This window comes from Citrobacter sp. Cb080 (assembly GCF_030334745.1).
GTDB lineage: Bacteria > Pseudomonadota > Gammaproteobacteria > Enterobacterales > Enterobacteriaceae > Citrobacter > Citrobacter braakii.
Genome location: NZ_JAOWDG010000082.1, coordinates 171,903 through 229,573, shown reverse-complemented (window position 1 = coordinate 229,573; position 57,671 = coordinate 171,903). Strand labels below are relative to the sequence as shown.

At 53.5% G+C, this 57,671-nt stretch carries 52 protein-coding genes and 3 pseudogenes (2 of these 55 cut by a window edge); 22 read left to right on the top strand and 33 right to left on the bottom strand.

Translation table 11 applies throughout. From position 1 onward, the window contains the following. Positions 1 to 57 carry the 3' end of an SLC5/6 family protein gene (locus OGV38_RS22120; RefSeq protein WP_016157542.1) on the top strand. Its footprint begins 1,275 nt before the window's first position, so only the last 57 of its 1,332 coding nucleotides appear in the window; its start codon lies beyond the left edge, outside the window; the stop codon is at positions 55 to 57. Positions 58 to 81: 24 nt separating this feature from the next. Further along, positions 82 to 1,392 carry an L-cysteine desulfidase family protein gene (locus tag OGV38_RS22115; protein ID WP_049040349.1) on the top strand — a complete coding sequence of 437 codons (1,311 nt, stop codon included), beginning with the start codon at positions 82 to 84 and terminating at the stop codon, positions 1,390 to 1,392. A gap of 53 nt (positions 1,393 to 1,445) precedes the next feature. Here OGV38_RS22115 and OGV38_RS22110 read toward each other — a convergent pair whose 3' ends face one another. Beyond that, positions 1,446 to 1,595: a protein YhaL gene (locus tag OGV38_RS22110; protein WP_286475015.1), complete on the bottom strand. Its 150-nt coding sequence runs from the start codon at positions 1,593 to 1,595 to the stop codon at positions 1,446 to 1,448. A 26-nt stretch (positions 1,596 to 1,621) separates the two neighbouring features. After that, complete coding sequence (locus tag OGV38_RS22105; RefSeq protein WP_269518994.1) at positions 1,622 to 2,323, bottom strand: pirin family protein; 702 nt, start codon at positions 2,321 to 2,323, stop codon at positions 1,622 to 1,624. Positions 2,324 to 2,427: 104 nt separating this feature from the next. On the opposite strand from OGV38_RS22105, the gene yhaJ reads away from it, so the two are divergent. Beyond that, positions 2,428 to 3,324, top strand: a complete 897-nt coding sequence (yhaJ, locus tag OGV38_RS22100; RefSeq protein WP_016154624.1) for a DNA-binding transcriptional regulator YhaJ — start codon at positions 2,428 to 2,430, stop codon at positions 3,322 to 3,324. A gap of 64 nt (positions 3,325 to 3,388) precedes the next feature. On the opposite strand, the gene OGV38_RS22095 is transcribed toward yhaJ, so the two are convergent. The 11 genes and pseudogenes from OGV38_RS22095 to OGV38_RS22045 form a co-directional block, all read right to left on the bottom strand. Further along, positions 3,389 to 3,754 carry a DUF805 domain-containing protein gene (locus tag OGV38_RS22095; protein WP_016154623.1) on the bottom strand — a complete coding sequence of 122 codons (366 nt, stop codon included), beginning with the start codon at positions 3,752 to 3,754 and terminating at the stop codon, positions 3,389 to 3,391. Positions 3,755 to 3,878: 124 nt separating this feature from the next. After that, positions 3,879 to 4,865 carry a glutathionyl-hydroquinone reductase YqjG gene (gene yqjG, locus OGV38_RS22090; RefSeq protein ID WP_286475012.1) on the bottom strand — a complete coding sequence of 329 codons (987 nt, stop codon included), beginning with the start codon at positions 4,863 to 4,865 and terminating at the stop codon, positions 3,879 to 3,881. A 71-nt stretch (positions 4,866 to 4,936) separates the two neighbouring features. Next, positions 4,937 to 5,329, bottom strand: a complete 393-nt coding sequence (locus tag OGV38_RS22085) for a DoxX family protein (RefSeq protein WP_003024847.1) — start codon at positions 5,327 to 5,329, stop codon at positions 4,937 to 4,939. A gap of 174 nt (positions 5,330 to 5,503) precedes the next feature. Then, entirely contained in the window at positions 5,504 to 5,803 is a 300-nt protein-coding gene (locus OGV38_RS22080; protein WP_003024845.1) for a YqjK-like family protein, read from the bottom strand. Beyond that, complete coding sequence (locus OGV38_RS22075) at positions 5,803 to 6,198, bottom strand: phage holin family protein (RefSeq protein ID WP_049268716.1); 396 nt, start codon at positions 6,196 to 6,198, stop codon at positions 5,803 to 5,805. Before OGV38_RS22075 ends, OGV38_RS22080 begins: the two co-directional genes overlap by 1 nt. A gap of 2 nt (positions 6,199 to 6,200) precedes the next feature. Continuing rightward, on the bottom strand, positions 6,201 to 6,506 hold the full coding sequence (locus tag OGV38_RS22070) for an ElaB/YgaM/YqjD family protein (protein WP_003024832.1): 306 nt from the start codon (positions 6,504 to 6,506) through the stop codon (positions 6,201 to 6,203). A 33-nt stretch (positions 6,507 to 6,539) separates the two neighbouring features. Beyond that, positions 6,540 to 6,908 carry a DUF1090 domain-containing protein gene (locus OGV38_RS22065; protein ID WP_286475009.1) on the bottom strand — a complete coding sequence of 123 codons (369 nt, stop codon included), beginning with the start codon at positions 6,906 to 6,908 and terminating at the stop codon, positions 6,540 to 6,542. A 147-nt stretch (positions 6,909 to 7,055) separates the two neighbouring features. Continuing rightward, complete coding sequence (mzrA, locus tag OGV38_RS22060) at positions 7,056 to 7,424, bottom strand: EnvZ/OmpR regulon moderator MzrA (protein WP_029139667.1); 369 nt, start codon at positions 7,422 to 7,424, stop codon at positions 7,056 to 7,058. A gap of 18 nt (positions 7,425 to 7,442) precedes the next feature. After that, positions 7,443 to 8,105 carry a DedA family general envelope maintenance protein YqjA gene (gene yqjA / locus OGV38_RS22055; RefSeq protein ID WP_003024820.1) on the bottom strand — a complete coding sequence of 221 codons (663 nt, stop codon included), beginning with the start codon at positions 8,103 to 8,105 and terminating at the stop codon, positions 7,443 to 7,445. Between the two features lie 348 nt (positions 8,106 to 8,453). After that, positions 8,454 to 9,229 (bottom strand): annotated as a pseudogene (gene exuR / locus OGV38_RS22050) (transcriptional regulator ExuR). Between the two features lie 134 nt (positions 9,230 to 9,363). Beyond that, a pseudogene (locus tag OGV38_RS22045) lies at positions 9,364 to 10,665 on the bottom strand (MFS transporter). A 472-nt stretch (positions 10,666 to 11,137) separates the two neighbouring features. On the opposite strand from OGV38_RS22045, the gene uxaC reads away from it, so the two are divergent. The 3 genes and pseudogenes from uxaC to OGV38_RS22030 all read left to right on the top strand — a co-directional run bounded on the left by uxaC (position 11,138) and on the right by OGV38_RS22030 (position 14,813). Continuing rightward, a complete protein-coding gene (gene uxaC / locus OGV38_RS22040; RefSeq protein ID WP_103284268.1) occupies positions 11,138 to 12,550 on the top strand; it encodes a glucuronate isomerase in 1,413 nt (470 codons plus the stop codon). A gap of 15 nt (positions 12,551 to 12,565) precedes the next feature. Continuing rightward, positions 12,566 to 14,052: pseudogene (locus tag OGV38_RS22035) on the top strand (UxaA family hydrolase). A 206-nt stretch (positions 14,053 to 14,258) separates the two neighbouring features. After that, positions 14,259 to 14,813: a YgjV family protein gene (locus OGV38_RS22030; protein ID WP_269518984.1), complete on the top strand. Its 555-nt coding sequence runs from the start codon at positions 14,259 to 14,261 to the stop codon at positions 14,811 to 14,813. A 14-nt stretch (positions 14,814 to 14,827) separates the two neighbouring features. Here OGV38_RS22030 and sstT read toward each other — a convergent pair whose 3' ends face one another. The 4 genes from sstT to OGV38_RS22010 all read right to left on the bottom strand — a co-directional run bounded on the left by sstT (position 14,828) and on the right by OGV38_RS22010 (position 19,126). After that, positions 14,828 to 16,072, bottom strand: coding sequence for a serine/threonine transporter SstT (gene sstT / locus OGV38_RS22025; RefSeq protein WP_016154612.1), 1,245 nt, complete (start codon positions 16,070 to 16,072; stop codon positions 14,828 to 14,830). A 242-nt stretch (positions 16,073 to 16,314) separates the two neighbouring features. Further along, positions 16,315 to 17,283, bottom strand: coding sequence for a TerC family protein (locus tag OGV38_RS22020; RefSeq protein ID WP_016154611.1), 969 nt, complete (start codon positions 17,281 to 17,283; stop codon positions 16,315 to 16,317). A gap of 271 nt (positions 17,284 to 17,554) precedes the next feature. Then, positions 17,555 to 18,553, bottom strand: a complete 999-nt coding sequence (locus OGV38_RS22015; protein WP_047499168.1) for a Gfo/Idh/MocA family protein — start codon at positions 18,551 to 18,553, stop codon at positions 17,555 to 17,557. Between the two features lie 72 nt (positions 18,554 to 18,625). Then, positions 18,626 to 19,126, bottom strand: a complete 501-nt coding sequence (locus OGV38_RS22010; RefSeq protein WP_016154609.1) for a M48 metallopeptidase family protein — start codon at positions 19,124 to 19,126, stop codon at positions 18,626 to 18,628. An 83-nt stretch (positions 19,127 to 19,209) separates the two neighbouring features. Here OGV38_RS22010 and rlmG point away from each other — a divergent pair, with 83 nt between their 5' ends. Beyond that, positions 19,210 to 20,346: a 23S rRNA (guanine(1835)-N(2))-methyltransferase RlmG gene (gene rlmG, locus OGV38_RS22005; protein WP_016157532.1), complete on the top strand. Its 1,137-nt coding sequence runs from the start codon at positions 19,210 to 19,212 to the stop codon at positions 20,344 to 20,346. Positions 20,347 to 20,402: 56 nt separating this feature from the next. On the opposite strand, the gene OGV38_RS22000 is transcribed toward rlmG, so the two are convergent. From OGV38_RS22000 to OGV38_RS21985, 4 genes are all read right to left on the bottom strand, one after another. After that, positions 20,403 to 22,421: an oxidoreductase gene (locus OGV38_RS22000; protein ID WP_286475004.1), complete on the bottom strand. Its 2,019-nt coding sequence runs from the start codon at positions 22,419 to 22,421 to the stop codon at positions 20,403 to 20,405. 141 nt (positions 22,422 to 22,562) lie between these two features. Further along, the gene (locus tag OGV38_RS21995) at positions 22,563 to 23,630 is read right to left on the bottom strand and encodes an ABC transporter ATP-binding protein (RefSeq protein WP_109017951.1); all 1,068 of its coding nucleotides are present in this window, start codon (positions 23,628 to 23,630) and stop codon (positions 22,563 to 22,565) included. Then, positions 23,627 to 25,015 (bottom strand): phosphohexomutase domain-containing protein, encoded by a 1,389-nt coding sequence (locus OGV38_RS21990; protein ID WP_047414090.1) that lies wholly within the window; start codon positions 25,013 to 25,015, stop codon positions 23,627 to 23,629. The genes OGV38_RS21995 and OGV38_RS21990 overlap by 4 nt, the downstream gene beginning before the upstream one ends. A gap of 25 nt (positions 25,016 to 25,040) precedes the next feature. Then, positions 25,041 to 26,087, bottom strand: coding sequence for a LacI family DNA-binding transcriptional regulator (locus OGV38_RS21985; RefSeq protein ID WP_269518981.1), 1,047 nt, complete (start codon positions 26,085 to 26,087; stop codon positions 25,041 to 25,043). Between the two features lie 211 nt (positions 26,088 to 26,298). Here OGV38_RS21985 and OGV38_RS21980 point away from each other — a divergent pair, with 211 nt between their 5' ends. From OGV38_RS21980 to OGV38_RS21960, 5 genes are read left to right on the top strand one after another with little or no spacing between them, the layout of a single operon-like run. After that, a complete protein-coding gene (locus OGV38_RS21980; RefSeq protein WP_269518979.1) occupies positions 26,299 to 27,585 on the top strand; it encodes an ABC transporter substrate-binding protein in 1,287 nt (428 codons plus the stop codon). Between the two features lie 9 nt (positions 27,586 to 27,594). Beyond that, entirely contained in the window at positions 27,595 to 28,461 is an 867-nt protein-coding gene (locus OGV38_RS21975) for a carbohydrate ABC transporter permease (RefSeq protein ID WP_016154602.1), read from the top strand. After that, entirely contained in the window at positions 28,462 to 29,289 is an 828-nt protein-coding gene (locus OGV38_RS21970; protein ID WP_016154601.1) for a carbohydrate ABC transporter permease, read from the top strand. 11 nt (positions 29,290 to 29,300) lie between these two features. After that, positions 29,301 to 30,884, top strand: coding sequence for an alpha-glucosidase (locus OGV38_RS21965; RefSeq protein ID WP_286475000.1), 1,584 nt, complete (start codon positions 29,301 to 29,303; stop codon positions 30,882 to 30,884). Continuing rightward, the gene (locus OGV38_RS21960; protein ID WP_286474997.1) at positions 30,868 to 31,926 is read left to right on the top strand and encodes a glycoside hydrolase family 130 protein; all 1,059 of its coding nucleotides are present in this window, start codon (positions 30,868 to 30,870) and stop codon (positions 31,924 to 31,926) included. Before OGV38_RS21965 ends, OGV38_RS21960 begins: the two co-directional genes overlap by 17 nt. Positions 31,927 to 32,137: 211 nt before the next feature. On the opposite strand, the gene OGV38_RS21955 is transcribed toward OGV38_RS21960, so the two are convergent. The 4 genes from OGV38_RS21955 to ebgR all read right to left on the bottom strand — a co-directional run bounded on the left by OGV38_RS21955 (position 32,138) and on the right by ebgR (position 38,365). Beyond that, positions 32,138 to 33,571 (bottom strand): amino acid permease, encoded by a 1,434-nt coding sequence (locus OGV38_RS21955; RefSeq protein ID WP_016154598.1) that lies wholly within the window; start codon positions 33,569 to 33,571, stop codon positions 32,138 to 32,140. 65 nt (positions 33,572 to 33,636) lie between these two features. Continuing rightward, positions 33,637 to 34,086, bottom strand: a complete 450-nt coding sequence (locus tag OGV38_RS21950; protein WP_016154597.1) for a beta-galactosidase subunit beta — start codon at positions 34,084 to 34,086, stop codon at positions 33,637 to 33,639. After that, on the bottom strand, positions 34,083 to 37,175 hold the full coding sequence (ebgA, locus tag OGV38_RS21945) for a beta-galactosidase subunit alpha (protein ID WP_286474993.1): 3,093 nt from the start codon (positions 37,173 to 37,175) through the stop codon (positions 34,083 to 34,085). The genes OGV38_RS21950 and ebgA overlap by 4 nt, the downstream gene beginning before the upstream one ends. Before the next feature lie 206 nt (positions 37,176 to 37,381). Beyond that, positions 37,382 to 38,365 (bottom strand): transcriptional regulator EbgR, encoded by a 984-nt coding sequence (gene ebgR, locus OGV38_RS21940; protein ID WP_016157523.1) that lies wholly within the window; start codon positions 38,363 to 38,365, stop codon positions 37,382 to 37,384. Between the two features lie 209 nt (positions 38,366 to 38,574). On the opposite strand from ebgR, the gene OGV38_RS21935 reads away from it, so the two are divergent. Further along, positions 38,575 to 38,907 carry a tRNA-binding protein gene (locus OGV38_RS21935; protein ID WP_016157522.1) on the top strand — a complete coding sequence of 111 codons (333 nt, stop codon included), beginning with the start codon at positions 38,575 to 38,577 and terminating at the stop codon, positions 38,905 to 38,907. 90 nt (positions 38,908 to 38,997) lie between these two features. Here the strand turns inward: OGV38_RS21935 and ygjG are convergent, their stop codons facing one another. Continuing rightward, positions 38,998 to 40,377 carry a putrescine aminotransferase gene (ygjG, locus tag OGV38_RS21930; RefSeq protein WP_049259762.1) on the bottom strand — a complete coding sequence of 460 codons (1,380 nt, stop codon included), beginning with the start codon at positions 40,375 to 40,377 and terminating at the stop codon, positions 38,998 to 39,000. 430 nt (positions 40,378 to 40,807) lie between these two features. Between ygjG and OGV38_RS21925 the strand changes: the two genes are divergently transcribed. Continuing rightward, a complete protein-coding gene (locus OGV38_RS21925; protein ID WP_016154592.1) occupies positions 40,808 to 42,328 on the top strand; it encodes a methyl-accepting chemotaxis protein in 1,521 nt (506 codons plus the stop codon). Positions 42,329 to 42,381: 53 nt separating this feature from the next. Here OGV38_RS21925 and OGV38_RS21920 read toward each other — a convergent pair whose 3' ends face one another. After that, positions 42,382 to 43,056: a PadR family transcriptional regulator gene (locus OGV38_RS21920; RefSeq protein WP_269518967.1), complete on the bottom strand. Its 675-nt coding sequence runs from the start codon at positions 43,054 to 43,056 to the stop codon at positions 42,382 to 42,384. A gap of 234 nt (positions 43,057 to 43,290) precedes the next feature. Between OGV38_RS21920 and OGV38_RS21915 the strand changes: the two genes are divergently transcribed. Next, on the top strand, positions 43,291 to 44,064 hold the full coding sequence (locus OGV38_RS21915) for a siderophore-interacting protein (protein ID WP_269518965.1): 774 nt from the start codon (positions 43,291 to 43,293) through the stop codon (positions 44,062 to 44,064). On the opposite strand, the gene OGV38_RS21910 is transcribed toward OGV38_RS21915, so the two are convergent. Beyond that, positions 44,065 to 44,913: a helix-turn-helix domain-containing protein gene (locus OGV38_RS21910; RefSeq protein ID WP_016157517.1), complete on the bottom strand. Its 849-nt coding sequence runs from the start codon at positions 44,911 to 44,913 to the stop codon at positions 44,065 to 44,067. Positions 44,914 to 44,980: 67 nt separating this feature from the next. Between OGV38_RS21910 and cfa the strand changes: the two genes are divergently transcribed. Continuing rightward, positions 44,981 to 46,135, top strand: coding sequence for a cyclopropane fatty acyl phospholipid synthase (gene cfa / locus OGV38_RS21905; RefSeq protein WP_019077741.1), 1,155 nt, complete (start codon positions 44,981 to 44,983; stop codon positions 46,133 to 46,135). Between the two features lie 65 nt (positions 46,136 to 46,200). Here cfa and OGV38_RS21900 read toward each other — a convergent pair whose 3' ends face one another. Then, positions 46,201 to 47,859, bottom strand: coding sequence for a glycerone kinase (locus OGV38_RS21900; protein WP_269518960.1), 1,659 nt, complete (start codon positions 47,857 to 47,859; stop codon positions 46,201 to 46,203). A 561-nt stretch (positions 47,860 to 48,420) separates the two neighbouring features. On the opposite strand from OGV38_RS21900, the gene OGV38_RS21895 reads away from it, so the two are divergent. Together OGV38_RS21895 and dhaR are read left to right on the top strand one after the other, a co-directional pair. After that, a complete protein-coding gene (locus OGV38_RS21895; protein WP_016154586.1) occupies positions 48,421 to 49,518 on the top strand; it encodes a glycerol dehydrogenase in 1,098 nt (365 codons plus the stop codon). Between the two features lie 92 nt (positions 49,519 to 49,610). Further along, positions 49,611 to 51,536 carry a dihydroxyacetone kinase operon transcriptional regulator DhaR gene (gene dhaR, locus OGV38_RS21890; RefSeq protein ID WP_286474987.1) on the top strand — a complete coding sequence of 642 codons (1,926 nt, stop codon included), beginning with the start codon at positions 49,611 to 49,613 and terminating at the stop codon, positions 51,534 to 51,536. Here dhaR and OGV38_RS21885 read toward each other — a convergent pair. Genes OGV38_RS21885 through OGV38_RS21870 form a run of 4 tightly spaced genes read right to left on the bottom strand, consistent with a single transcriptional unit; the run spans position 51,514 to position 54,029 of the window. Beyond that, positions 51,514 to 52,044: a cob(I)yrinic acid a,c-diamide adenosyltransferase gene (locus OGV38_RS21885; RefSeq protein WP_286474984.1), complete on the bottom strand. Its 531-nt coding sequence runs from the start codon at positions 52,042 to 52,044 to the stop codon at positions 51,514 to 51,516. The genes dhaR and OGV38_RS21885 overlap by 23 nt on opposite strands. After that, positions 52,045 to 52,398, bottom strand: a complete 354-nt coding sequence (locus OGV38_RS21880) for a glycerol dehydratase reactivase beta/small subunit family protein (RefSeq protein ID WP_049040240.1) — start codon at positions 52,396 to 52,398, stop codon at positions 52,045 to 52,047. It lies immediately after the preceding gene. A gap of 16 nt (positions 52,399 to 52,414) precedes the next feature. Then, a complete protein-coding gene (gene dhaT, locus OGV38_RS21875; protein ID WP_053389288.1) occupies positions 52,415 to 53,578 on the bottom strand; it encodes a 1,3-propanediol dehydrogenase in 1,164 nt (387 codons plus the stop codon). A 22-nt stretch (positions 53,579 to 53,600) separates the two neighbouring features. Further along, positions 53,601 to 54,029, bottom strand: coding sequence for a GlcG/HbpS family heme-binding protein (locus OGV38_RS21870; RefSeq protein ID WP_003828504.1), 429 nt, complete (start codon positions 54,027 to 54,029; stop codon positions 53,601 to 53,603). A gap of 391 nt (positions 54,030 to 54,420) precedes the next feature. On the opposite strand from OGV38_RS21870, the gene OGV38_RS21865 reads away from it, so the two are divergent. The 4 genes in view from OGV38_RS21865 to OGV38_RS21850 are tightly spaced (at most 11 nt apart) and all read left to right on the top strand, a layout consistent with a single transcriptional unit that may run on beyond the window. Then, positions 54,421 to 56,088: a propanediol/glycerol family dehydratase large subunit gene (locus tag OGV38_RS21865; RefSeq protein ID WP_016154580.1), complete on the top strand. Its 1,668-nt coding sequence runs from the start codon at positions 54,421 to 54,423 to the stop codon at positions 56,086 to 56,088. Between the two features lie 11 nt (positions 56,089 to 56,099). Continuing rightward, positions 56,100 to 56,684 carry a propanediol/glycerol family dehydratase medium subunit gene (locus OGV38_RS21860; RefSeq protein WP_016154579.1) on the top strand — a complete coding sequence of 195 codons (585 nt, stop codon included), beginning with the start codon at positions 56,100 to 56,102 and terminating at the stop codon, positions 56,682 to 56,684. 2 nt (positions 56,685 to 56,686) lie between these two features. Then, the gene (locus OGV38_RS21855; RefSeq protein WP_047358662.1) at positions 56,687 to 57,115 is read left to right on the top strand and encodes a diol dehydratase small subunit; all 429 of its coding nucleotides are present in this window, start codon (positions 56,687 to 56,689) and stop codon (positions 57,113 to 57,115) included. A 10-nt stretch (positions 57,116 to 57,125) separates the two neighbouring features. Then, positions 57,126 to 57,671: the beginning of a diol dehydratase reactivase subunit alpha gene (locus tag OGV38_RS21850; protein WP_286474979.1), read on the top strand. 1,266 nt of this gene lie beyond the right edge of the window; only the first 546 of its 1,812 coding nucleotides appear in the window; the start codon lies at positions 57,126 to 57,128; its stop codon lies off the right edge, out of view.

Genomic DNA, 57,671 nt, shown 5'->3' with positions numbered 1-57,671 from the left:
CTGATTATTGTCACGGGCCTGCTGCTGTGCGTTTCTCCGTTCCTGGCATTTTCCTGAGATATCTGAGCAAAGGTTGTTGTTATGTTTGAGACTACATTGAATCCATTATGGGATAGTTTTATCCGCGCGGTGCAGGAAGAAGTTAAGCCTGCGCTGGGCTGCACGGAACCTATCTCTCTGGCTCTGGCGGCAGCGGTCGCCTCCTCTGAGCTGGACGGCGCGGTTGAACGCATTGATGCGTGGGTCTCACCGAACCTGATGAAAAACGGCATGGGCGTTACCGTGCCGGGTACCGGAATGGTTGGGCTGCCTGTCGCGGCGGCACTGGGTGCGCTGGGGGGAAATGCCCACGCCGGTTTAGAGGTACTGAAAGACGCCTCGCCTCAAGCGATTGCCGATGCGAAAGCGATGCTGACCGCCGGGAAGGTCGCGGTGATGCTGCAGGAGCCATGCGAGGACATCCTTTTCTCCCGTGCGAAGGTTTATAGCGCTGAAGGATGGGCGTGCGTGACGATTGTTGGTGGTCATACCAACATTGTGCACATTGAGACCAATAAGGGCGTGGTGTTCACGACAGAACAGAACGCTCAGGAAGAGGAGCAGGACTCACCGCTGGCGGTATTGTCCCACACGTCGCTGGAAGAGATTCTGGCGTTCGTGAACGCGGTACCGTTTGAGTCAATCCGCTTTATTCTCGATGCGGCGAAACTGAACGGTGCGCTGTCCCAGGAAGGGCTGCGCGGTAACTGGGGCTTGCACATCGGAACCACGCTTGAGAAGCAGTGCGCGCGTGGCCTGCTGGCGAACGATCTCTCCACCTCTATTCTGATCCGCACCAGTGCAGCATCGGATGCGCGAATGGGGGGAGCGACGCTTCCGGCAATGAGCAACTCGGGCTCTGGTAATCAGGGGATTACCGCGACCGTTCCGGTAATGGTGGTGGCTGAGCACTTTGGTGCGGATGAAGAGAAACTGGCGCGTGCGCTGATGTTGTCTCACCTGAGCGCTATCTACATCCATCATCAGCTTCCGCGTTTGTCTGCATTGTGTGCGGCAACCACGGCGGCGATGGGCGCCGCGGCGGGGATGGCGTGGATCGTTGATGGTCGCTACAACACCATCGCGATGGCAATCAGCAGCATGATTGGCGACGTGAGCGGAATGATTTGCGATGGCGCCTCAAACAGCTGCGCGATGAAAGTTTCAACCAGCGCATCTGCGGCGTGGAAAGCGGTGCTGATGGCGCTGGATGATACTGCTGTGACCGGCAATGAAGGGATTGTGGCGCACAACGTGGAGCAATCTATCACGAACCTGTGTGCGCTGGCGTGTCGCTCGATGCAGGAAACCGACAAGCAGATCATTGAGATCATGGCCAGTAAGGCACATTAATCTGCAGGCCGGGTAAGGCGGAATCGTCCCCGGCATAACTCTAAGCCGCCTTTTCAGGCGGCTTCTTCGTCTTCCAGCCGTAGCTCGGCATCCGCCACAATCGCTTCCAGCTCTGTCAGAATTTCTTCATAGCCGAAGGTCACAGTATCCTGTTTTTTCGGCTCAACCTGCGGCTGGCGTTTTTTGGATGATTTCTTGCTCAATAGTCGTACTCCATTGTTTTCCCTGACTATACGGGCAAATCTATCAGCAAAGCGCGCAGCGCGGTATCGGCGACTAACGTTATGTTAGTTTCGTCACGAATAAATGCGCCATCGCCGCAGGTGAGCGCTTCTTTTTCGGCGCCAGATGTCACCGCATGGAATCTGCCGTGGATCGACTGTAAGTAAGCCCGCGGCCCATGTAACTGAAAACTCTGCGATTCACCTTGTTGCAGTTCAACGTGGTGCACCCATACCTGTTGACGCAGATGCAGGCTGCCTTGTTCTCCATCCGGCGAGGCGAGCAACTGATGCTTACCGGCATTCAGCGTGGCTTTCTGTACGCAGGCGTTTTCGCGCTGCGGGCAGGCATCCAGCCAGAGCTGCATTCGGGTTAACGGTTTATCTTTGCTGATATTGTGTTCGCTGTAGCTAATTCCCGGCTGTGTGGCGAGCAGTAAAACTTCTCCTGCCTTGGCCTGGATATGGTTACCTTCACTGTCGCGATACTCCGCTTCCCCTTCGAGGATCAGATTGACGATATCCACCTTCGGATAGGTACGTGGCTGGAAAGAGGCTCCCGGTGCCAGAACTTCCTGGTTCAGAACACGCAGCGAGGCATAACCCAGCAGTTTAGGATCAAAATAGTGTCCAAAGGAGAAGGTATAACGGGCCTGCAGCCAGCCGTAGTCTGCTTGCCCGCATTGTTTGGCTGTACGGGTAGTAATCATAGTTCTTGACCTCTCTTTACTTCCTTTTATGTTAAATGGCTAGACGCTGCATTGTTAGCCAGATATTCTGCCCGGTATGTTCAAATTTCCTGAATGAGAACGAGATGGCCAAAGAAAGGGCTTTAACGCTTGAGGCGTTACGCGTCATGGACGCAATAGACCGGCGTGGCAGCTTTGCCGCCGCAGCGGACGAACTGGGGCGCGTTCCTTCCGCGCTCAGCTATACCATGCAGAAGCTGGAGGAAGAGCTGGACGTCGTGTTGTTCGACCGTTCAGGTCATCGCACAAAATTCACCAACGTCGGGCGTATGCTGCTGGAACGTGGGCGTGTACTGCTGGAAGCTGCGGATAAGCTGACTACCGATGCCGAAGCGCTGGCTCGCGGTTGGGAAACGCATCTGACCATCGTCACCGAAGCGCTGGTGCCGACGGCGGCGTTTTTCCCGCTGATCGACAGACTTGCCGGGAAGGCCAATACCCAGCTTTCCGTTATTACCGAAGTTCTGGCCGGGGCGTGGGAGCGTCTGGAGCAGGGGCGGGCGGATATCGTGATTGCGCCGGATATGCATTTTCGCTCATCTTCGGAAATCAACTCGCGCAAGCTGTACTCGCTGATGAACGTATATGTGGCGGCCCCGGATCATCCAATTCATCAGGAGCCGGAACCGTTATCGGAAGTCACCCGCGTGAAGTACCGTGGAATCGCGGTGGCGGACACGGCCCGCGAACGCCCGGTGCTGACGGTTCAACTGCTTGATAAACAGCCGCGTCTGACGGTGAGTTCGATAGAAGATAAACGCCAGGCGCTGTTGGCCGGCCTTGGCGTGGCGACGATGCCATACCCGCTGGTGGAAGAGGACATTGCGGCGGGTCGGTTGCGTGTGGTTAGCCCGGAATCGACAAGCGAAATTGATATTATTATGGCCTGGCGTCGAGACAGCATGGGCGAAGCGAAATCCTGGTGTTTGCGGGAAATTCCCAAGCTGTTTGCGGGTAAATAGCAGGGCTGTTACGCCGGATGCGGTGCAAATGCACCTTATCCGGCCGACAAGATGGTGTATTACATCAGGACAGTTGTTTAGGGTCAGCGCCGAAGCGGTTGCTCCCCTGAGTCCCATTTTGACAGTTGAAAATGATGATTACCAACCAGCCTACGATCGGGATCAGCAGCACCAGTAGCCACCAGGCCGAGCGGTCGGTGTCATGTAAACGCCGGAACTGCACCGCCCACCACGGGATAAAGACCAGAACCCCATAAATCGTCGTTAATATGCCTTCCCCTCCGGCGCGTTCCCAGCCAAGCATTCTGTCCAGAATGCCCAGCACGAACGTAAAGATGATGTTGACCAGCACAAACATCCAGTATTCTTTACGACGCGCGCGGCCCCCAAAACCAAAGTAGTTCTTTAATACGTTTAAATACCAATCCATTTTTGCCTCGTTCTGTATTCAATTACTTGTTTTTAAAGCAATCAAATTAAGAATAGCCGTGAATGGAATGCTGGTAAATATTTGCTGTATTAATTATTTGGCCCCCAAAGGGGACCCGTGTAAATCAGGCAAAACGGTCTTCACGCCCGTGGGGTTCGTTGAGGTCCTGCCACGGTCCGACAGAAATAATGCCGGTCGGGTTAATGGTTTTGTGGCTACGGAAGTAGTGATTGCGGATGTGATCGAAATTATCGGTCTCCGCAATGCCTGGCATCTGGTAGATATCGCGCAGGAAACCGTACAGGTTCAGATAGTCGCTAATCCGGTGTTTGTCGCACTTGAAGTGCGTCACATACACAGGATCAAAGCGCACCAGCGTGGTCCACAGGCGAATATCGGCCTCTGTTAACTGGTCCCCGGTCAGGTAGCGATGTTGCCCAAGGATCTGCTCCAGTCGCGCCAGAGATTGAAAGACTTTTTCTACCGCGTCGTCGTAGGCTTCCTGACTGGTGGCAAATCCGGCTTTATACACGCCGTTATTGACGTTGTCATAAATCCAGCCGTTGAGCTCGTCGATTTTAGTTTGCAGAGCGGGTGGATAGTAATCCCCGGCTTTCGCGCCCAGCGCATCAAACGCAGTGTTAAACATACGGATGATATCTGCAGATTCGTTGCTGACAATGGTGTGGTTCTTTTTGTCCCACAGCACCGGAACGGTCACCCGACCGCTGTAGTGCGGATCGGCGTGTAAATAGAGTTGATAAAGAAATTCGTGCTGATACAGGGTATCGCCGGTTGCCGCCGGGAAGTTATCGTCAAAGGTCCAGCCGTTTTCCAGCATCAGCGGATGCACAACGGAAACGGAAATAAACGGTTCCAGCCCTTTGAGTTTACGCAAGATCAGCGTGCGATGCGCCCACGGACAGGCCAGAGAAACGTAGAGATGATAGCGGTCTTTTTCGGCGGCGAAACCCCCTTCGCCCGTTGGACCCGGTGCGCCATCCGCGGTGAGCCAGTTACGGAAAGCTGATGCAGAGCGTTGAAATTTTCCCCCGGTTGATTTGGTGTCATACCAGGTGTCATGCCATACGCCGTCAATGAGTTGTCCCATGTTTTCGCCTCCTCAGATAGCAAAAGCGAGGAGATGTCTCCTCGCTTTTTGATGCGTTTAGTATAGCTCGCTTACCATTTTTTATTCAGTACACGGTCGATGCTGAATGCGCCCGGACCGGTGATAGCCAGCAGCAGGAAGCCGCCTGCGATGGTCAGGTTTTTCATAAACATCAGAGAGTTCACACCTTCCGCAAAGTTGCTGTGGAAGAGGAACGCCGTCAGCAGCGTGAAGCCCGCGGTGAACAGCGCGGTAGTGCGGGTCAGGAAACCAAACAGGATGGCCAGACCGCCGCCAAACTCAAGCAGGATAACCAGCGGTAACATAAATCCTGGGACGCCCATGGCTTCCATGTACTGTTGGGTACCCGCATATCCGGTGATTTTTCCCCAACCTGCGGTAATAAACAGGATTGGCATCAGAATGCGCGCTACCAGTACACCAACATCTTCTAATTTCTTCATCATACTCTCCAGGAAACCACTCAGGCGGCTTATTGTGTTTTTTTGTGCAACGACGTCGCAGAGTGCGTCGTTGCTGTCGATGGAGAGAATCATAAACGCGGCTAATGACAATTGTTAGCAAGGAAAACTGTCAGAAATTTTCAAAAAATTTGAGGTTAGGGGGGGGAGAGGTGATTAGCCGCGCAGTTGCTGTTGTCTGATGGTCGATTTAACCAGACGCCAGATGCTCCACACGCTGAAGCCGCGTTTAGCCCAGCGTACCAGCAGATTCGGGTTACGAATGGTGCGAACCGCCATAATACTGCTTCCGACCAACACCCAGCCACGCAGGTTCAGCAGCGTCTTCCAGCCACGATCGTAAACTTCGGTGGCTTCCAGCCAGTCGCGGCGAGTGGCCGACAGATCCAGCCGTTGCTGCTGGATCTGTCCAAGCAGTTGCGCCTTACGTTGTTGACGTTCGACTTTACTGCTCATTATGCATCATCCTCCAGGGCCTGCCTGTCGTTAGCGAGTTCATTGCGCGTATGGCGTAGCAGCGTTGTTTTACGCGCTTTACTCAGCGTCCATAGCCCGCCGATAAGCGCAAAAAGCAACAGCACAACGGTGGTGGCAATCATGGCGTTCAGGCGATACTGCGGGTCTATGGCCCAGATGATAAGCACCATCAGGCTCATCAGACCAAACGCCGCGAACAGCATGGTCAGCCCAAGCATCAGCAGGATCTGGATGAGATTGGCTTTTTCCTCTTCCAGCTCAACGACGGCCAGCCGCAGCCGCGTCTCTACGATCTCAACGAGAATCGTCAGGATCCGCTGTCCAATACCCAGTACGCCTTTGCCTGGACCTTGTGCGTGTTGAGAGTCTGCCATTATTAACGGCGCGACAGCAGTACACCAAGTACCACACCGACTGCAGCGCCAATGCCGACGCCTGTCCATGGGTTTTCGCGTACGTAGTTATCGGCTTTTGCCGCGGCCTCACGGGTCTGTTTGGCAATCACATCGCTGGTTTCGCTCAGACGATGGCGGCTCTCGCGTAACGCATGTTCGGCTTTACTGCGAATTTTACTCATCTCTTCCTTCGACTTATCGCCAGAGGAGCTAAGTACTTCTTCAAGCGTATCCGCAAGAGATTTCAGCTCAGCGCGCAGGTTTTCCGTAGCATTATCTTTCGACATAGTTTTCTCCAGTTGAGTGGCTAGTTACCGTACTTAGTAATCGCGTGTCTCGAGTTCTTTCAGCTCTTGCTGAGCTTCAGCAAGCTTATGTTCGCGCTTGGCTATCTTATCCGCATCGCCTTTTTGCTTCGCCTCGGCCAAATCACGTTGACGCTCGGCTATCTCATTTTTCTGCTCGGCGATTTTTTTCTGATGGTCGGCGCGCAGTTTGCTGTCAGTACAATTTGCCCGAACTTCTCTCAGCGCTTTGTTCAGACCATTGATGCGGTTTTGATTGTTGTGCTTTTCGGCATAGCTTATCTCCCGCTGAATATCCTGTTCTTTTTCCTGACAGAGGGTGAAGGCGTAACTGCCGGCACTGAGAGCGAAAAGACTAATTGCTAAAGCGATGCGGTATTTCATTCTTGAACCTTCCATTGTGATTCGACCTTGTGGCTTTGGCCGATGCTCCAGAATAATAAAGCAATGGGTCATAAACCCAGTTTATTAATCATAGGCGCTAAATGATGAAATCACCAAAGTGAGTGATCTAATTCAGATTCCTGGAGATTAACCAAAACGGTGCGGGGTATCACGTAAGCGGGATAACCACTGTACCGCCTGATTATCATCATCCTGCTGAGCAATAACGAAACCGTGCGGTAACGTTCGGTCCAGCACGACCTTTGCGGCTGCGCTTTGCGCGCTGGAATCAAAGGTGATCAGCAGCGCGTCATTTTGCGGAGTAATGCTTTTAAAGCGAATGCCGTTGGCGTCCAGGTGATGCCAGATAGAGAAGCCATCAGGCATGGTGGCTCCCTGGTTTACAGCACGAATGGCAAGCGTTGACTCCTGCTGGCGGATGACCGACCAGGTCAGGAGCAGCGCGCCGATAAACAGCATAAAAGTAGTCGTCCAGGCCAGTCGTCGGAGTGTTATGCATGATTTCAGCATAATTTACCCTCGGTTCCCGTATTTCTTTTTCCAAAGCACAACCAGTGAACCTGCCAGACCAAACACCAGTAACACCACGGGAAGCAGCATCAGACAAGACATCAGCTGATCTTCATATTTGAGAAACACTGGCGTTTTGCCCAGCAGATAGCCAAGCGTTGTGAGAATCAGAACCCAAAGCAGTCCGCTCATCCAGTTAAAGAACTGAAAGCGCGCATTGTTCAGACCGGACAATCCTGCGATGGTCGGCAGTAATGTTCTGACAAACGCGATAAAGCGACCGACCAGCAGGGCAGACAAGCCATGCTTATGGAACAGATGATGTGCGCGCTGATGGTAGTGCGCGGGTAGATGAGATAGCCAGTTTTGAACGGTGCGGGTATTTCCCAGCCATCTCCCCTGGATATAACTGAGCCAGCAACCCAGGCTGGCCGCGGTGGTGAGCAGCAGTACCGTTTGCGGAAAACCCATCGCGCCTTTAGCGATAAGTACGCCGACCAGTACCAGTAGACTGTCGCCAGGTAAAAAGGCTGCTGGCAGCAGTCCGTTTTCCAGAAACAAAATGGTAAACAGTACGAAATAGAGCATGCCAATCATGGAGGGATTGGCCAGCGTTTCAAAATCCTGAGCCCATAAAGCATTCAATAATTGAGTCAGTAGTTCCATTCAATATTCCTGGAGAATCGGTTGTCGTCATGCCGGTATTCTGGAGTTTGTAACGCCGCAATTTTATTGGTGTTTTTTACATGGATCGCGGTCTGACACAAATTCACGGCCTGAACTATTCCCTGTAAAGTTGTGAAGTAAGCAAGCTCTCAAACACAAAAATTCAAATAACAACTAATTGTAACAAAGGTCAACGTAGTCCGTTATAGAAATTACGGGTGTTGTCCTGTGATTTTGCTTATCGCAATGGAGGGAGGCGAGAGGATTTACACAGGCTGACACTTTATACCTAATGCTTACCAAGCGTCAGAAACAGGCGCTTTGTCGCGCCTGCATCGTTAAGATTGTTTATTTTGCGCCGTTAGCTGCCGTATCGAGATGAATGACGGGATTATCGGTAAAAAGATAACGGTCTGCGTTGAATTCAAAATCATCGCTGGTTTCGTTAAACAGCATCTGCTTTGTGTTCTCAAGATGCTGCCACATCGCCAGTTTGGCGGCGTGTGGATCTTTGCGAATCAGCGCCCGCAGGATCTGGTCATGGTCGTCGCACCAGTTATCTACCGTACGCAGGTCGATGTGGTCGTGCAGCTTCTTCCAGTAGGGGTTGTGAATACGCTGAGTCCACATTTTTTCAACAATCGCGGCCAGGGCAGAGTTCTGTGTTGCCAGCGCGACCTGCACATGGAACAGGAGATCCCACTCGGAGTCACGAAAGCTTTTTTCGTTACGCGACTTCTCCTGAATTTCCATCAGTTTCATGATGTCCTGTTTGGTCACCTGGGTGGCGGCAAACTCGGCAATGTTGCTTTCTATGAGCTGGCGAGCCTGGAGCAGCTCAAACGGACCGTAGCTGGCGAACTCCAGACTTTCATCTGGCGCGACATAGTGTTTGGGTTGGTTTGAAATGACGTGGATCCCCGATCCTTTACGCACTTCAACGTAGCCCTCAACCTCGAGCATGATAATCGCTTCACGAACCACGGTGCGGCTGACATTTTTTCATCGGCGATAAAGCGCTCGGCGGGGAGTTTGTCACCCACCAGGTAGACACCCTGCTCAATGCGTTCTTTCAGATCAGCGGCAAGTTGTTGGTACAAACGTCGTGGTTCGGTGATTTCCATATGCGCTCCAGGCATGATACGGCAGACTCTATTTGTTATACCACTTTTGCGATTACGGCTCCACTCGCGGCGATAAAAAAGCCGCCAGATGACTGGCGGCTTAGCATTACATAACCTTGTTAAATCGTGTCTGGTTAACTTTGCGCAGCGGGATCGCCAGTTTGCGAAGCTGACTCTACCTCGCTGGCCGATTTGTTCTGCAATACCGTCCAGATGACTAACGCGCCGAGCAGGTCGAATACCGCCAGTACGGCGAACAGCGGGCTGAAGCCGATGGTGTCAGCCAGCGCGCCAACGACCAGCGCAAACAGCGTACTTGCAAGCCAGGCGGACATACCGGTCAGACCGTTCGCGGTTGCCACTTCATTACGACCAAATACGTCAGAAGAGAGCGTGATCAGCGCACCGGACAGCGCCTGGTGAGCAAAGCCGCCGACGCACAGCAGGGCGATAGCAATGTACGGGCTGGTGAACAGACCGATCATCCCTGGGCCAATCATCAGCAATGCGCCCATGGTGACGACCATTTTACGGGAAACGATCAGGTTAACGCCGAACCAGCGCTGGAACAGCGGCGGTAAGTAACCCCCTACGATACAACCCAGGTCAGCAAACAGCATCGGCATCTAGGCAAACATCGCAATCTCTTTCAGGTTAAAGCCGTAGACTTTAAACATGAACAGCGGGATCCAGGCGTTGAAGGTACCCCAGGCCGGCTCTGCCAGGAAACGCGGCAGCGCGATGCCCCAGAACTGGCGGTTACGCAGGATCTGACCGAGAGACATTTTCTTGGCGGTGCTGTTTTTATGCTGTGATTCCTGACCATTCAGAATGTAATCACGTTCTTCATCAGACAGTTTTTTCTGGTCGCGTGGGTGTTTGTAAAATACCAACCAGCACATGGCCCAGATGAAGCTCAGGGCACCAGAAATAATGAAGGCCATCTGCCAGCTGTGCATGACGATAGCCCAGACGACCAGCGGCGGAGCAATCATTGCGCCGATAGAAGAACCGACGTTAAAGTAACCCACGGCGATTGAACGTTCTTTTGCCGGGAACCATTCAGAACTGGCTTTCAGACCCGCAGGGATCATCGCAGCTTCAGCGGCACCGACTGCACCTCGCGCCAGCGCCAGTCCACCCCAGCTACCAGCCAGTGCGGTCGCGCCACAGAAGACGGCCCACAGAACGGCGAACATCGCGTAACCAATTTTTGTGCCGAGCACATCGAGCACATAGCCGGCAACGGGTTGCATTACGGTGTAAGCAGCAGAATACGCTGCGATGATATAGGAATACTGTTGGGTGGAGATGTGTAACTCTTCCATCAGAGTTGGCGCAGCTGCCGCCACAGTGTTACGTGTCAGATAACCCAGCACGGTGCCAAGCGTCACCAGTGCGATCATGTACCAACGTAACCCTTTAATTTTACGCATGTAAAACCTCATCGTTTTGTTATGTCCGCGAACGAGCGGTCATCTTCCAGTTCAGGGAGGAGGATGTTCTTTTACGAGGGGGTAACCGAAAAAAAGCCGGTACTCCCCGAACTCTGCCATGTCAATATTTGTGCTAATTCGGTTTCCGTACCGGTTAATCCGATGGTGATACATCGGTAATTTGCATTCCGTCGGCTTATGTATCGCGACGGCAAAAAGATAACTTGTCATACAGCTTTAAAAGGTGAGTGCCATCACAAAAGTGTGAATCTTCGTGTGGTCATTATTTCGATTCAGCAAAGCCAGTGCTGGTGCGGCTTGGCGCGCGGTTTACCTCTTTGAGAGTAATTTTTTTGTCGCCATTTGTTGATCTAACTCACGAAAATATCTTCAGTGTATGGAAATTGGTGTGATAACTTTGTCAACATCAAAACATAAGCAATCTGACGCACTCGCTGAGAGGAAGACGATAATGACCCCGTTTATGACTGAAGATTTCCTGTTGGACACCGAATTTGCTCGCCGTCTGTATCATGATTACGCCAAAGACCAGCCAATCTTCGACTACCACTGCCATTTGCCACCGCAACAAATCGCGGAAAACTACCGTTTTAATAACCTGTATGACATCTGGCTGAAGGGTGACCACTACAAGTGGCGTGCGATGCGTACTAACGGCGTCGCTGAGCGCCTGTGTACTGGCGATGCGTCCGATCGCGAGAAGTTTGACGCCTGGGCCGCCACGGTTCCGCACACAATCGGTAACCCGCTGTACCATTGGACCCACCTCGAATTACGTCGCCCGTTTGGTATTACAGGTAAGCTGCTGTCTCCGGCAACGGCTGACGAAATCTGGAACCAGTGCAATGAACTGCTGGCGCAGGACAAATTCTCCGCACGCGGCATCATGCAGCAGATGAACGTGAAAATGGTCGGTACCACCGATGACCCGATCGACTCTCTGGAGCATCACGCGGCCGTTGCTAAAGACGCAAGCTTTGATGTGAAAGTGCTGCCGAGCTGGCGTCCGGATAAAGCCTTTAACATTGAGCTGGCGACCTTTAATGACTATATGGCGAAGCTCGGTGAGGTGTCTGACACGGATATCCGCCGCTTCAGCGACCTGCAAGCTGCGCTGACCAAACGTCTGGATCACTTTGCGGCTCACGGCTGTAAAGTCTCTGACCACGCGCTGGACGTGGTGCTGTTTGCTGAATCTAACGAATCTGAACTGGATAGCATTCTGGCACGCCGCCTGGCGGGTGAAACGCTGAGCGAGCATGAAGTTGCCCAGTTTAAAACCGCGGTGCTGGTGTTCCTCGGTGCGGAATACGCGCGTCGTGAATGGGTACAGCAGTACCACATCGGCGCGCTGCGTAATAACAACCTGCGTCAGTTCAAACTGTTGGGCGCAGATGTCGGCTTCGACTCCATCAACGATCGCCCGATGGCCGAAGAGCTGTCCAAACTACTGAGCAAGCAGAACGAACAGAACCTGCTGCCGAAAACCATTCTCTACTGCCTGAACCCGCGCGATAACGAAGTGCTGGGCACCATGATCGGCAACTTCCAGGGCGAAGGTATGCCGGGCAAGATGCAGTTCGGTTCCGGCTGGTGGTTCAACGATCAGAAAGACGGTATGGAACGTCAGATGACGCAACTGGCCCAGCTCGGTCTGCTGAGCCGTTTCGTCGGCATGCTGACCGATAGCCGTAGCTTCCTGTCATACACGCGCCATGAATACTTCCGTCGCATCCTGTGCCAGATGATTGGCCGTTGGGTTGCTGCAGGTGAAGCGCCGGCAGATATCCAACTGTTGGGTGAAATGGTCAGAAATATTTGCTTCAACAATGCGCGTGATTATTTCGCCATTGAACTGAACTAAGGCCTGGGTGAAGGTATGCAATACATCAAGTCCATACGCTGGATAACGTCGCGGTAGCGCTCGCTGATTTGGCTGAAGGAACCGAAGTCACCGTTGATGGGCAAGCGGTAATCCTGCGCCAAGCGGTTTCTCGTGGCCATAAATTCGCTTTATGCGATATTGCGCAAGGCGAAAACGTCATTAAATACGGTTTGCCAATCGGTCATACATTGGTGGACGTGGCGGCGGGTGAGCATATTCATGCTCACAACACGCGCACGAATCTGAGCGACCTGGACACGTATAGCTACCACCCTGATTTTCAGGCAGAGCTTGTTCAACCCGCCGATCGCGATGTACAGATCTACCGTCGTGCTAACGGCGAGGTCGGCGTACGCAACGAACTGTGGATCCTGCCGACGGTCGGCTGCGTCAACGCCATGGCGCGTCAGATGCAGACCCGCTTTCTGAAAGAGACCAACGACGCCGAGGGTATCGACGGCGTGCATCTTTTCAGTCACACCTACGGCTGTTCGCAATTGGGTGACGACCACATCAACACCCGTACCATGCTGCAAAATATGGTGCGCCACCCGAATGCGGGTGCGGTGCTGGTGGTCGGCCTGGGCTGTGAAAACAACCAGGTTGATGCCTTCCGCGAAACTTTAGGCGAGTACGATCCTGAGCGTGTTCACTTTATGGTCTGCCAACATCAGGAAGACGAAGTGGAAGCGGGGATTGAACATCTCCATCAGTTGTACAACGTGATGCGTAACGATAAGCGTGAGCCGGGTAAGCTGGGCGAGCTGAAGTTTGGTCTGGAATGCGGCGGCTCTGACGGCCTGTCCGGTATTACCGCCAACCCGATGCTGGGGCGTTTTTCCGACTACGTGATTGCCAACGGCGGCACCACCGTGCTGACTGAAGTACCGGAAATGTTCGGTGCCGAGCAGCTGCTGATGGACCACTGCCGTGACGAAGAAACCTTCGGCAAGCTGGTGACCATGGTCAATGACTTTAAGCAGTACTTCATTGCTCACGACCAGCCGATTTACGAGAATCCATCGCCGGGCAACAAAGCGGGCGGGATCACCACGCTGGAAGATAAATCTCTGGGCTGCACGCAAAAAGCGGGCTCCAGCCAGGTGGTGGACGTACTGCGCTACGGCGAACGCCTGAAGACACACGGCCTGAACTTACTGAGCGCGCCGGGTAACGATGCGGTTGCTACCAGTGCCCTCGCGGGCGCGGGCTGTCATATGGTGCTGTTCAGCACCGGCCGCGGTACGCCGTACGGCGGTTTTGTGCCGACGGTGAAAATTGCGACCAACAGCGAGCTGGCGGCCAAGAAAAAACACTGGATCGATTTTGACGCCGGACAGCTGATCCACGGTAAAGCGATGCCTCAGCTGCTGAGCGAGTTTGTCGACACGATCGTTGAGTTCGCCAATGGCAAGCAAACCTGCAACGAGCGCAACGATTTCCGGGAACTGGCTATTTTCAAAAGCGGCGTAACATTGTAATTACCCTTCATCTTTCGCGTGACAGCCGCGTTGGCTGCGTCCATTCACCCCGGTCACTTACTCCAGTAAGCTCCCGGGGATGTCTGAACTTACCGCCTTGCGGTAGCACGAAATCTTTTGGGTAATCGAAATGGAGTGGATTTTAAAAACGGCGTTTCATAATATGGAGCGCCGTTTGTTTTTGCGTTTCCTCACAAGGATCTCCCATGACCGCGTATTGGCTGGCCCAGGGCGTAGGTGTCATCGCCTTTATGATCGGCATTACCACCTTTTTCAATCGAGATGAGCGCCGTTTCCGGCTGCAACTTGCCGTCTACAGCGCCACCATTGGCGTGCATTTTTTTCTGATGGGCGCCTGGCCTGCGGGAATGAGTGCAGAGCTAAACACCATCCGCACACTCGTCTCGATGCATACCCGCAAACTATGGGTAATGACCGTTTTTATTATCCTCACCCTGGTTCTCGGGCTGGCGAAATTACAGCATGCGATGGAGCTGTTGCCGATTATTGGCACGCTGGCCAGCACCTGGGCGCTGTTTCGCTGCCAGGGGCTGACCGTGCGCTGCGTAATGTGGTGCGCAACCGCCTGTTGGGTTATCCATAATTTCTGGTTGGGATCGATTGGTGGGACGATGATCGAAGGTAGTTTTCTGGTGATGAACGGCCTGAACATTATTCGCTTCCGGCGGATGCAAAAACGCGGAATTGATCCATTCAAAATTGAAAAAAGCGTACAAGAAGAGAACCCCTCCGTCCGGTGACGGAGGGGCAGAGATTAGCCGCGCAGGGCGTTATTTGCCAGACGTTCGTCTTCAGCCTGGCAGGCCGCAGCGGTAAACAGGACGTCTGTAGAAGAGTTCAGCGCCGTTTCACAGGAATCCTGCAATACGCCGATGATAAAGCCAACGGCAACGACCTGCATGGCGATGTCATTCGGGATACCGAACATATTACATGCCAGTGGGATCAGCAGCAGAGAACCGCCCGCCACGCCCGATGCGCCGCAGGCGCACAGCGAAGCCACCACGCTCAGTAACAGCGCCGTCGGTAAATCGACCGGAATACCCAACGTATTTACCGCCGCCAGCGTCAACACGGTAATGGTGATCGCCGCGCCAGCCATATTGATGGTAGCTCCCAGCGGGATAGACACCGAATAGGTATCACGATCCAGGTTCAGCTTCTCACACAGCGCCATATTCACCGGAATGTTTGCCGCGGAGCTGCGGGTAAAGAAGGCGTATACGCCGCTTTCACGCAGACAGGCCAGCACTAACGGATATGGGTTGCGGCGAATTTTCCAGAATACCAGCAGCGGGTTGACCACCAACGCTACCAGCAGCATACAGCCTACCAGCACGGTCAGCAGATGTGCGTAGCCCCAAAGCGTGGCGAAACCGGTGGTTGCCAGCGTGGAGGAGACCAGGCCGAAGATACCGATCGGCGCGAAACGAATCACCAGCTTCACCATAAAGGTGACTGCGTTGGACATATCGTTGACCAGATTTTTGGTCGTTTCATTACCGTGACGCAGCGCAAAGCCCAGACCGACGGCCCAAACCAGGATGCCGATGTAGTTGGCGTTAAGCAGTGCATCAATTGGGTTAGAAACCATGCTCATTAGCAGGCCACGCATCACTTCGATAATGCCGGACGGCGGTACGATATCGCTGGCGCTGCTGGAAAGATGCAGTGTCGATGGGAAGGCGAAGCTGAAGACAACGGCCGCTAACGCTGCGGAAAATGTTCCGAGCAGGTAGAGGAACAGGATTGGGCGGATATTGGTTTTTTGCCCGTGCTGGTGGTTGGCGATAGAAGCCATTACCAGCATCAGAACCAGAATTGGTGCGACGGCTTTTAACGCGCCGACGAACAGAGTACCCAGTAAACCAACGGCTTCTGCCGCAGGTTTTGACACCAGTGCCAGTAAAATCCCCAGAACCAAACCGATCAAAATTTGTTTAACCAGGCTCCCTTGCGCCAAGCGCGAGAATAGCCCCGATGAACGTTGCGTAGTCATGTAGTAATCCTTTCATTGTGTTGTTGCCCTGCCTTTGTGCGTTCTGTAGACGCATCTTTCAGGATGAGGCAAATGTTTGCATGGCTGAGTATAAGGAAAGAACAGGGTTCTGGAAGCGAAATATCCTGGATTTCGCGTTGAGATCATATTTTATAACTTTGAGTTAACATTATTTTGACATGATAAACAAAAAGCCCGACGCACGCAGTGTGCTGTCGGGCTTTTCAGCTAGCAGATGAAACTTACTGTATTTGCTGCTTTTTATCGTGCTGGTGGTTGACCCAGGCGTTCACAATCAGCGTCACAAACAGAATGCCAAATACCACGCCTAACGAGATAGCGATCGGGATATGGTAGAAATCGACGATCAGCATCTTAATACCGATAAACACCAGAATGACCGACAAACCGTACTTCAGCATGGAGAAACGCTCCGCCACGCCCGCCAGCAGGAAGTACATTGCGCGCAGACCCAAAATAGCAAACAGGTTTGAGGTCAGCACGATGAACGGGTCGGTAGTGACGGCAAAGATTGCCGGAATACTGTCGACGGCGAAAATGACGTCGCTCAGCTCAACCAGAATCAACACCAGCATCAGCGGCGTAACAAACAGCAGGCCGTTTTTACGCACGAAGAATTTTTCATCTTCGATGGTATCGGTCATGCGCAAATGACCGCGCAGCCAGCGTACTAACGGTCTGTCGCCAATACCGGAAGCATCTTCTTTCGCCAGCGCCATTTTTACGCCGGTAAACAGCAGGAATGCACCGAACACGTACAACAGCCACTCAAATTGGGTGATAAGCCAACTGCCGGCGAAGATCATGATCGTACGCAGAACAATGGCTCCCAGCACGCCATACACCAATACCCGACGCTGCAACGCAGGCGGTACGGAGAAGTAGCTGAACAGCATCAACCAGACAAAGACGTTATCTACTGCCAGCGATTTTTCGATCAAATAGCCGGTAAGGAACGCCAGCGCCTGTGGGTCGGCAACGGCGCGGCCCTGGGTTTGTGCCAGGTACCACCAGAAGACGGCGTTAAACAGTAACGACAGCGTTACCCAAACGATTGACCAGGCCGCAGCCTGCTTCATCGACATCGTATGCGCGCCACGACGACCCTGCAACAGCAGGTCGATGGCCAGCATAATTACCACCACGACAGCGAAGCCACCCCATAACAACGGTGTGCCGACAGTATTCATTGTATTTCCCCATGCATAAAAAAAACGGCCAACGCCGAATGACGTTAGCCGCTGCTTTTTATGCATAGACCTTGCCATTCGGCAAGGTCTCACTTACAACAACAAAGGAATACGATGGCGTATTCCTTTGTTATCGCCCGGCGACCGGATGTGGTTTTTCACACATCGTAATGACGATCAACCGACAACGAAGTTACTCCCCTTTGCGGGTTACAAAATATTACAGGCCATGCATTCAGTCAATGGCCTGCAACATTCGTTTTACATACTTTTACGCAGTCAGCGATATTACCGCTTCGTCTGCCGGGAAAATCACGCCGGTCTGGCGGCGAATCTCTGTTTGCAGTTTGGCGGTGATACGGCTGACGGCCAGTGCGGGGTGATCCACTTCGCCGGATTCAACCAAATGAGCAAAAGCCTCTGCCTCATACAGCATAGTATTGATGTGCTGAGGCGTCGTCAGATCCTGGGTTTTCCCCCCGCGAGGAACGAAGCACACTTTCTGACACTCGGAAATATGCTCGATCACCAGCGATCCCTGCTCACCCTGAATTTCACTGGCTAACACCGAGTCGCTTACTTTTGAGTGCTGGAGTGTGACGCTGAAATCACCGTAATTCATCACCACCACGCCGTGGGCATCTACGCCGCTTTCCAGCAGACTGGCGCTGGCCTGAACGCTTTGCGGTTCACCCCACAGCGCAACCGCTGAGGCCAGGCAGTAAAAACCGATATCCATGATCGAGCCATTTGAGAACGCCGGATTAAACGTGTTCGGATTTTCACCGTCCAGATAGCGCTGGTAACGCGAGGAGTACTGGCAGTAATTAATAAACGCTTTCCTGATTCTTCCGACTTTGGGTAGAGATTGCTGCAACAGCAGGAAGTTAGGCAAGCTGGCGGTCTTAAACGCTTCAAACAGCACGACCTGATTTTCGCGCGCGCAGGCGATAGCGGCTTCGGCTTGCGCCAGGTTTGAGGCCAGCGGCTTTTCGCAAATAACATGCTTTTTGTGCCGCAAAAACAGCTCGGTCTGCGGGAAGTGCAGGGAGTTTGGACTGGCGATGTAGACGGCGTCGATCGCCTCGCTTTGCGCCATCGCTTCCAGTGAGGTAAACAGATGCTCGACGGGGTAATCGTTGGCGAAGGTCTGCGCCTGCTCGAGGCTACGGGAATAGACCGCGGTCAACTTATATTTGCCGGTTTCATGGGCGGCATCGACAAACTGGCGGGTGATCCAGTTTGTGCCAATTACTGCGAAACGTATCATAATGGCCTTCAGGCTGCGAAAAGGGATCCTTTCGTCAATTTAGCATGCCCTGAAGACAAAGCCAGTGCGCAACTACGCAGTTTGCTTTAACGATTGTTGCGTTAACCACAGGCGGGTATCGAACTCCAGTTGATGATACTGAGGCTCCATATGACAGCACAGCTGGTAAAACGCTTTGTCGTGCTCTTTTTCTTTCAGATGCGCCAGTTCATGAACGACGATCATGCGTAAAAAAGGTTCAGGGGCATTGCGAAACACGGTGGCAACGCGGATCTCCGCTTTGGCTTTTAGCTTACCGCCCTGCACGCGAGATACGGCGGTATGCAGCCCCAGCGCATTCTTCAGAACGTGTATCTTGCTGTCATACATGACTTTATTCAGCGGCGGGGCATTACGCAGGAACTGATTTTTCAGGTCCTGAGTATATTGCCAGAGCGCTTTGTCGGTCGCGAAATCATGCGTCCCCGGATAGCGCTTCTCCAGCACTGCGCCCAGACGCTGTTCAGCAATCAGCGTTCTCACCTGAGAAAGCAAATGTTCCGGGTAGCCCTGGAGATAAGTTAGTTGGTTCATCTTTGCCCATGCCAATCATAAAAAGTGTATACTCACGCACCCTTTTCAGGGATAAGCCGAAATTTTACCATTCAGGAGGGCCGATGAGCCACATAGACAACGGTTTCCGTTCGCTGTCACTTAAACGTTTCCCGGAAACGGATGACGTTAACCCGCTGCTGGCGTGGGAAGCGGCAGATGAATATCTGCTGCAACAGCTGGACGATACCGAGATTAGCGGCCCGGTGCTAATCCTGAATGATACCTTTGGCGCGCTGGGCTGTGCGCTGGCGCAACATTCGCCGTACAGCATCGGCGATTCTTATCTCAGCGAGCTTGCCACACGCGAGAACCTGCGTCACAACGATATTGCCGAGTCGAGCGTCAAGTTCCTCGACAGTACGGCTGACTACCCGCAGGCGCCGGGCGTGGTGCTGATTAAGCTGCCAAAAACCATGGCACTGCTGGAGCAGCAACTGCGCGCGCTGCGCGAAGTGGTGACGCCGCAAACGCGTATCATCGCCGGGGCAAAAGCGCGTGATGTGCATACCTCGACGCTGGAGCTGTTTGAAAAAGTATTGGGTCCAACCACCACCACGCTGGCGTGGAAAAAAGCCCGTTTAATCAACTGTACGTTCAGCAAACCTGAGCTGGCCGCTGCCTCGCAAACGCTAAGCTGGAAGCTGGAAGGTACCGAATGGACTATTCATAACCACGCCAACGTCTTCTCCCGTACCGGACTGGATATCGGCGCGCGCTTTTTTATCGAGCATCTGCCGGAAAACCTCGAAGGGGAGATTGTTGACCTCGGCTGTGGTAACGGCGTCATCGGTATGACGCTGCTGGCGAAGAACCCGGAAGCCAGCGTGGTATTTGTTGATGAATCGCCGATGGCGGTGGCTTCAAGCCGCTTGAACGTGGAAAGTAACATGCCTGAAGCGCTGGATCGCTGTGAGTTTATGATCAACAACGCGCTGTCGGGCGTCGAACCGTTCCGCTTTAACGCCGTGCTGTGTAACCCACCGTTCCACCAGAAGCACGCGCTGACGGATAACATTGCCTGGGAGATGTTCCACCACGCTCGCCGCTGCCTGAAAATCAACGGTGAGCTGTACATTGTGGCTAACCGTCACCTTGACTACTTCCACAAGCTGAAAAAGATTTTCGGCAACTGCGTGACCATCGCCACCAATAATAAATTCGTGGTGCTAAAAGCGGTCAAAACCGGTCGCCGCCGCTAATCGTGTGTGCCGGATGGCGGCGTGACCGCCTTATCCGGCCTACGAAATACATACTGTTAAATTTCCAGCGCCAGCATCGTCCCTTGGGCAATAGCGCGTCGGGCATCCAGCTCCATCGCCACATCGCAGCCGCCGATCAGATGCACCGTTTTACCTGCCGCGTGGAGTGGATCAACCAGTTCACGGCGCGGCTCTTGTCCGGCGCAAATCACCACGTTATCCACGTTAAAGATCAACGGTTCGCCGTTCAACACGACGTGCAACCCATCATCATCAATTTTCTGATAGCTAACTGCCGGGATCATTTTCACGCCGCGTGAGAGCAGGGTGGCGCGATGGATCCAGCCTGTCGTTTTACCTAAACCTTGCCCCGGTTTGCTGGCTTTGCGTTGCAGCATCACTATCTGGCGCGGGCTGCGGGATAAGTGCGGGCCTTCCAGGCGTAAGCCGCCAGGCTGTTGCAGGCTGGTGTCGATCCCCCATTCCACGCAGAATTCCGCAATGTTTTGGCTGGTGGGCTCACCGGGCTGGCTCAAATACATGGCGGTATCAAAACCGATCCCGCCACAGCCAACGATCGCCACGCGTTTGCCCACTGGCATTTTATCGCGCAGGACGTCGAGATAGCTCAGCACTTTAGGATGCGCGATCCCCTCGATCGGTGGCATGCGTGGTTCGATCCCGCTGGCGAGGATCACTTCATCGAAGGGGTACAGATCGCGTGCGCTGACAAAGTGATTCAGCTTCAGCGATACGCCAGTCACATCGATCATCCGGCGGTAGTAGCGCAGGGTTTCATAAAATTCTTCTTTGCCGGGGATCTGCTTAGCGATATTAAACTGCCCGCCAATCTCGCTATGCGCGTCAAATAATGTCACGTGATGACCGCGTGCGGCGGCATTAATGGCGAAGGCGAGGCCTGCAGGACCTGCTCCGACAACCGCCAGATTTTTCGGCACAGTGGCGGCAACGATCGGCATTTTGGTCTCATGGCAGGCGCGCGGATTCACCAGGCAAGAGGTGACTTTGCCGACGAAGATCTGATCCAGGCAGGCCTGGTTACAGCCGATACAGGTATTGATCTCATCCGCTCGTCCGGTTTGCGCTTTTGACAGCAGTTCGGCATCGGCGAGGAACGGACGGGCCATCGACACCATATCGGCATCGCCACGGGCCAGAATGTCATCGGCGACTTGGGGATCGTTAATGCGGTTGGTGGTGACCAGTGGGATCGTCACATGCCCTTTCAGCTTACGTGTCACCCAACTAAACGCACCGCGCGGCACCGGGGTGGCGATAGTGGGAATACGCGCCTCATGCCAGCCAATACCGGTGTTAATAATGGTCGCCCCTGCGGCTTCTATCGCCTGCGCCAGTTGGACGGTTTCGTCGAAGGTTCCGCCGTTTTCCACCAGATCGAGCATCGACAGGCGGAAGATAATAATAAAGTCATTACCGGCACGCTGGCGTACCGCGCGCACCACTTCCACGGCAAAACGCATGCGGTTGGCATACTCGCCACCCCACTCGTCATTGCGCTGATTGGTGCGCAGAGTCAGGAATTCGTTGATGAGATAGCCTTCCGAGCCCATCACTTCGACGCCATCATAGCCCGCTTCCCGCGCCAGTTGAGCGCAGTGGGCGAAATCTTCAATCAACTGCAGCACCTCATCGTGCGTCAGCTCATGCGGCGTAAAGCGGTTGATTGGCGCCTGAATGGCAGAAGGTGCCACCAGATGCGGCTGGTAGCTGTAACGCCCGGTATGCAGGATTTGCAGGGCGATTTTGCCGCCTTCGTCATGCACGGCGTCGGTAATGACGCGATGATGTGCAAGCTGGCTGGTGTCGTTCAGCATCGCGCCGCCTTCCATCCCCACGCCGGAAAGCGCAGGCGCAATACCTCCGCTCGCAATTAACGCTACGCCGTGACGGGCGCGTTCGGCGTAGAACGCGGCCAGCCGTTCTGCACCGTCGGGATACTCCTCCAGCCCGGTATGCATTGAACCCATCAGCACGCGGTTTTTAAGCGTGGTGAAGCCTAAATCGAGCGGGGCGAACAGCGACGGATAGCTCATAAAGGTGTCCAGTATGTAAAATTATTGTTATGTGGTCGGATGAGTTAATAATTTAGCCGTCGCCGCGTAAAAGGGAAAAGGGGAATGCCGTGATTGTGATGGGATTCAAAAAATGCCCCTGCGGACGCAAGGGCAAGTGGGTCAGAACGCCAGTCGTTTACCCAGACCGTCAAAGAGGTGCAGGTGCGACTCTTGTACGGTGAGCGTAAGCGGTGTATCCGGCATGAAGCTAAGCTGTTGAAAAGACTTCAGGCACACGGGGTGGCCGGCCAGATCCAACCACACCAGCGTGGAGTCGCCCTGTAATTCACACAGCCGGGTACGACCTTGCAATGTGAAATCCCCGGTCTGCTGGTACTGCATATGCTCCGGGCGGATGGCGACAAACAGTTTGTCCCCGTCGCTAACGCCTACGGGCTGACGGGTGAGGCGGAAGACGAGGTTATCGGCGATATGCAGCGCGCCTTCACGCCATACCGCTGGCAGAACATTGATTTTCGGCGTGCCGATAAACTCAGCGACAAACAGGTTTGCCGGGGTGTTATACAGCTCCAGCGGCGTGCCCACCTGCTCAATTTTTCCCTTGTAAAGCACCACGATGCGATCGGCCAGCGTCATCGCCTCCACCTGATCGTGCGTTACATAGATCATGGTGTTTTTCAGGGTGTTATGCAGCTGCTGGATCTCCTGGCGCATCCCGACCCGCAACGCGGCATCCAGGTTAGACAGCGGTTCATCAAACAGAAACAGTTCCGGTTGCTGGACAATAGAACGCCCGATCGCCACACGTTGGCGCTGCCCGCCGGACAGATTCTGCGGCAGCCTGTCCAGCATTTCTTCCAGCTTCAGCATGCTGGCGGCGTGAGCGACCCGCTTATCAATCTCGGCGGCGGGCGTATTGATATTACGTAAACCGAATGACAGATTTTCCCTGACGGTCATATGCGGGTAGAGGGCGTAGGACTGAAACACCATCGACAGGTTGCGTTTGCCCGCCGCAAGCCTGGTGACCTCTTTTCCCCCCATCACCAGTTTACCGCCGTCGGGGATTTCCAGTCCGGCGATGATCCGCAGCAGCGTGGATTTCCCGCATCCGGAAGGGCCAACCAGCACAATGAACTCCCCGGAGGCGATCTCCAGCGACAGATTTTCAATGATGGTGTTCTTGCCCCATGCTTTATGAATATTGCTCAGGCTTAGCGCGGTCATAACCTCTCCTTGTCAGAATCCCAGGCTGCAATCAGCGTTAAAAGTTCATCGGTTTTGCGCGCCAGCAGTGCCGTATCCGCGCGGGTTTCCACGTTCAGGCGCAGTAGCGGCTCGGTGTTGGACGCGCGTAAGTTGAAGCGCCAGTCAACGAAGTCGATGCTCAACCCATCGCAATCGTCACGCAGGCCGCCGGCTTGCAGATAGTGAGCGGCGATGGATTGCATGACAGATTGCGGATCGGCCACCGTCAGATTGATTTCGCCGGAAACCGGAAAGCGCACCTGGGCGTGTTCGATATACGCCGACAGCGGACGGCTGTCGCTGCCGATAATTTGCAGCAGCAATACCAGTGGGATCATCCCGCTGTCGCAATAGCCAAAATCGCGGAAGTAGTGGTGGCCGCTCATTTCTCCGCCGTAGACCGCGTCCTCTTCGCGCATCCGTGCTTTGATAAAGGCATGCCCGGTTTTGCTGATGACCGGGATTCCGCCGCAGCGAGTTACAACGTCCAGCGTATTCCACGTCAGGCGCGGGTCCAGAATGATGTGACTGCCTGCGGAGCGTTGCAGGAAGTGCTCGGCGAACAGGCCAACCAGGTAGTAGCTCTCAATAAAGCGGCCACACTCATCAAAGAAGAAGCAGCGATCGAAATCGCCATCCCAGGCGATGCCGAAATCAGCCTGATTCTCGATAACCGCCTGCTGGGTGATGAGGCGGTTTTCCGTCAGCATCGGATTGGGCACGCCTGCCGGGAAATGACCGTCCGGCTGATGGTGCAGTCGAATAAACTCAATCTGAACGCCCGCACGGGCTAGTCCGTCGGCGATCGCGTCAAGCGCAGGCCCGACGGTGCCATGTCCGGCGTTGGTCACAATACGTAGCGGGCGAGTCGGCGGATGCTGAAGGAAGCGCAGCAGGCAGGCAATCCAGGCGGGGCGATTATCATAAGGGATGAGGCTGCCACGATGGACGATCGGTGCAAAGTCGTTGCGCTCCGCCAGCGCTTTTATCTCCAGCAGGCCGTTGTCGTTACTGATCGGACGCGCCTCTTCGCGCACCAGCTTCATACCATTGTACTGCGCCGGATTATGGCTGGCGGTTATCTGAATGCCGCCGTCGGCACGCAGTTCCCGGGTGGCGAAGTAGATCTCTTCGGTGCCTGACAGACCAAGGTCGATAACATCCACGCCGCTGGAAATCAGCCCGTCGGTCACGGCGGATTTTAACGATTCCGAGCTAAGGCGAATGTCTGCGCCGATCACTACCCGGCGCGGATGGCGCCAGGCGGCGTAAGCGCGACCGATGCGAAAGGCGATATCCGGCGTCAGGTTGACGCCAACCTCACCGCGAATGTCGTAGGCTTTAAAACAGGTTAGTTCATCCATAATCTACTCTTCTGTAATTAATGAGTCAGGCTGACTCCCGAATGATGAGCTGGTAAGGCAATTCATAGTGGGTCACCGGTCCTCTGGTGAGCAGCAATTTGACGGCCATTTCCCCTTTCTTTTCCGCATCTTGCGCGATGGTGGTCAGGCGTATTCCTGCCACCTCAACGGCGAGATTATCGAAACCGGTAACGGCAACCCGCTGCGGAACCGCCAGCTGCTGCCGTTGGCAGTAGTGGATCGCGCCGACGGCGAAGCGATCGGAAAGGCAGATAAGCGCAGTGATCTCCGGATGGGTTTCCAGTAACGCTTTGGCCGCCTGTTCGCCGTGTTCTTCATCGTGTCGGGTTTGATACAGCCAGCACGTATCAAGGGCGAAGCCGCGCTGCTGGAAAACCTCCCGGCAGGCATTCACGCGGGAGAGCATCAGCAGGTTGTCGCCGGTGACGGGGACGGTCAGATCGCACATTCCCTGCGCGGAGGGCTGTGACGGAAAGGCGATGATGCCGAAATGTCGATGACCTTTATCGGCCAGATAACGGGCAATATCGCGCATGGCGCAGGCGTTATCGATGGAGACGCTGCTGTGGTCGGGAAACTGAAAATCGAGCGTGACCACCGGACGCCCATGAGCCAGCGCGTGCTGGATCATGGCCGCATTGTTATGCGTGGCGTTGAGAATATAGCCATCAACCAGGGTGTTGAGCGGCGTCTGTTGCCGCTTACGCAAAGGGATCAAGACCAGATTGACGTTTTGTTCTTCACACTGGACGGCGATCCCCCGCATCAGCGCAATGTCGTGGGGATCGATAAACACGTAACTCATAGAGTCGTTGAATATCACGCCGATGGTGTCAGATTTACCGGTACGCAGCGCGCGCGCCAGCTTGTCCGGTCCCTGAAAGCCAAGCTCGCTGGCATATTGCAAAATTCGCTGGCGCAGCTCCGGAGATAATTTTTCCGGATTATTCCATGCGTTCGACACCGTGGTATGGGAAATACCCATAATCTTGGCCAATGATTTTATCGTAATACGTTTCTTATCTTTATTATCATTAACGTTTATTTTCATGTTTAATATATTTGTTGGGTTTATATATTGGCGTGAATTATTTATTTCTATCGTCCATTGCGTTGAACGTTGATGCAAAGTTTAACGTTAAACAAAAATCGTTTTGTGATTTGTTTAACGTTAAACATAAAAAGGGGGTGTTAATTTACGCTCCATTCAATAGCAGGGTAGCGGTAAATCAATACTTATTGAAAGTAAATGGAGAGTTATCGTGAGAGTTGTAAAATTAGCTAAATTAACAGCCTGTGTACTATTCGCATTTTGTATTTCTGGCTGCGGTCCGGATGATAAAAAATCCGCAGAGACAGCAAAAACGCCAATTAAAATGTGGGTGGCACCAAACGAAAATGAAGAAGCCTTCTGGAATACTATGGTTAAAGAATGGAATAAAGACCCGGCGCATACCCCGGTCGAATTTACGCCCATTCCTGCCGCCAGCAGTTCTGAAGAGGCAATAATGAACGCGCTGGCTTCCGGCACGGAACCCGATATTTCCAGTAATATCTTTATCGGTTTTGCCAGCCAGTTGGTGGAAATTGGTCAGCTTGAAGACCTGTCTAAAATGAGTGGTTTTAATGAACTCGTTAATAACCGACAGATGGGCAAAATTATTCCTGCCTGGCAATTAAACGGCGAGCAACACGTTCTGCCAATCTATATTAATCCTATCGTCTGGTGGTGGCGGGGCGATTTACTCAAGCAGTATGGTTTTGACCATGTTCCGACCCGTTATGATGAGCTTTATCAGCTGGCAGAGCGCCGGGCGGCGGATAATAACGGCTATGTTATCCAGATGACTGCCGGGAAAAACTGGTGGGAACGCTGGTTCGATTTTATTCCGCTTTATTATGCGCAAAACGGCGGTAAACCTTACCTCGCGGGTCATCAGGCGACGTTTGCCGATCCTGCCGGACAGGCGGTACTGACCTTTATGGGGAAAGTCTTTAACAGCAAGTGGAGCAGCTACGACTTCACCGCCGCCGACGATCCGTTAGCGACCGGACAGGTGCTGGCATCCGCGCGCGGTCCGTGGGATATCGCTCGCTATCACAAGCAGTATCCGGAGATCCTCAAAACGCTGAAAATTGGGCCGATGCTCACCGAGAAAGGCGACGCGCACCCGTATACGTTCGGCGACAGCAAAGGGGTGGTGATCTTCAGTTCCAGCAAGCGCAAAGCGCAGGCGTGGGCGTTTATTCAGTGGGTCTTTAACAACGCCGAGCACGACCGGAGCTGGCTGGAGCTGACCGGTATGCCGCCAGCACGCAGTGATTTAATGAGTAATCCGCTGTTTGTGAATTACTTTGAGAAAAACCCGCTGGAGAAGGCGATCGCTTCTTACGTGGACGTCGCGCTGCCGCCAGCGGCCACTACGCAAACCACGGAGATTCAGCGCAGCATGACGCAGATGCTGGAGCAGGTCATTTTCAACCACGCCGATCCGGCAGCCACCCTCGATAAATCCGCGCAGGAAATTAACACGTTGCTGGCGAAATAAGGGGAAAAAATGGCTGGATATGAATCCCGCACCGGAGGCCTGCTGGCCTCCACGTGGATCGGTTATTCGTTGCTGTTCTGGTTTTATCCGCTGTGCTGGCTGGTCGTGCTTAGCGTGACGAACTGGCAATTTATTGGCACGCCGACGTTTAGCGGATTACAGAATATCATTGGCGTGTTTCATGACGCGTTATTCTGGCAGTCGATGTGGAACGTGTGCCGTTTTTTAATGTGGTATATCCCGATTGTCTTTCTTGCCTCGCTGCTGTTTGCCGCGGGATTACGAAAAATTAAGTACGGGAAAAGTTTTATTGCCCTGAGCTTTTTACTGGCGAATATCTCTTCGGGGGTGGCCTATTCCATTGTCTTTGCAAAACTGTTCAGCGAATACGGGCCGGTCAATCAATTTTTACAGGCCAGTTTCGGCATCTCTGTGCCCTGGTTTACCAACCCTGACTGCGCCATGTTATCCATTGCGTTAATTGTTACCTGGAAATTCGTCGGTTATTACGGGCTGATTCTCTATTCCGGGATGGTGGCGATCCCCGCGGATATTTACAGCGCGGCGCAGTTGGATAAAACCGGGAAGTTTAAGCAAAGTTGGGCGATTACCCTGCCGATGATGAACGCGCAAATCGTGATGGTGATGGTGCTGGCGATTACCGTGGCGTTCAGCATCTTTACCGAGCCGTATCTTATCACCGGCGGTGGACCGCTCAACAGCACCACCAGTCCGATGGTAGTGATGTATGAAGTGGCGTTCCAGAAAATGAAGCCAACCTGGGCGGCGACCATGTCGATTATCGTTGCGGCATGCAGTTTCCTCGCCATCTGGGTCTTCCGCAAAGTATTCGAAAAACATATCGAGATTGTGTGAATGAAGAAACTGACTCCCTTAACGCTGCTCATTCACGCCGTGATGTTTTTGCTGGCGCTCACCTGGCTTTATCCTTTTATCTGGATGGTGATCTCCTCGTTGAAACCGACGGCGCAAATCTACACGACCGGGCTGTTTTCCGGTCATCTGACGCTGGAGAATTACGCTTTTCTGTTCGATAACAGCAACCGGGCGGACAAACCTTTTTTGCGCACCCTGGTTAACTCGCTGTTCGTGTCGCTCACCATTACCGTCTGCGTCACGCTGACCTCAATGCTGGTGGGATATGCCGTCGCGAAAACCGAGTTTCGCGGCAAAAATGCGTTTCGCAACCTGTTGATTGTGCAGATGGTTTTCCCGGTCTTTATGTTCATCATTCCACAGTTTGTCCTGATGCGTGAACTGGGGCTGATCAACAGCTACGGGGCGATGATCCTGCCGTATGCGATGAGCGCCTGGGGCATTTTTATGGTTTCGCAGAGCTTTAAAGGCACGCCGAATGATTACCTGTACGCCGCAAGGCTCGATCACGCCAGCCTGTGGGGGATCCTGCGGCATGTGATGATGCCGCTCAATAAATCCATTCTGGCGATTGTCGCGCTGTTCACCTTTTCCAGCTCATGGGACAACTTCCTCTGGCCGCTGATCGTGATGCGCGAAGTGGACAAAATGCCGTTTTCGGTGCTGCTCGCCACCTTCAGCAAATCCTATGGCATCTACCTGGGACCGGTGCTGGCGGGGTCGGTGGTGCAGATGCTGCCAATCGTTGTCCTGTTTATTCTGTTCAGAAAGTACTTCCTCGAAGGCATGTCGTTATCACTGAAATAAGGAACGTGACGGTGAAAAAGCAACCGTGGTGGCAGGCGTGTACCTGCTATCAAATTTATCTGCCTTCGTTTTGCGACGGCAATAACGACGGGCTGGGCGATTTTCCGGGCCTGATTTCCCGGCTGGATTATTTGCAGGCGCTGGGCATCGGCGCGGTGTGGATCACGCCGTTTTATCCCTCTCCGCTGGTGGATAACGGCTACGATATCAGCGATTACTACGCCGTTGACGCCCGTTTCGGCACTCTCGACGATTTTCGCCGGGTGGTTGACGGCTGCCACGCCAGAGGCATTCGGGTGATTATCGATCTGGTGGTCAATCACGTCTCCTCAGAACATCCCTGGTTTTGCGATGCGTGGAATAATCCGGACAGCCGCTATCGTGATTATTTCCTTTTTCGCCGCCAGCCGAATAACTGGCGTTCTTTCTTTTCCGGCAGCGCGTGGACCGCGGAGCCTGACACCGGCGAATTTTATTACCATAAATTCGCGCCCGGCCAGGTGGATCTCAACTGGGCCAACCCCGCGGTGGAACAGGAAATTTACCGGGTGGTGGATTTCTGGGTTACGCAGGGGGTGGACGGTTTTCGCTTTGACGTCATCAACTTTCTTACTACCGACGGCATTGGGCCTGATAACCCGGAAGAGAACGGCGAGCAGCGCCATGAATTTGACATCAATCAGCCGCGACTCCCGGAGACGCTGCAACGGCTGTGTGCCCATGTTCGGGCGCAGGGTGACTATTTCCTGATTGGCGAAATCGGCAGCGAAGACCCTGACGTGCTCAGCCGCTATCAAAGCCCTCAGCTGATGGACGTGGTGTTTAATTTCAATATCAGCAGCCAGAAAACCTTTGATGTTTCCCGTCTTTTCAGCCAGTTAAAAACCACGCTGGCTGCGCAGTCGGGTTTACCGACGCTGTTTTTCTCCAGCCATGATATGTCGCGGATGATCAGCCGCTTTGGCGAAAACGAGCGCGATACCGGGCGGGCGCTGGCGGTGCTGGCGCTTCAGCTAACGGTGAGCGGCGTGCCGTTTATCTTCCAGGGAGAAGAGCTGGGGGTGACCGACTACCGTCCGCAAACGGCAGAGCAGCTTTTTGATATTCAGGGAAAAACCCATTACCGCACCGCCCTTGCCGCAGGCAGCAGCCCACAGCAGGCACTGGCGCTGGCTATTGAACATTCGCGGGATGGTTCGCGTGCGCCGCTGCCCTGGCGCGACGCCCCCTTTGGCGGATTTTCCTCCGTCGCGCCGTGGATGCCCGTCGGCGGCGATATCGCCCTGATTAACGCGGAGCGCCAGCAGCAGGATGAAACATCGTTCTGGCATCAGTACCGACGGCTGATCGCCCTGCGCCACCGCGTTGCGGCGCTGCATCAGGGACAGCAGGACTCGCTCGACCTCACTGACGAATGCGTCTGGTTTACCCGTTCGACGGCGGCGGAGCAGGTCTGGGTCGCCATCAACTTTGGTGCGCCCGTTCGCAATCCGTGGCAGGAGATTGAGGCTGAAGTGCTGTACGGGGAGGACGCGCAATGGATTGGCAAGAATCAATGTTTGATCAAAAGGAGAGTACATGGACAGGCACAGTAAAAACCCGTTGATTACCCCGGCGGACGTGACGCCTTCACTGCCCGGCAGGAAGGTCGATTGTGTTTTCAATGCTGGCGTAACGGAGTGTGACGGGGAGATCGTTTTGCTGCTGCGGGTGGCGGAAAGCGTGATCAATTCCGACCCGCAGCAGCGTGTCGTACCGCTGTTGGAAAAAACCGATGCGGGCTGGGTACAGGCCACCGCAAGTTTCGATCGTCGCGATGAACGCTATGATTTCAGCGATCCGCGGGTGATCGTGCTGAAAAGCGATCCGGCGCGGGTGTGGCTGACCTCCATGTCGCATCTGCGTCTGGCGCGCAGTCGCGACGGGGTGAACTTCCGGATTGACAGCCAGCCGTTTATCATCGCCGATACGCAATATGAAGAGTTCGGCTGCGAAGATGCGCGGATCACCCGCATCGATGATACCGCGTACATCAACTACTCGGCGGTGTCGTCGCTGGGGATCTCTACCGCGTTGGCGGTGACCAAAGATTTTGTCACGGTGGATAAAAAAGGGTTGATCCTCTGCCCGGACAACCGCGACGTCTGCTTTTTCCCGGAAAAGATCGCCGGTAAATATCACGCCCTGACCCGTCCGGCCCCGTGTCACTTCGGTCATCCGGAAATCTGGATCTGCGAGTCGCCGGATATGCTGCACTGGGGCAACCATCGCCACCTGCTGGGACGGTCCGGCGATGCCTGGGACTGCTGTAAATCAGGCGGCGGCGCGCCGGTATTAAAAACCGATCGCGGCTGGCTGGAGATCTACCACGGTGTGGATGCCGATCAGCGCTACTGCCTTGGCGCGCTGCTGCTGGATCTCAACGATCCGACCCATATTTTGGCGAAATCACCGGTACCGTTGCTGGAGCCAGATGCGCCCTACGAGCGCGAAGGCTTCTTCGGCAACGTGGTGTTCACCTGTGGGGCGCTGATCCGCGATGAGACGCTGCACGTCTGGTATGGCGCCGCCGATGAGTGTGTGGCGCTGGCGACAATGCCGCTGGACAAACTGTGGCGGCATCTGGGGGTTAAATAAATGCCGCAGAGCGTCCTGGGCTGGTAAACTCGCTTCTGGCAGGGGGGGCGATTCACACGTTGCGGCCGCTGGTGGACGAATCTTTGCTGCAAATAATGAAAATACATAACAGAAGAGCAGGGCAATAAATGCCCTGCAAGTCTGTATATTTAATTTCACATTGTATTTCATGTGCGCAAGAAAACAGACAGCTCTAATCGTTATTAATATTTTAATTAATATCTGACGCGGGAGCCGCCTCAATAGCTTTTTCTTCTTTGGTTAGCCCTTTGATGTATTTACTGTATTTCCACCAGGCAAAACCGAGGAAAATAACAATCCCCCCGACGTTATAGAAAATAATGGTCATGATGTTACCGCCGGTCGGGAAGGTCGAGGCAATAAACCCGATGGTGAAAAGGACAATCAGCATCGATACCACAATAATGCCGGTTTTTTGCGAACCCATACGGAAGTCGCGCGGTAAGTGGTCCAGTTTTGCGCGCAGATTCAGGTAAGCCAGCATAATAAACAGCGGCGGCAGCATCGATGCGGCGGCGGTCATGTTGATGATAGTGTTCATTAAATCCTGCACGGTATTGGAGCCGAGCGTTGGGATAATCATCAGCGGGATAACAATCAGGAACTGAATCCAGGCTGCGCGGGCCGGAACGCCGTTTTCATTCAGTTCGACGGTTTTTTTACCGAAAATACCCGCCGGAATTTCAGAGAAGAAAATTTTCACCGGCGTTGCGGTCCACATCAGCAGAGAGCCGAACATCGCGGTAAAGGAGACCAGGCCGACAAAGCGGTTAACGATCAGTTCCGGCAGGCCAAAGTATGCCGCCAGGCCGTGGAATACCTGTACCGAACCACCGGTAAACTTCAGCTCTTTGCTGCTCACGAAGACGTTGATCAGTACCGAGGAGATGGAATAGAGCACGCCAATAAAAATCCCGGCAATAATAATAACCTTCACGAACGATTTGGACCCGCCCTTGACGTCGTTGACGTACACTGCCACCGACTCCGCACCGCCTGCCGCCATAAAGATCCAGGTGGTGATACCGAGGAAGGCCCAGTTAAAATTCGGGATCATTGCGTCTACGGTGATAGGGTCAGCAGGCTGTACGCCGCCAACCAGCGCAGTACCCGCCAGTAGGATGTAGGACAGGGTCAGCAGCAGCATCAATGTAGAGGTGACCGAAGTAATCGGTCCTAACATTTTTGCGCCGTTGGTCGAAACCCAGGTGGAGAAGGCAAACAGCACCATACTTAATACAGTGGTTGCGAACGGCGTCAGAATGTATTCGTAGCCTAAAAAAGCATATGAGGCGTAGGCGATAACACGGGGTAACAGCGAGGTAAAAAAGAACAGGTTAACGAACCAATAGGTGTAGGCGGTAATAAATGCCCAACGTCCGCCCAGCGAACTTTTCACCCATGCATAGACACCGGCTTCGGAGTTTTTATTCAGCGAAACAAATTCAGCGATGATTAAGCAGAACGGAATAAAGTAGAAGATCGTCGCGAGGAAAAACATCGGTGCGGATGCCAGACCAAGCTCAATATTATTGTTGATAACGTTATTAAAACTATAAACCGCGGCAAAGGTGAGTGAAAGTAAGCCGAACTTGCCGATGGTATTACGTTTGGTATCAGACATAGCACATCTCCGATTCCTGATTATTATAGGGTACTGGCGGCGCAACGTCGGCGCCGCCTGTGTTTTTATTTATTATGAAAATAACCATCTTCGATGGTGACTTTGAGTACGACTTTCTTCACTGCGTTATTACAAATAAAACGATAGGCTTCATGGTTGTCACAAATAACCATTTGTCCTTCGCGCACTTCTACGGTTTTTCCACAGCCTTTCAGATATTCGCGATCGGTTTCATCGCGATAATATTCAACCACCTGGAGATCCTCTTTGGCGGCATACTCTATTTTTTGCTGTCCTTGCAGGTAGTAATGGATCTCAAAATAACGACGATGACCGGTAAACAGCGCATCGGTCGCGGAGTCTGTCTCCACGCGATAGCTCAGGGAATCACCGATAGAGTGGGCGACGCCTGGTTGAATATTATCAATATTTTCAATCGCTTCGACGCAGCGCTGCCATTTCTTCCCGGATGCGTAAATTTGTTGGAACTGCGCTAAGTTGTCGATGATCCTCATTTTGTATTCTCACTGTGCAAATTCGTGGAAAAGAACCCGGCACCAAAGACGCGGCTGGCGGCGGTTTGAGCGCTAGATTCGCTACCGGAAACCGGCAACAACGTGAAGCCGTAGCTGAACGAACGGAACCAGACGCGCCAGGAATCAAGCACCTCGCTTCCCCACGAGTTGGAGCCTAAGCCCAGCACCTGGTGGTCCAGATTCAGGGTGATGTCATCGCTGCGCTGCAGCGCATTACAGTGCTGTGCGGTAAAGATATTTTCTGGCGTATAGCGCCAGGCGCTCAGGTTGACAGGGTGCTGCGGAACCACCAGCAGACCGTTGCCGTGGCGGTTGGTTAGCGTTGCCCAGCGCACGTCCTGACGATTGCCGTTGTTTTGCGGGAACGGATAGTTTTCGAACATCTCATCCACGCTGCTGCGCCAGATATCGATGATGTTGGCCTGCTGGCTATCGGCATAGTTTTCACCGGGACCACGTCCGTAATACGCCACCTGCCCCAAATCGCCGTTGATGCCCATCGTGAAGCCGATGCACGGAATAATGTCTCGGTACTCGCCGTAAGGCTGGCCGGAAAGCTCCACGTTCAACTGACCATCTGCGGCAATCCGCCAGCGGTAGGTACAGCGCATACCGAAATCAAATACCGGCGGGGCGATAATCGTCTGGCTGGTTATCAACAGCGCGTCATCGGTTTGCTCAATGGCAAAATCGCGCAGATGCTCCTGCATAATCTGTAAATGATTTGGTTGCCAAAGGCCTTCGAACTCTTGTTTGTGGTTATCAATGGTTGGTTTGAAGAAATTAATCTTCGGCTCGCGGGTAATCAGCTCCTCACCGTTAACGGTCCAGCTAATGGGCTTACCGTTCAGTTTTGAGAAGGTCAGAAGGAAGTTATAACCGCGTATGGTGCAGCTCTGGCGGCTGTCTTCCAGCGTCAGAGGGGTAGCGTTTTGCTGGCTAAACGGTACGGCAGCCGCCGTTCTGGCCTTCAGCGGGAACTGATAAGTCGCGATGTGGTGCCCGGCTTCGCTGTATGCCGTACGGGAATCTTTCGTCACGATGACGTTGAGGAACGCTTCGCGCGCATCCAGCTCCGGCAGTGTGCATTGCACCAGGGTATCGCTGTCAGGAGGGACGTCGCGCAGTTTTATCTGCTGAGCAGAAAGCGTATCTCCCTCGGCGCGAACCTCAATATGCAAGGTGTAGTCGTCAAGCGTGGTAAACCACAGTTTGTTTTCTACCCGTAGCTCGCCGCGAGCCAGATCCTGTGCGCGTACTTTTACTGGCGCAATCACCTGCTTGTATTCCTGCAGACCCGGCCCCGGGGTTTGATCGGAATAAATCAGGCCATCAAGGCAGAAGTTGTAGTTGTTCGGATAGTCGCCGTAGTCGCCGCCATATTTGTACCAGACGTTGCCGTCGTCATCTTTGGCCTGAATCCCGTGATCGCACCACTCCCAGACATAGTGTCCCTGAATGCAGTCATGCTGATAAAAGACGTTCTGATATTCCGTCAGCCCGCCGGGACCGTTGCCCATGGCGTGAGCATATTCGCAGATGATGCGCGGCTTAGGATGTGGATATTCGCCAAACTCATTCATCAGCGGCACACGGGTGTACATGGTGGAGATGATATCCACCACTTCGGCGTCACGATCTTCTTCGTAATGGATCAGACGCGTGTCATCCAGCGCTTTCGCGGCGTGATACATGGCGCGGATGTTACAGCCGTATCCGGATTCGTTGCCGAGCGACCAGATGACGATCGACGGGTGGTTTTTTTGTGCATGGATGTGGCGCACGATGCGCTCAACGTAGACGTTTTCCCACAGCGGATCGTCGGTTATCCGGCTGATATCGCCGATATTGGCGAAGCCGTGAGATTCAACGTCGGTTTCGGCCATCACGAACAGACCGTAGATATCGCACAATTCATAGAAGCGCGGATCGTTCGGGTAATGGGCGGTACGCACGGAATTGATGTTGTGCTGCTTCATTAACAGCAGATCTTTTTCAACGCGATCCATGCCAACCGCACGGCCTTTTAGATGATCGTTGTCGTGGCGGTTAACGCCATGCAGCATCACGTAGCGGTTATTGATGTAAAACAGACCGTCGCGAACTTTGATATCGCGGAATCCGACCCGCTGTGGCACGACCTCAAGGAGATTGCCGTTGGCATCTTTCAGCGTCATCACCAGATGATAAAGATACGGCGATTCCGCTGACCACTGCTGCGGCGCGCTAACCTTGAAATTAAAAGCGGTGCGGGTGTGTTGATCCACTGCCAGATTGTTAATCACGCCGCTATGCAGCGCCTGCTCACCGTCAAACAAGGTGTATTCGAGCGACGCCATCGCTGGCGTGGCAGCCAGGTTTTCCAGCGCAATGTCGCAGGTGAGGGTGGCGTCGCGATAGTCATCATCGAACTCGGTGCGAACGGTAAAATCCTGAATATGGGTCGCCTGTTTGCCTACCAGATAGACGTCGCGGAAAATTCCCGCCGACCACCACATGTCCTGGTCTTCAACGTAAGTGGAATCAGCCCATTGCATTACGCGAACGCACAGCAGGTTGTCACCGGTCTTCACCACCGCGCTGATATCAAATTCAGCCGTCAGGCGGCTGCCTTTGCTGAAACCGACGTACTGACCATTCACGTAAACTTCGAAGTAGGTTTCTACGCCATCAAATTTAATCAGCGTTTGTTTGCCCTGCCAGCCTTCGCTGAGGGAGAAAATGCGCTGGTAGGCTCCGGTGGGGTTATTGGTCGGAACGTAGGGGACATCAATCGGGAAAGGAAAACCTTCGTCGGTATACTGCAGTTTGCCGTGTCCTTCCATCTGCCACATGCCTGGGACGGTGATGCTGCCCCAGTCATTCATCAACTGCGACGTAAAGATTTCCGGCACCTGCAGCGGATGCTCAAAGAACTGAAAATTCCACTGACCGCTTAGCAACTGAAAGAGGCTGCTGGTTTCACGGGCAAACGAGCGAGCCTGCGCAACGGAGTCATAAGAGAAAAAATATGCGCGTGGCGCCAGTCGATTTTCGTGGGTGAGCTGAATGTTTTCCCAGCGATTCATAAGGCCTCCCGGTGGAGAAAAATCGGAACCATTCATTTTAATGGTGAGTAAGTGTAATTGATGGTGATTTTAGTAAAAGTTTTACTAAAATATAGCGAGTAAGGTGATTTACTTTAACTGGATCACGAAAATAATGGGGCGCAGAAAATAATGCATGACAATGCGCGCCCGGCATCAGAAGAAACCGGGCGTGTTTACTGGGGATTTTAGCGGGTGGTGCCGCGCAGTTTCAGCTTGCTGGGAACAAAAACCAGCAGAGGAAGCGCACGCCCATCGCGGGCTTTCTCAAACAGCAGGTTGACGCCCTGACTGCCCATCATTTCTGAATGGATGCGAACGGTGGAAAGCGGAGGAAAGGTGAAGCGCGCTGTCGGGATATCATTAACGCTAATCAGCGAAATGTCCTGCGGAATGTTCAGGCCACGCTCGTGAATGGCGCGCAGAACGCCAATAGCAATCGAGTCTGAAGCCACAAACAGGGCACCGGGATAGTCGGCTTTCGCCAGCATTTTTTTTGCCAGTTCATACCCTGATGAACTGGAGAAACCGCCGCGATAGATGTCCTGTTCAGAAACGACCTGCTGCAGACGACCGTATTCGACAAACGCGGCTTCACGGATATCTGCCTTGCCGGGTTCGTCTTCACCGCCGATGAAGCCAATGCGAGTGACGCCCTGGGCGATGAAGTAGTCGATACTCTCTTTACTGATGCGGGCCAAATCGATATCGACGGCGTCATATTCGCTGCCGGGTTCATGGAAATCGATAAAGCAGATGTTGTCGGTAAGCGCTGCTGCTGCATTACGCAAAGCCGAAGAAGGCTTGCCGACAATAAGAATGCCGGTAATGTTTTTGCTCTCCGGTAGCCCACTGTGCTCATAGCAGTTGGTCAGTTCGATCCCCAGCTTCTCACACTGGGTTTCTATTCCGTGACGGATCGCGAGATAGTAAGGATCGTTGATTTCCAAATCCTGCTGGTAGCTGTAGAGCGCCAGAATATGCTGGGGGCCGAGCGCGCTGGTCTGGTTTTTACGAGCACTGCTGGTTTTGTACTCCAGTTTTTCCGCGATCTCCAGAATGCGATGCTTGGTCTCTTCTTTTACATTCAGCGTGGGGTCATCGTTTAAAACCCGGGACACTGTCGCCAGGGACACGCCAGCTTCGATTGCGATGTCTTTAAGTGTTGCCATGTTTGCCTTTTCCCTGAGTTACCTGCGCATTGTAAATGAAGTGCTTATCTATTCATCTGTTTTCAGTAAAAAAAGTACGTTTAATTGACATGCCTGGGGTAAAACTGGGCTTTCAGAGTGTGATGACTACGTCATTTTCCCGCTTTTGAGAACCATGCCAAGAAAATATTTTGCTAGTATTTAGTAAAATTTTACCAAAGGAGAACACAATGGATACCGTCGCATTTGCTGATTTTGCCCGAATGGAAATACGTGTTGGAAAAATCGCACAGGTAAAGCGCCATGACAATGCTGATAAGCTGTATATCGTGCAGGTGGATGTGGGAGAGCGTACGCTGCAAACCGTGACCAGCCTGGTGCCTTATTACAGCGAAGAGGAATTGATGGGGAAAACGGTGGTGGTGCTGTGTAATCTGCAAAAGGCCAAAATGCGCGGGGAAACGTCAGAATGCATGTTGCTGTGCGCTGAGACGGACGATGGCAGCGAAAGCGTGCTGCTGACGCCAGAACGCCTTATGCCTGCGGGTGTGCGGATTGTTTAAGTTGTGCTAATTGCCGGATGGCCGCTACGCTTTTATCCGACCTACATTTGATCCCGTAAGCCTGAGATGCGCAGCGCCATCCGACCTGTATTACACCTGCTCCACGCTCACCCGTAATGCTGCCAGGGCTTTGCGCGTCGATCGCAATACCAGATCGCATTGCTCGATCGTTAACGTTAAAGGCGGTTCGATACGGATCGTCTTTGCATTGTTGAGCGTGCCGGCAACCAGTACCCGCTGGCGGAACATCTCACTGGCAAAGTTGTAGCCGATTTCATTATCGACAAACTCAATTGCCATCAGCATGCCTTTACCGCGTACATCATGCACGAGGTCTGGGTACTCCCGTGCAAGCTGGCGGAAACCATCCAGCAACATATCGCCTTTCTGCTCCGCCTGAGCCGGTAAATTTTGCTCCAGCAGGACGTTAATGGTGGCTAGCGCAGCCGCACAAGCGAGCGGGTTGCCGCCAAACGTGGTGGTATGCAAGAAGGGATTGTCGAACAGGACGGAAAACACTTCTTCGGTGGCAATGGTTGCGCCAATTGGCATCACGCCGCCGCCCAGCGCTTTGGCCAGACACATAATGTCGGGCTGCACGTTTTCGTGCTCGCAGGCGAACATTTTGCCGGTACGACCCATGCCGGTCTGCACTTCATCAAGGATCATCAGTGCGCCAAACTCATCGCAAAGTTTACGCACGGCGGGCAAATACCCTTGCGGTGGCAGGATCACGCCCCCTTCACCCTGGATAGGTTCGAGGATCACGGCTGCGACGTCGTCACCGGTCTTTTTACACTCGCTGAGCATGGTGCGCATCGCGTTAATATCGCCAAACGGCACATGGCGGAAACCCGGCAGCAGCGGCATAAAGGGTTTGCGGAAGGTTGATTTAGCCGTGGCGGACAGTGCTCCCAATGATTTGCCGTGGAATGCGCCGCTGGTGGCAATGAACGTAAATTTACCGCGCGGCGATTGATACGCTTTCGCCAGCTTCAGAGCGGCTTCAACCGACTCGGTCCCGCTGTTACAGAAAAAACTGTATTTCAGTTTACCTGGCGCCAGCGCGGCGAGGGTTTTTGCCAGCATGGCCCGCAGAGGGTCAAGTAGCTCCTGGCTGTGCAGAGGTTGTTTCGCGAGTTGATTCTGTACGGCGGAAACCACGACTGGATTACGGTGCCCCACGTTGAAAATTCCAAATCCACCCAGGCAATCGACGAACTCCTGCCCCTGGGTGTCGACAAGCGTATTCAGGCTTCCCGCTTGCCACTCTACGGCTCCGTAATCCCCGCCTGCAGTTACAGATTTTCGATACTCTAAGAACCCCGGATTGACATGCTCCTTGAAGTATTCAATCACCTCTCGGTTTAATGATTTCATTTCCTCATGATCAAGCGTGCGCTTTTCGATGAGATTCAGTGCGTGTGCGCTGCAGGCCAGGGCCGATGCGCTGGAAGGTAACCTGTTCAAAATATGCTCCCGGAGCTCGCGTATCACATGATACTGATTTAAGTATTGCAGTGATTGCGCCATTCCGGCGCGCTTAGCAAAAATCGGGATAAACACCAGGAAACATCTCATTCACGAAACATTTAATGCTGATGTTTAACATTTGCTGGCATTTTGCCCAGGTTAAGACCGCGAAAACAGATCGGAAAAGCACTTTTCTGCGCTAAAAGTGAGCAATGTTTGCACTGTGACGGTGCGTTGGTAGAAGTGCAGTTGAATAGTTACTGAATGAAAGTATTTTAAATCAATGGATTAGAATGCGTACAGATTTTGAGGTTTAATCACAAATTGCGATCTAAATCAAATTTAACAACTAAAGATAAAAAAATTATCGCCGAAATAACATAAGCCGAAAGAGTTAACAACCAGATAACCTGCACAGGACGCAATCATGTCTTCTCATCCCTACGTTAGTCAGCAAAATACACCGCTGGATGATGATATCACCCTCATGTCGACCACCGATTTACAAAGCTATATCACCCACGCGAACGATACTTTTGTCCAGGTCAGTGGCTATCAACTGAATGAATTGCTTGATAAGCCGCACAATCTGGTTCGTCATCCGGATATGCCAAAAGCGGCGTTTGCGGATATGTGGTACACCCTGAAACAGGGCGAGCCATGGAGCGGGATTGTGAAAAACCGGCGTAAGAATGGCGATCACTACTGGGTAAGGGCCAATGCGGTGCCGATGGTACGGGAAGGTCGTGTCACCGGATATATGTCGATTCGTACCCGGGCCACTGACGAGGAGATTGCGGCGGTAGAGCCTTTATATAAAGCGCTGAATGAAGGGCGTTGCAACCGACGTATCCATAAAGGACTGGTGGTACGCAAAGGCTGGCTGGGTAAACTCCCGGCGCTGCCGATTCGCTGGCGAGTGCGCAGCGTAATGGCAATTATGTTTATCGTACTGGCGGCCGCATTGCAGCAAATGGGCGCCGAATGGCCGTTACTGCTGATAAGCGCGCTGGTGATGATGCTGGGAACGGCTATTTTCGAATGGCAGATTGTGCGTCCTATTGAGAATGTCGCTCGTCAGGCGCTAAAAGTGGCGACCGGTGAACGAAACAGCGTGTCGCATCTTAACCGCAGTGATGAACTGGGCCTGATGCTGCGAGCGGTTGGGCAACTGGGGCTAATGTGCCGTTGGCTCATCCATGATGTCTCCAGTCAGGTGAGCTGTGTGCGCAGCGACAGCGAAACGCTGGCGAAAGGCAGCGATGATTTAAACAAGCATACGCAGCAGACCGTAGAGAACGTGCAGGAAACGGTGACCACCATGAATCAGATGGCGGCATCGGTGAAGCAAAACTCAGAGACCGCCGCCGCGGCCGACAAGCTCTCCATTGCAGCCAGCAGCGCGGCGACGCACGGCGGCGAGGCGATGGATACCGTCATCAAAACTATGGACGATATCGCCAACAGCACCCAGCGGATCGGCACCATTACCACGCTGATTAACGATATTGCTTTCCAGACTAATATTCTGGCCCTGAACGCCGCTGTTGAAGCCGCACGGGCGGGTGAGCAGGGGAAAGGGTTCGCCGTGGTGGCGGGAGAAGTGCGTCATCTTGCCAGCCGCAGCGCCAGTGCAGCCAATGATATCCGCAAGCTGATTGATGCCAGCGCCGATAAGGTGCAGTCCGGATCCGACCAGGTTCACGCCGCAGGGCGCACGATGGATGATATTGTGGCGCAGGTGCAAAACGTGACGCAGTTGATCGCCCAAATCAGTCACTCAACGCTGGAACAGTCAGATGGTCTTTCGAGCCTGACTCGCGCAGTGAATGAATTAAGCAACATTACGCAGAAAAACGCCGAACTGGTTGAAGAGAGCGCCCAGATTTCCGCGATGGTGAAACATCGGGCTGGTCGTCTGGAAGATGCAGTCACGGTGCTGCATTAATATTAACGATAAAGGCGGAACGCAGGGCAAACGCGTTCCGCCTGCTCTGTAGATTAATCCAGTTGAGTAATATCCAGCGCAGCGCGATCGATAATACCGATGATTTTTTTGATCTGCGCATCGCTGGTATCACCATGATTGACCCGTAGGTCCAGCACGGCTTTGAAGTTCTCCAGCGCGCGTTTCATCTGCGGGTTCTTGCGTAATTCAAAACCCACGCAGCGGGTTTTAATACGTTCATGGATATGTTCCAGATGCTCACGGTTTTCATCCAGCCACTGCTGGCCCTGGGTTGTGATCGCAATCTGTTTACGCCCGCCTTCCTCGTCGCTGATGGTGATCAGCTCTTGATCCTGCAAGAAATCCAGCGTCGGATAGACGACGCCCGGGCTCGGGGTATAGTTGCCCTGAGTCAGGGTTTCAATCGCTTTAATCAGCTCATAGCCGTGGCTGGCGTCGTGGGTCAGGATATCCAGAATGACCAGGCGTAATTCTCCGTGACCGAAGAAGCGCTGGCGACGACCGCCGCCGCGACCGTGGCGGTGTCCACAACCCTGTTCGTGGTGATGTTCTTTGTTGCAGCCTGCATGGCGATGTTCTTCACCTTTGCAGCAACCTGCATGGTGTTCGTTGTGGCGGCCTTCGTGGTGATGTCCTTCACCCTTGCAGCAGCCTTCGTGTTGGTGCTCTGTATGCTTGCAGCAACCTTCATGATGGTTTTGCATCATCGTCTCCTGATGTGTTTTAGATATATCTAATTTATATCTAAATATTGTTTTGGTGCAAGACTATAAAATGTTTTTTGTTTAACTTTATGATTTTTATCTTTTTTAAAGGTGTGTGTTAGCCGTTTAGTCAGAAGGCGACTATATCAAAAAAGTGCTTGCAATCTTTCTGATTAGCAATCATTATCATTTAAAAATTAAATTAGATATATCGTATTATCTTCCGAAGGCGAAAAAATGACAAAAAACACCTCACGCTACCCGCAGCGCGTTCGCAATGAACTGCGTTTTCGGGAACTTACCGTCCTGCGCGTAGAACGTATTAGCGCGGGCTTTCAGCGCATTGTACTGGGCGGTGACGCTCTGGATGGTTTTAGCTCACACGGCTTTGATGACCATACCAAGGTCTTTTTCCCTGAACCGGGCAGCCACTTTGTGCCGCCGGTTGTCACTGATGAAGGTATTGTCTGGGCTGACGGCGTGCGTCCGATATCCCGTGATTACACGCCGTTGTATGACGAAGCACGCCATGAGCTGGCACTGGATTTCTATATTCATGACGGTGGCGTGGCAAGTACGTGGGCGATGAATGCCCGCGAGGGTGACAAGCTGACGGTAGGCGGACCGCGCGGTTCTTTGGTGGTGCCAGAGGACTATGCGTATCAGGTTTACGTGTGTGATGAATCGGGAATGCCTGCGCTGCGCCGACGCCTGGAGTCGCTCAGCCGTTTAGCGGTACGTCCGAACGTCACGGCGCTGGTAAGTGTGCAGGATGCCGCGTACCAGGACTATTTTGCCCATCTCGACGGATTTACTATTCAGTGGTTTATCGGCCATGACGAGCAGGCGGTGAATGAACACTTATCGCGGCTAATCGTACCCGCAGATGATTACTACATCTGGATTACCGGCGAAGGTAAGGTGGTCAAAAACCTGAGTGCTCGCTTTGAAAGCGAGGCGTTCGATCAGCAACTTGTTCGCGCAGCGGCTTACTGGCATCAGCGTCGTTAATCAGTAATTAGATGGCGGCACGCCAAACGCCTGGCGGAATGCGTAGCTAAATGCCGCGGTGCTTGAATACCCTACGTCGAGCGCCACGGCGGTCACGCTTTTATTTTTCTTCAGCATTAATACGGATTCCAGAATACGCATTTTTTGCTTCCAGACGCTGAAAGGCAATCCGGTTTCTTTTTTGAAATGGCGTGAAAAGGTACGGGCAGACATACCCAGATGCTGCGCCCAGTATTCAACCGAATGCTCCAGCGCCGGGGATTCTTGTATTGTTCGGCAAACTTTGGTTAATTCGCGATCCTGCGGCCAGGGTAATACAAAAGCGACTTCCGGAAGCTGCAGAATAATGTCGACCAGGACGCTAACCAGCTTGCCCTCTTTTGACTGGCTATCATAATGGCCCGAAATTAAATTCGTGGCGTAATGAATAAACTCTCTGGCGAAATCACTGATAGCCACCACTTTACATTCATTGATGCTCTCTTCAAGAAAGCTCGGTTTAATATCCAGATTCTCTAAATACACATCATCCAATGCCCAAACCGCATGCTCCGTATGATTCGGGATCCAGATGCCATAATGCGCCGGGATTATCCAGCACTTGCCGGCAACATCAATACGCATACTGCCTTTGCGGGCGAAATGAAACTGCATAAAAGAGTGTGAATGCTGTGGAACATGATGATTGGCTTCCAGGACATACGAGCGAAAGTAAACATCCTGCGGCAGTTCCGTCATGGAGTTATCCGGGAAGGAGTTCCACTGTTTTTGCACGAGAGTTTCCATAAATAAATCGTCAATGCTCCCGATGGTGTGTCCGCTGCTCGATAGATCTTGTCCGCGGATCATAATACATACACTCTTTTTTCCATAATAATCTTGCGTAAGAATTTTTAGCCCACCTTTGGTAAAAACCATGAACTCGCTTTGTTCAGATGCTGTCATCGTCAATGAAACAAATGATAACTGGACCCGAATGGGAAAAGAGCTGCTTTCGCAAGCAGATATCAGGATTAATGGCTCCCGTGCCTGGGACATTCAACTTCATCATGCCGGTTTCTTTAAACGGGTACTGCAACAAGGCTCGTTAGGGCTTGGCGAAAGCTATATGGAAGGCTGGTGGGACTGCGAGCGGCTCGATATTCTGTTCTGCAAAATCCTGAAAGCAAAACTTGACCAGCAGATGCCGGGTAACCTGAAAGATATTTTACGTATTGCCAGCGCACGCCTGTTTAATTTGCAGTCGCGGAGCCGCGCGTGGATTGTCGGCAAAGAACATTATGATATTGGTAACGATCTCTTTGCGCTGATGCTTGATCCGCATATGCAATATTCCTGCGCTTACTGGAAAGACGCAACCACATTAGACGATGCGCAAAATGCCAAATTAAAAATGATCTGTGAGAAGCTACAACTGAAACCGGGCATGCGTTTACTCGATATTGGTTGTGGCTGGGGTGGGCTGGCGGAATATGCGGCGCGTCATTATGGCGTGGCGGTGGAAGGCGTCACCATTTCCAAAGAGCAGCAAAAGATGGCGCAGCAGCGCTGTGAAGGACTGGACGTTAAGATTCTGCTGCAGGATTATCGCGACCTCGATAAACACTACGATCGCATTGTCTCCGTGGGGATGTTTGAACACGTCGGGCCAAAAAACTACGACACCTATTTCAGCATCGCCGACCGTTGTTTAAAACCGGACGGACTGTTCCTGCTACACACCATTGGTAGCAATAAAAAAGGGATGAGCGTCGATCCGTGGATCAATAAATACATTTTCCCGAACGGCTGCTTACCGGCGATCTCCCATATTGCCGAAGCCAGCGAATCACGGTTTGTGATGGAAGACTGGCATAACTTTGGCAGCGATTACGATAAAACGCTGATGGCGTGGCACGAGCGCTTTAATCAAGCATGGCCGGAGCTGTCATCACGTTATTCCGCCACCTTCAGAAGAATGTTTAACTACTATTTATGCGCCTGCGCCGGGGCTTTCCGCGCCAGAGATATTGAACTTTGGCAGGTGCTGTTTAGTCGCGGCGTAGAGGGCGGGATCCGCGTGTATCGTTAACGTTCTGCCTGATAAGCGAAGCGCTATCAGGCAGTAAATACCTGAGAAGCGCTCCTTGTTACATCTTAGCCCAGCTCACTCTCCGCCAGCGCTTTAAACACCATCGCTACGGCGTGCGCGCCGGGGTCCATGTTTCCGAGCAGGCTTTCGCTGCTCAGATACGATGCGCGACCCGCATTGGCTTTGCTCGACAAACAGGTTCGTTCGGCTCCCGCTTGCGCGGCGTCGAATGCGGCCTGCAGATTTTTCGGCTGTGTGAGCAGCGAGGTCAGGGCCGGTTGCAGCGCATCAATCATCGTGCGATCGCCTTCGTCTGCGCCGCCGTAGAACTTCATCTGCGCCAGCCCCGTATTTAGCGCTTCGACAACGTTAGCGCCCTGTTCCAGTTTCTGCCCGGCGGCGGTAAAGAAGATTGACATCAGCACACCGCTGGAACCGCCCATCACCACGGTCAGACGTTCGCCAATCAGCGCGAACAGCGTGGCAAGGTTATCCAGCGGCAGTTGCTGGCGATGCAGCAGGCTGGCAATTTCACGCGCGCCGGCGGCAAAGGTCGAACCGGTATCGCCATCGCCGACTTTGGCGTCCAGCGCATTCAGATGAGTCTCCAGATCGGAAAGGGTTGCGGTGACCAGCTCCACAATCCCGGCCACCAGGGCGTTTGCCGAAGGCTGGAATTCCACGCGGGCGCTACGCTGAGATGACGCTACGCAGCTGATTTCACGCGGTGGGACCGGCGTCGGCCAGTTGCTGGTTTCCACTTCGGTGAGCAGTGCTTTTTCGATGCTCTCTTCCAGCACGATGGCCGTCAGTGAGAAGCCTTTCATATCCAGCGCGGTGACCAGCGAGGCCGGGCCAATTAGCCAGTCGATACGCGAGTGCAGCGGGCTGCTGGCGAGTTCGCGGGTGATGATGGCCATTTCGGCCACGGAAACGCCGCCAAGATTATTAATCATCACCGCCAGACGACCGGTTTCAGGCAGGGCGGCCAGCAGTTTATCCACCATCAGGTTCACCACTTGCGCACTGTTTTGGGTGTCGATAACCGATGCGCCTGGTTCGCCGTGAATGCCCATACCCAGCTCCGCATGACCCGGATGATGACGAGGGGCTGCGTCGGTTTCTTGCGGCAGATGACAGCTGGAAAGCGCTACGCCCAGGCTAAAGGTGTTGCTGGCTGCGTACTGCGCTTCACGCAGGACGGTGGCGAGGTTATAGCCGCGTTCGGCAAAATAGCCTGCGATTTTATGCACCAGGATAGTTCCCGCAATGCCACGTGGGTGTTTGTTATCCGGCAGGGAGATGTCGTCGCCGACAATCAGCATTTCAACGTTATAGCCAAGGCGGCGCGCCTTCTCGGCGGCGAGACCGAAATTAAGACGGTCACCGGTGTAGTTTTTCACAATCAACAGACAGCCAGCCTCACCGGTCACCGCCTGAATGGCGGTCAGTACTGCATCCACGCTCGGGGAGGCGAAAACGTCGCCGCAGACCGCAGCGGTTAGCATGCCTTTACCGATAAACCCAACGTGCGCGGGTTCGTGTCCCGAACCGCCGCCGGAAATGACCGCTACGTTATTTTTATTAAGGTCACGACGGACCACGATGCGAATGGCCGGATCGCTTTCCAGACGCGCCAGGTTATTCCATGGGCTGGCGATAATCGCCCCGTCGATGACGTCGCTCACGAGATAGGTGCGTTGGTTAAAAAAGAATTGAGACATAACGGCTCCTCGAGGTTGAGTGAAAGACAAACCCCCGAATGTAGGATCATGGTGCGGAGGCAATGAAGAGATTCTGGCGAAGTCAGCGTGGAAAAAAACAACGCTAAAATGAGTTTCATTACGGAACGTTGATGCTATTTTTTGTTCCGAAATGAAACTTAAAAAAGCGGGGAATGATCATAATGCGAGCTCGCTCGACTTTTTTCTCCTGCGATCAGCGCCGCTCATACGGCGCAGCCAGCCTTTTTTTGCCGGTTTTAATTCAACTGCATGAGTAAAAGAGGAACTGAGCTTCGTGTTTGCCGGAGATTTGGGGGTAAATGTACGGATCGGGATCGCAAACCTTATCATTTTTGTGGATAAGCGTTCCAGAATGGAACGTGCGTCGTTTTTATCTGTTTCATATCAGAACAAAATGACGAAAGATTTTTTTGTTCACGCCTCGCCATACAGTTATTGCATCGCTCCGGTACCTCCTGTTTTTGCCGACAGCAACAGGCCAAACAGGTTAACGCCAGGGCTCACCATGTAAAAACATGTACTTATTTGAGGATGAAAGGAATGCTAAAAGTTATTCAATCTCCAGCCAAATATCTCCAGGGCCCTGACGCTTCCACCTTATTTGGTCAATACGCTAAAAATCTGGCGGACAGCTTTTTCGTGATTGCGGATGACTTCGTGATGAAGCTGGCGGGAGAGAAGGTACTCAATGGCCTGCACAGCCACGACATTAGCTGCCACGCGGAACGCTTCAACGGTGAATGCAGCCATATTGAAATTAATCGCCTGATTGCCATTTTGAAACAGCACGGTTGCCGCGGCGTGGTTGGGATTGGCGGCGGGAAAACGTTGGATACCGCCAAAGCGATTGGTTACTACCAGAAGCTACCGGTGGTGGTGATCCCGACTATCGCCTCTACCGATGCGCCAACCAGCGCGCTGTCGGTCATCTATACCGAAGCCGGTGAGTTTGAAGAGTATCTGATCTACCCGAAAAACCCGGATATGGTGGTGATGGACACCGCAATCATTGCCAAAGCGCCGGTACGTCTGCTGGTGGCCGGGATGGGCGATGCGCTCTCAACCTGGTTTGAAGCGAAAGCCTGTTATGACGCCAGAGCGACCAGCATGGCGGGCGGACAGTCCACCGTAGCGGCGCTGAGCCTGGCGCGCCTGTGCTATGATACCCTGCTGGCGGAAGGCGAAAAGGCACGCTTTGCCGCGCAGGCTGGCGTGGTGACCGATGCTCTGGAGCGTATTGTCGAAGCGAACACTTACCTCAGCGGCATCGGCTTTGAAAGCAGCGGTCTTGCAGGGGCGCATGCTATCCACAACGGTTTTACGATTCTGGAAGAGTGCCACCATTTGTACCACGGTGAAAAAGTCGCCTTTGGTACGCTGGCGCAGCTGGTGCTGCAAAACAGCCCGATGGAAGAGATCGAAACCGTGCTGAATTTCTGTCAGAAAGTAGGCCTGCCGGTAACGTTAGCGGAAATGGGCGTGAAAGACGACATTGACGGCAAGATCATGGCCGTGGCCAAAGCGACCTGCGCGGAAGGTGAAACCATCCACAATATGCCGTTCCCGGTGACGCCTGAAAGCGTACATGCCGCGATTCTGACGGCAGACCTGCTGGGACAGCAGTGGCTGGCGCGTTAATCAGTCGTCGGTAAGTTTTTATCCGGCATCTTCTCCCCCCTCTGACAGTCTCTGCCGGAGGGGTTGTCTATGGTAAAACAGCGGAAAGGGATATGACGACGCACACTCAGGACATTGGGAAGGAAGTCTCTTCGGTCATTGCCCAGTCATGGCATCGTTGCAGCAAGTTTATGCAGCGGGAAACCTGGCAGGCGCCGCATCAGGCGCAGGGCCTGACCTTTGAGTCGATCTGTCGTCGCAAAACGGCGCTGCTGACGATTGCTCAGGCCGCGCTGGAAGATGCCTGGGAGTTTATGGACGGCCGTCCGTGCGCGCTGTTAATTCTGGATGAATCAGCCTGTATTCTCAGCCGTTGCGGCGATCCGCAGACGGTGGAGCAACTGGCGGAGCTCGGTTTTCGCGACGGCAGTTACTGTGCGGAAAGCATTATTGGCAGCTGCGCGTTGTCGCTGGCGACGATGCCGGGGCAACCGACAAAAACCTCTGGCGATCAGCACTTTAAACAGGCGTTGCATCCGTGGTCGTTCTGCTCTACGCCAGTATTCGATAACCATGGTCGACTGTTTGGCTCCATCTCGCTGTGCTGTCTGGTAGAGCATGAGTGCGTTTCTGATTTATCCCTGACGCTGGCGATTGCCAGAGAAGTCGGCAACTCATTGCTGACTGACAGCCTGCTGGCTGAATCCAACCGCCATCTGAACCAGATGTACGGGCTGCTGGAGAGTATGGATGATGGCGTGATGGCCTGGAACGAACAGGGCGTATTGCAGTTCCTCAATGCGCGCGCGGCGCTGCTTTTGCATCTCGACGCGCAGGCCAGCCAGGGGAAGAATATTAACGACCTGCTCAATCTCCCCATGTTGCTGCGTCGGGCGATCAAACATGCCCGCGGCCTGAATCATGTCGAAGTCACCTTTGAAAGCCAGCACCAGTTTGTTGATGCCGTCATCACCCTGAAACCGATTGTTGAAGAGCAGGGCAACAGCTTTATCCTGCTGCTGCATCCGGTGGAGCAAATGCGTCAACTGATGACCAGCCAGCTCGGCAAGGTGAGCCACACCTTTGAGCAGATGTCGACAGACGATCCAGAAACCCGACGTTTGATCCACTTTGGTCGTCAGGCGGCGAGGGGAAGTTTCCCGATCCTGCTGTGCGGGGAAGAGGGCGTCGGTAAAGAGCTACTGAGTCAGGCCATTCACAATGAAAGCGAACGCGCCAGCGGGCCGTATATCGCCGTGAACTGCCAGTTGTATGCCAACAGCGTACTGGGGCAGGATTTTATGGGCAGTGCGCCCACTGATGATGAAAACGGTCGGCTGAGCCGTCTTGAACTGGCGAACGGCGGCACGCCGTTTCTGGAAAAAATTGAATATCTGGCGCCGGAGTTACAATCCGCGTTGCTGCAGGTGATTAAGCAGGGCGTTTTAACCCGCCTGGATGCCCGGCGGCTGATTCCGGTGGACGTCAAAGTGATCGCCACCACCACGGTTGATCTCGCTAATCTGGTGGAGCAAAACCGCTTTAGCCGTCAGTTGTATTACGCGCTGCACTCTTTTGAGATCGTAATCCCGCCGCTGCGGGCGCGGCGTAACAGTATTCCATCGCTGATTTATACGCGGTTGAATAGCCTGAAAAAACGCTTTTCATCCAGCCTGAAGATCGACGACGACGCGTTGGCACAACTGGTGGCCTATTCGTGGCCGGGTAATGATTTTGAGCTGAACAGCATTATTGAAAACATCGCCATCAGCAGCGATAACGGCCATATTCGGCTGAGCAATCTGCCGGATTATCTGTTTGCCGAGCGTCCTGGTCTGGAAACGGCGTCTTCACTGCTGCCCGCCAGCCTGACCTTTACCGCCATCGAGAAAGAGGCGATTATCCATGCCGCTCGCGTGACCAGTGGGCGTGTTCAGGAGATGTCGCAACTGCTGAATATTGGTCGCACCACCTTGTGGCGTAAGATGAAGCAGTACGACATTGATGCCAGCCAGTTTAAGCGCAAACATCTGGAGTAGTTTCTTCGATTCTGGCCATCGAGAACAGCGCATCCGACAGCCGGTTGATATAACGCCTGGCCTCATCGCGTAACGTCAGCGTTCTGCCCATCGCGATGAGGATCCGCTCCAGCCGACGCGTCAGGGTTCGCGCAACGTGCAGCTGTGCCGATGCCAGATTTTTCCCCGGAATAACAAACTCTTTGAGCGGGCCGCTTTGCGCCATATTGCGGTCAATAAGCTGCTCCAGCGCCTGAATATCCTCTTCGCCAATACGCTGTTTTAAGCGTGTTAGTCCTTTCTGATCGCTGGCGAGTTCCGCCCCCAGTACGAACAGCATCTTCTGCATAGCGTGCAATTCCTGGCGTAGCCCGGCCTGGCGCGTGCTGGCATAGCAGACGCCAAGCTGGGAAATCAGTTCATCCACCGTGCCGTAGGCCTCAACGCGGATGTCGTCTTTATCGATACGGCTGCCGCCAAACAGCGCGGTCGTGCCGTTATCACCGGTTCGGGTATAGATGCGGTACATTTATTTTATCTCGCTGAAGGGAAGAACTTTAACCAGTTGACCGGCATTGGCGCCGAGCGTGCGGATCTGTGCTGTCCCGGCGCGGGTATGCCCGCAGACCAGCGCCCGATCCTCGGGCAACTGGGCATGGGTTAAGGCAATATCACCGGTGGCGTTGAGACCGAGACCCACGCGCAGCGTCGAACTTTTGGCCGCCAGTTTGCCGAGCGCCAGCGCGCAGTCATGATCGTCGCAACAGATTGCCCGGCAGGGAACGCCTTGCTCTTCCAGCCCCCAGCACAGCTCATCAAGCACGCGAGTACCCTGCCAGCGTGAGTGATAAAATAGATGTACGCCCGGTGATGAAAGTGACATTGCGCCCCCTGCGTTATCAGAATGCCTGACGGAAGATCTCGGCAATTTCTTTCTCGTTCCCTTTGCGCGGGTTTGAGAAGGCGTTGCCGTCCTTCAGCGCCATTTCCGCCATATACGGGAAATCGGCTTCTTTGACGCCCAGATCGCGCAGATGCTGCGGAATACCGATGTCGGCGGAGAGGCGGGCAATAGCATGAATGGCCAGCTCGGCGGCATCCATGGTGGAGAGTCCGTCCGTGTTTTCGCCCATAAACTCTGCGATGTCGGCAAATTTTTCCGGGTTAGCGATCAGGTTATAGCGCGCTACGTGCGGCAGCAGTACGGCATTCGCCACGCCGTGCGGCATGTCGTAAAGACCGCCAAGCTGATGCGCCATCGCGTGAACGTAGCCGAGGTTGGCGTTGTTGAAGGCCATACCCGCCAGCAGGGAGGCGTAGGCCATGTTCTCGCGAGCTTTCAGGTTGCTGCCCAGCGCCACGGCCTGACGCAAGTTACGGGAGATCAGGCGGATCGCCTGGATAGCGGCAGCGTCGGTGACCGGGTTGGCATCTTTGGAAATGTAGGCTTCCACGGCGTGGGTCAGGGCGTCCATCCCGGTGGCCGCAGTCAGTGGGGCTGGCTTGCCGAGCATCAGCAGCGGATCGTTAATGGAGACCGACGGCAGGTTGCGCCAGCTGACAATCACAAACTTCACTTTGGTTTTGGTATTGGTCAGCACGCAGTGGCGGGTGACTTCGCTGGCGGTCCCGGCGGTGGTATTCACCGCAACGATCGGCGGCAGCGGGTTGGTCAGGGTTTCAATCCCGGCATAGCTGTAGAGATCCCCTTCGTGAGTCGCCGCGATACCGATGCCTTTACCGCAGTCATGCGGGCTACCGCCGCCAACGGTAACGATGATGTCGCAATGCTCTTTGCGAAAGACCTCCAGGCCGTCGCGCACGTTGGTGTCTTTGGGGTTTGGCTCAACGCCGTCAAAAACCACGACGTCAATACCGGCTTCACGCAGATGTGTGAGGGTTTTATCTACCGCGCCGTCTTTAATCGCCCGCAGACCTTTATCAGTGACCAGCAGCGCTTTTTTACCGCCCAACAGTTTACAGCGTTCGCCGACCACGGAAATAGCATTGGGGCCAAAGAAGTTCACATTTGGCACCAGGTAATCAAACATACGATAGCTCATAATATACCTTCTTAGATTTAAATTATAATTCAGAGAAACAATTCAATGCGGTTTCTGCTAATAATCTGTCTTGTTCGACGGTACCGCCACTTACGCCAACGGCACCGATTAATTTGCCGTTTAATATGACAGGCAAACCGCCGCCAAAAATAACAATTCGTTGTTGATTGGTGAGCTGCAAGCCATATAGAGAGGCACCTGGTTGTACCGCATCGGTAATTTCATGGGTACCCTGTCGCAGGCAGCAGGCGGTATACGCTTTATTAAGAGAGATATCACAGCTGGTGACAAACGCGTCGTCCATACGTTGCATTAGCAGCGTGTTCCCGCCGTGATCCACCACGGAAAACACCACCGGAACGTTGATTTCAAGCGCTTTAGCCTCGACGGCCTGCGCCATTTTCTTTGCAGCCGCCAGCGTAATGGTGGCGATTTGTTGGCTCTTATTCACAGTCTCTCCTGAAAAGGTTGTAGGGCTGAGGTCACGAAAATATCGCGCAACAGCTATTTTTATCATTGGCTTTATCTTATTTTCTCGCCCCACGTTATTAAGTCAATAGGGTGGGAATTTCAAAAACATTACGTTCAGTTTCCTGTTGTGGCGTTTATTGATAATGATCATTTAACCTCGTCACAATTCACGGCGAATATTCCTGAGCCGCGTTTCAATATGAAACGATGGGTTTTTATTACGTACCAAATTGGAACGAAATTAATTTTATTTTTTTATTGTCCTGCTCATTTAGAGTTCGGCTATTGCTGATGAAAGGCGAATGCCGGGTGTTGTGTCCCCGGCAATACGGCCCGGCGTCCCTATTTTTTATCTTTTGAGTCCATAAACTATGAGAAGATCAAAACGATTCGAAGTGCTTGCCCAGCGGCCTGTAAATCAGGATGGGCTAATTGGCGAATGGCCTGAAGAGGGGCTGATCGCAATGGAAAGCCCTTACGATCCGGCTTCGTCGGTGAAGGTGGAAAATGGTCGTATTGTTGAGCTGGACGGCAAGAGCCGCGCCGAGTTCGACATGATTGACCGGTTCATTGCCGATTACGCGATTAACGTGCCCGAGGCCGAGCGCGCCATGCAGCTCGACGCGCTGGAGATCGCCAGAATGCTGGTGGATATCCACGTCAGTCGGGAAGAGATCATTGCCATTACGACTGCCATCACCCCGGCGAAAGCGGTGGAGGTGATGGCGCAAATGAACGTGGTGGAGATGATGATGGCGCTGCAAAAAATGCGCGCCAGACGCACCCCCTCCAATCAGTGCCACGTGACCAACCTGAAAGATAACCCGGTACAGATTGCTGCCGACGCTGCTGAAGCGGGGATCCGTGGCTTTTCCGAACAGGAAACAACGGTCGGGATCGCCCGCTATGCGCCGTTTAACGCCCTGGCGCTGCTGGTGGGGTCCCAATGCGGTCGCCCCGGCGTGCTGACGCAATGCTCCGTTGAAGAGGCCACGGAGCTGGAACTGGGAATGCGCGGGCTAACCAGCTACGCCGAAACGGTGTCGGTATATGGCACGGAGTCGGTGTTTACCGATGGCGATGATACGCCGTGGTCAAAAGCGTTTCTTGCCTCGGCGTATGCTTCTCGTGGCCTGAAGATGCGCTACACCTCCGGCACCGGCTCGGAAGCGCTGATGGGCTATTCCGAAAGTAAATCGATGCTTTACCTGGAGTCGCGTTGCATTTTTATCACCAAAGGTGCGGGCGTACAGGGGTTACAAAACGGCGCGGTCAGCTGTATCGGCATGACCGGCGCTGTGCCGTCGGGGATTCGCGCGGTGCTGGCGGAAAACCTGATTGCCTCGATGCTCGACCTTGAAGTGGCCTCCGCCAATGACCAGACCTTTTCCCACTCCGATATTCGTCGTACTGCCCGCACCCTGATGCAGATGCTGCCGGGCACCGACTTTATCTTCTCTGGCTATAGCGCGGTACCGAACTACGACAACATGTTTGCCGGGTCGAACTTCGACGCTGAAGACTTCGATGATTACAACATTCTGCAACGCGATCTGATGGTTGACGGGGGCCTGCGTCCGGTCACGGAAGAGGAAACAATCGCCATCCGCAATAAGGCCGCGCGCGCCATTCAGGCGGTGTTCCGCGAACTGGGTCTGCCGCTGATTAGCGATGAAGAGGTGGAGGCCGCCACTTACGCTCACGGCAGCAAAGATATGCCCGCGCGCAATGTGGTGGAAGATTTGGCTGCCGTGGAAGAGATGATGAAGCGCAATATCACCGGGCTGGATATCGTCGGCGCGTTGAGTTCCAGCGGCTTCGAAGACATCGCCAGCAATATCCTCAACATGCTGAGGCAGCGTGTTACTGGTGATTACCTGCAAACGTCGGCCATTCTGGATCGTCAGTTCGACGTCGTCAGCGCCGTTAATGACATCAACGACTATCAGGGACCCGGCACCGGCTATCGCATCTCTGCCGAACGTTGGGCGGAAATTAAAAATATTGCGGGCGTGGTTCAGCCCGGCTCGATCGAATAAGGCGGTACACAGTGGAATGCACAACTGAACGTAAGCCGGTTTTCACCTTGCAGGTGAGCGAAGGCGAGGCGGCTAAAGCGGACGAACGCGTGGATGAAGTCGTGATAGGCGTCGGTCCCGCCTTTGATAAGTATCAGCATAAAACACTGATTGATATGCCGCACAAAGCGATTTTGAAAGAGCTGGTTGCCGGCATTGAAGAAGAGGGGCTGCATGCACGGGTGGTGAGGATTCTGCGCACCTCGGATGTTTCATTTATGGCATGGGATGCGGCAAATCTCAGCGGTTCTGGCATCGGGATTGGTATCCAGTCGAAAGGAACCACGGTGATTCATCAGCGCGATCTGCTGCCTCTGAGCAACCTTGAGCTGTTCTCTCAGGCTCCGCTGCTGACGCTGGAAACCTATCGCCAGATTGGTAAAAACGCCGCGCGCTATGCACGTAAAGAGTCGCCTTCGCCAGTGCCAGTGGTTAATGACCAGATGGTACGCCCCAAATTTATGGCCAAGGCCGCGCTGTTTCATATCAAAGAAACCAAACACGTGGTGCAGGATGCTGCGCCTGTCACGCTGCATATTGCACTCGTAAGGGAATGACCATGAACGACAACATCATGACCGCGCAGGATTATCCATTAGCAACCCGCTGCCCGGAGAAAATCCAGACTCCTACCGGCAAACCGCTAACCGAGATTACCCTTGAGAATGTGCTGGCGGGCCGTGTAGGTCCGCAGGATGTGCGTATTTCTCAGCAAACGCTGGAGTACCAGGCGCAGATTGCCGAACAGATGCAGCGTCACGCCGTGGCGCGTAATTTCCGTCGTGCGGCGGAGCTTATAGCAATCCCGGATGCCCGTATTCTTGAAATTTACAACGCGCTGCGGCCGTTTCGTTCTTCGTTCGCCGAGCTTCAGGCCATTGCCGATGAACTGGAACATACCTGGCATGCCACGGTGAACGCCGGGTTTGTCCGCGAGTCGGCAGAGGTGTATCTGCAGAGAAACAAGCTGCGTAAAGGCAGCCAGTGACGGAGGTTGTATGCCGTTAATTGCAGGGATTGATATCGGCAACGCCACCACCGAAGTGGCGTTGGCGCAGCATGGCCGGTTTATCGCCAGCGGGATTGTCGCTACGACCGGTATGAAAGGCACACGGGACAATATTGCCGGGGTGGTGGCCTCCCTGCAGCAGGCGCTGAATAACACCCCGTGGTCGCTTCAGGACGTGGCGAAAATCTGCATCAACGAGGCGGCACCGGTGATTGGCGATGTGGCGATGGAAACCATCACTGAAACCATCATTACCGAATCAACAATGATTGGGCATAACCCGCAAACGCCCGGCGGCGTTGGCGTGGGAATGGGAACCACCATCGCCGTGGAGAAGCTGGCGGCGTTGAGTGAAGATCGGTTTACCCAGGGCTGGATCCCGCTGGTCGGTGAGGAGAGGGATTTCCTCGAGGCGGTTTGGTTTATCAATGAGGCGCTGGATCGCGGCGTCAACGTGGTGGCGGCGATCCTGAAAAAAGATGATGGCGTGCTGGTGAACAATCGTCTGCGTCGAACAATGCCGGTGGTAGATGAA

Bases quoted from the DNA above. Each gene is read 5' to 3' on its own strand.
- OGV38_RS22115 (WP_049040349.1), top strand. From the start codon at position 82: ATGTTTGAGACTACATTGAATCCATTATGGGATAGTTTTATCCGCGCG.
- OGV38_RS22105 (WP_269518994.1), bottom strand. From the start codon at position 2,323: ATGATTACTACCCGTACAGCCAAACAATGCGGGCAAGCAGACTACGGC.
- yhaJ (WP_016154624.1), top strand. From the start codon at position 2,428: ATGGCCAAAGAAAGGGCTTTAACGCTTGAGGCGTTACGCGTCATGGAC.
- OGV38_RS22095 (WP_016154623.1), bottom strand. From the start codon at position 3,754: ATGGATTGGTATTTAAACGTATTAAAGAACTACTTTGGTTTTGGGGGC.
- yqjG (WP_286475012.1), bottom strand. From the start codon at position 4,865: ATGGGACAACTCATTGACGGCGTATGGCATGACACCTGGTATGACACC.
- OGV38_RS22085 (WP_003024847.1), bottom strand. From the start codon at position 5,329: ATGAAGAAATTAGAAGATGTTGGTGTACTGGTAGCGCGCATTCTGATG.
- OGV38_RS22080 (WP_003024845.1), bottom strand. From the start codon at position 5,803: ATGAGCAGTAAAGTCGAACGTCAACAACGTAAGGCGCAACTGCTTGGA.
- OGV38_RS22075 (WP_049268716.1), bottom strand. From the start codon at position 6,198: ATGGCAGACTCTCAACACGCACAAGGTCCAGGCAAAGGCGTACTGGGT.
- OGV38_RS22070 (WP_003024832.1), bottom strand. From the start codon at position 6,506: ATGTCGAAAGATAATGCTACGGAAAACCTGCGCGCTGAGCTGAAATCT.
- OGV38_RS22065 (WP_286475009.1), bottom strand. From the start codon at position 6,908: ATGAAATACCGCATCGCTTTAGCAATTAGTCTTTTCGCTCTCAGTGCC.
- yqjA (WP_003024820.1), bottom strand. From the start codon at position 8,105: ATGGAACTACTGACTCAATTATTGAATGCTTTATGGGCTCAGGATTTT.
- uxaC (WP_103284268.1), top strand. From the start codon at position 11,138: ATGACCCCGTTTATGACTGAAGATTTCCTGTTGGACACCGAATTTGCT.
- OGV38_RS22030 (WP_269518984.1), top strand. From the start codon at position 14,259: ATGACCGCGTATTGGCTGGCCCAGGGCGTAGGTGTCATCGCCTTTATG.
- sstT (WP_016154612.1), bottom strand. From the start codon at position 16,072: ATGACTACGCAACGTTCATCGGGGCTATTCTCGCGCTTGGCGCAAGGG.
- OGV38_RS22020 (WP_016154611.1), bottom strand. From the start codon at position 17,283: ATGAATACTGTCGGCACACCGTTGTTATGGGGTGGCTTCGCTGTCGTG.
- OGV38_RS22015 (WP_047499168.1), bottom strand. From the start codon at position 18,553: ATGATACGTTTCGCAGTAATTGGCACAAACTGGATCACCCGCCAGTTT.
- OGV38_RS22010 (WP_016154609.1), bottom strand. From the start codon at position 19,126: ATGAACCAACTAACTTATCTCCAGGGCTACCCGGAACATTTGCTTTCT.
- rlmG (WP_016157532.1), top strand. From the start codon at position 19,210: ATGAGCCACATAGACAACGGTTTCCGTTCGCTGTCACTTAAACGTTTC.
- OGV38_RS22000 (WP_286475004.1), bottom strand. From the start codon at position 22,421: ATGAGCTATCCGTCGCTGTTCGCCCCGCTCGATTTAGGCTTCACCACG.
- OGV38_RS21995 (WP_109017951.1), bottom strand. From the start codon at position 23,630: ATGACCGCGCTAAGCCTGAGCAATATTCATAAAGCATGGGGCAAGAAC.
- OGV38_RS21990 (WP_047414090.1), bottom strand. From the start codon at position 25,015: ATGGATGAACTAACCTGTTTTAAAGCCTACGACATTCGCGGTGAGGTT.
- OGV38_RS21985 (WP_269518981.1), bottom strand. From the start codon at position 26,087: ATGAAAATAAACGTTAATGATAATAAAGATAAGAAACGTATTACGATA.
- OGV38_RS21975 (WP_016154602.1), top strand. From the start codon at position 27,595: ATGGCTGGATATGAATCCCGCACCGGAGGCCTGCTGGCCTCCACGTGG.
- OGV38_RS21970 (WP_016154601.1), top strand. From the start codon at position 28,462: ATGAAGAAACTGACTCCCTTAACGCTGCTCATTCACGCCGTGATGTTT.
- OGV38_RS21960 (WP_286474997.1), top strand. From the start codon at position 30,868: ATGGACAGGCACAGTAAAAACCCGTTGATTACCCCGGCGGACGTGACG.
- OGV38_RS21955 (WP_016154598.1), bottom strand. From the start codon at position 33,571: ATGTCTGATACCAAACGTAATACCATCGGCAAGTTCGGCTTACTTTCA.
- OGV38_RS21950 (WP_016154597.1), bottom strand. From the start codon at position 34,086: ATGAGGATCATCGACAACTTAGCGCAGTTCCAACAAATTTACGCATCC.
- ebgA (WP_286474993.1), bottom strand. From the start codon at position 37,175: ATGAATCGCTGGGAAAACATTCAGCTCACCCACGAAAATCGACTGGCG.
- ebgR (WP_016157523.1), bottom strand. From the start codon at position 38,365: ATGGCAACACTTAAAGACATCGCAATCGAAGCTGGCGTGTCCCTGGCG.
- OGV38_RS21935 (WP_016157522.1), top strand. From the start codon at position 38,575: ATGGATACCGTCGCATTTGCTGATTTTGCCCGAATGGAAATACGTGTT.
- OGV38_RS21925 (WP_016154592.1), top strand. From the start codon at position 40,808: ATGTCTTCTCATCCCTACGTTAGTCAGCAAAATACACCGCTGGATGAT.
- OGV38_RS21920 (WP_269518967.1), bottom strand. From the start codon at position 43,056: ATGATGCAAAACCATCATGAAGGTTGCTGCAAGCATACAGAGCACCAA.
- OGV38_RS21915 (WP_269518965.1), top strand. From the start codon at position 43,291: ATGACAAAAAACACCTCACGCTACCCGCAGCGCGTTCGCAATGAACTG.
- OGV38_RS21910 (WP_016157517.1), bottom strand. From the start codon at position 44,913: ATGATCCGCGGACAAGATCTATCGAGCAGCGGACACACCATCGGGAGC.
- cfa (WP_019077741.1), top strand. From the start codon at position 44,981: ATGAACTCGCTTTGTTCAGATGCTGTCATCGTCAATGAAACAAATGAT.
- OGV38_RS21900 (WP_269518960.1), bottom strand. From the start codon at position 47,859: ATGTCTCAATTCTTTTTTAACCAACGCACCTATCTCGTGAGCGACGTC.
- OGV38_RS21895 (WP_016154586.1), top strand. From the start codon at position 48,421: ATGCTAAAAGTTATTCAATCTCCAGCCAAATATCTCCAGGGCCCTGAC.
- dhaR (WP_286474987.1), top strand. From the start codon at position 49,611: ATGACGACGCACACTCAGGACATTGGGAAGGAAGTCTCTTCGGTCATT.
- OGV38_RS21885 (WP_286474984.1), bottom strand. From the start codon at position 52,044: ATGTACCGCATCTATACCCGAACCGGTGATAACGGCACGACCGCGCTG.
- OGV38_RS21880 (WP_049040240.1), bottom strand. From the start codon at position 52,398: ATGTCACTTTCATCACCGGGCGTACATCTATTTTATCACTCACGCTGG.
- dhaT (WP_053389288.1), bottom strand. From the start codon at position 53,578: ATGAGCTATCGTATGTTTGATTACCTGGTGCCAAATGTGAACTTCTTT.
- OGV38_RS21865 (WP_016154580.1), top strand. From the start codon at position 54,421: ATGAGAAGATCAAAACGATTCGAAGTGCTTGCCCAGCGGCCTGTAAAT.
- OGV38_RS21855 (WP_047358662.1), top strand. From the start codon at position 56,687: ATGAACGACAACATCATGACCGCGCAGGATTATCCATTAGCAACCCGC.